We start from the raw sequence: 53,439 nt of genomic DNA on the forward strand, positions 1-53,439 counted from the left end.
TATAAAACATCATTATATATGTATAAGAAAACAGTTTATCTATCTGGATTAACAGCATTGCTAGCGTTGACGGGCTGTGCGTCTCACTATGAGTTAGCCGGTATTCAGCGTACACGTGTGCTGGTGGATAGCAGGTATGACGCTGCTCCTGATGCCGACGCAGCAAAGTTTATGGAACCTTTCAAGCACAAGGTGGACTCGGTAATGGGACCAGTTGTGGGCGAAACAGACCATGAGATGGTTGCACACAGACCTGAGAGCGACCTCTCCAACCTCTTGGCTGACATCATGGTGTGGGGTGCACGCGATTATAATGAGCGTGTTGACTTCGGTGTTTACAACATGGGGGGCATTCGTGCAGCCCTCCCTAAGGGTAAAATCACCTATGGCGATGTCCTTGATATAGCTCCTTTTGAAAACAAGATATGCTTCGTGACCCTTTCTGGAGAGAAGGTTTTAGAGTTGTTCCGTCAGATGGCTTATACTGGTGGAGAGGCTGTTAGCCATGGAGTAGAGCTTGTTTTCACACGCGACCACAAGTTGAAGTCGGCTCTTCTCAATGGTAAGGAGATTGACCCGAAGGCGTCTTATCGTATCGCAACACTCGATTATTTGGCACAAGGAAACGATAAGATGGAGGCGTTCAAGTCGGCTACTAACGTTGTATCTCCGCAAGAATCAAGCAACAACACACGCTTTATTATCATGAACTTCTTTAAGGAGCAAACCGCTAAAGGGCGCATTGTCAATGCTCAGAAAGAGGGTCGTATTCGTGTAGAATAACCATATCTAGAGTTGAAGAAGATGAAAAGAAATATATTATTGATGAGTTTCTGTTTGATAGCAATCCTCGCTTTCGGACAGACAAAGCAGTTAACAATCCTGCATACAAACGATGCGCACAGTCAGATTTATCCGTTAAGTACAACCCTCGCAGACACTATGAAGGCTGGACGAGGCGGTTTCGTGCGTCGTATAGCAATGCTCAAAGAAGAGAGAAAGAAGCAACCAGACTTGCTACTCTTCGATAGTGGCGACTTCTCGCAAGGCTCTCCTTATTATACAATGTTCAAAGGTGACGTTGAAGTGGGACTAATGAATCGGATGCACTATGACGCTGCTACGATAGGAAACCATGAGTTTGACTTTGGTATGGACAATATGGTTCGCCTCTTTAAGATGGCTAATTTCCCTATAGTCTGCGCCAACTATGACTTCACGGGTACGCCTCTTCAGGGCTTGGTAAAGCCTTATGTCATCTTGAAACGCAATGGCTTGAAGATTGGAGTGTTCGGTCTTGCTCCTAAGTTGGATGGTCTTGTGGTGAAAGCTAACTACGGTAAGATTGTTTATAACGACCCTGTTGCGTGCGCACAGAAGGTTATTAACGAGTTGAAAGGCAAGAAGTGCGACTTAATCATTTGTATCTCGCACCTCGGATGGGACATTGAAGGGGTCAGCGATGAGGAAGTTATCGCTGGAACTCGTGGTCTTGACCTTGTGTTGGGAGGGCATTCTCACACGTACCTAACGAAACTTGAGTACGTAAAAGACCTCGACGGCAAGTTAGTTGGTGATGATCAGAATGGCAAGCACGCTATCTTTGTGGGCAAGCTAGTGCTTGATATGAAGAAGAAGTAAAGCCTCACCCCCGCCCCCTCTCCGAATGGAGAGGGGAGTAGATAGCATTATTTGCATACAAAGATAGTATCACAAAGTAGGGACAGACGCCCTCGTCTGTCCGATCTACCTCCTTACTTCTTTGTGAAATACATCTTCCTATGCGGACAGACGAGGGCGTCTGTCCCTACCTTGTGGCAATATCATTGATTAAAGGAACGCCCTTCTCCAATCGAAGGGGGCGTTTCTTCGTATCGAAGAGAGCCTTTCCTTATAACGAAGAAACGCTCTCTTTGTTTTTAACTACTATCTATCTCTATTAAAGGTGGTGCTATATTCAGCAGAACTAATCACTCGTCTACTTGTCAACCAGTCAACTCGTCAACTCTACCTAATCATAATTTTGAATTATGAATTATGAATTTTGAATTAATAGAAGTACCTTTTACCTTATATAAGTCTTACCTTCTTCTTTCTTCTTATCGGCTTTTTCTTTCTCTTCTTGGTATTTCTCAATTATCTCTTTGAGGTATTTTTTAGACTTAGTGATGACACATATCACCCCACCCAGACGTGGTGCAAACAGCTTCGTGACGCTTGGAGTCTTGATGACGGTGACACTTTGGATGTCATCTTTAGCTATATTGTCCATGTCACTGACCTCAACTCCATCCACCAGAATGACTGGTATGTTCAGAGAGTCTTGCTTCTCCGCCTCCTGCGCACTGATGTTCAGACTGAAGAGAAGGGCTGCGATAAAGATAAAAGATTGTTTCATGCTCTGCTATAATTTGCTGTTAATAATGTTGTAAATATACTCTTTTTCTCGAAAGAAACCTATTTTCTATTAGAAAATGTTTGCTATATGCTTGTAATTGATCGTTTTATGTAATCTTGAAGTACGACTTCAAAATTACATAAAATATGCTGATAAGACAAGAGAAAAGGGTGTTTTTAAAGCGAAATCTATGTAAATTTGAAGTTGAACTCCAAATTTACATAGATTTTAAAAGGCTTTCTTTATCTGTAATCGGGCTTTTTTACTAATCCTCTGAACGGATAATAGGGGTGTAAAAGAAGATTGCGAAAGGTTATTCAAAGTAGAATGTGAGTGCAATCATCTTTGTTCGTGACTCGTTAACAGCGTTGGTGTACATGAGCATGTGCTTGTCTCTAAGGTTCTTGGAATGGTTTTTATCAAGACTATTAGTGAGACTGTACATGAATTTTAGCTCTGGTCTTAACTTAAAGTAAGGTAGATAAAAATCGCAGCCTAGTCCTACCTCGAGGAAGAAATCACTCTTTTTAAGTTTCAGATAGTCGTTGTCTTTACCCGAGAGGTTCATCATTGGGTTTAGACCTAACATGACATAAGGGCGGTGGTTATTAAATCTTGGAGCTGCAGCGATGAGGTCGAAGGCACAAGAAACGTATGCGGTCTTCAGCTCCTGCACCTGTTCTGTAGGCTCGCCGAGGCTGTTTAAGTCTGTAAGATTGCGGAAGGTAAGGTGCCGAGTACCGAAGTACATGGCAGGAGCAATGCGTAGTTGGAGGGTCTGGTTGAGGCGTAGTTCGCCCAAGACACCGACAGTGAAGCCTGCATCCCATCGGTCTTGATCAGCGGAGACAATCTTTTCCACAGGTCCAGCACCATCCTCTAAGTCAATCATTTGAGGTCCAACATTATTCAATTCAATATCTTGCAAGTGTGTACCAACAAGTACACCGAAGTGGAAGTTACGCAAGTCTGTATAGGGACGGTTCTGTACTTTCCGTTCTTGGGCACCGCTTGTTAGGGCAATGACAAGCAGAGTTAATGATAATATAATTCTCTTCATCTTGTCTTCTTAAACGTGTTTTACCTCCTTTTTATTGTCTGTCTACCTACTTACTTATAGGTATTCTGTGTTCTATGTAATTCTTAGATACATCTCATGGTGCAATCCCCATTGTCTGTAGTGCAGGCTCGTTGGGGTGGAGAAAGTAGATGGGAATAATCAAGCTGATGATGTGTAATATGTTATGATACAATATTTTATAATCCTTATAATCAGTGTAAGCATTGCTGTCAATCGGTTAATAGGCTCGTTGAAAAGCCCCCCTTTTCTATTTTTATGCCGTCTAAATATTTGTAATTTATCTCATAATCTTTAGGTATTAACGATTTTCTTTTTACCTTTGCACCATCAGAAGTAGGTATAGAAGCCTATTTATAGTACAAAAACATTATTAACATTAAAGACATTATATTATGGCTTACGTAATTGGCAACGATTGTATCGCATGTGGTACATGTATCGATGAGTGTCCAGTAGAGGCTATCTCTGAGGGCGATATCTATAAGATTGACGCAGACGCATGCACTGAGTGTGGTACTTGTGCATCAGTTTGTCCTAACGAGGCAATTAGTCTTCCAGAGTAAGGACACTACTGTTACTGATTAAATTCATAAGGCGAACCTTTCGAGGCTCGCCTTTTTTGTTGTATTGATAATGGCTCCTCCCACAAGAGAGGAGCGATTCGAAAGGTGTTTATTTTATCTTCCATACATGATACCAGAATCATTATCAGAGTTGGAAATACGTTTATTGATGCTTGATTTGCCTTTCCCATAATTCAAATTGAACGTGAAGTTAAGCAGAAATACTCGTACCAAATTCTTTGAGAAAGCCAGTTGTCGGTTAGGAGCGAGGCGTGACAAGTTATCCGTTTCATTTGAGTATTGTTTAGAGAAAGGTGATGCCATGATGAGATTTAACGCCCATTTGTCTTTGTTATAACCTACTGATATGACGTGATTCGCTTCTCCTTTGGTAAGTGTTTCACCCCATAATTCATTGTTTCTAGTCTGTACTCCGGCTGCGAATACCCATTGTTTGTACATTACAAGTAGATTTCCATTCAGTCCCCAGTTCGAGTGTGTATGTGCATAAGTATGCCCATTACTGATGTACCGATTGAAGAATGGAGTAAGTTGTAACGAGAACCAATCACCAAAGGGATGCAACTTTATGTCCATTTGGGTATGTAGTCTGTGGAAGTTCTTTTGGTTATCTATTGTCCTAACAAACTTTCCGTTGTCAATATAAGTCTCTTCCATGATAGGGTGAGAATCGTAACTATATCTTCCAAATAACGATAGATCGCACCATTTTGTACCCCAGTTTAAGGACAACTCATTCGATACGAAGGTTACAGACTTTAGGTTAGGATTACCCTTTCTAAGCTGATATACGTCAATATCCTGTGACACATTGCTCATGTCGGATAGTGAAGGAGCATAAGCCGAAACGTATCCTTGATATTTTAAAGTTACGTTATTACAAGGTTGATAAGCGAGGGAGAGCTTCGGACGAAGGATGAATTTCGATAACTTCTTATCGTGCTGATGGTTGTAAATACGCATCCCTCCCAACCCGAGTGTATAGGTTAGCTTGCCCAGTTTTGACATCCATTCAGTGTAAGCGAAAGTCTCCGCTGTATTCATATTTACCTGACTTTGGATGTTTCCATCATACGTGTTATTAGTGTACATCTGCGTATGCTTCAACCCAAACGACAGTTTGCTATCCTTGAACATGCGCTCATAAATGCCCTCACCTATTATGGAGTACTTGTTACCATCAGTAATGGAAGCAATCGTCTGAGTAGGTTGTGTGGTTGATGATAAGGTGTATGTACGCTGGCTATGGCTATTGATGTAAGTGCCAATTAGGTCGAAGTACAAGTGCTGGTTATGGGCAAGCTCGGTTTGAAAATACAAATCTAACGAGGGTGTGTTATCGTGTCCACGCCTAAAGTCGGTGATGTGGTAGACGTCAGTACCACGATAAAGCGTACTGATTCTATCCTCTGGTGAGTTAGATTCCTTATTGTAGTGATCACGGAAGATAGCACTAATACTGCTCTTCTTAAACGAATAGTTGTACCACAGAGAGAAGCTCATATTATCGAACTTAGCCTTTGTTGGCTCACCAATCTCTCTATTCTCTATGGTCTGATGAGGGTAGTGGTACTCCTCGTAGTTCTCTCTTTTCCACTTCAAATCACGCCTATTCCAATAGAAAGAAGACTTTATCTCGGATCTACCTTTGTGATAGTTGGCAGACAAAAGGTTTTCTCCATAGCCTAACATCGATAGTCCATTGGTGAGGTCACCATTGATGTTTCCACCTTTATTCTTATACTTCACAATGAAGTCGAGGACGGCTGCTGCACCGTTAAAACGTAGTCCGGGCATATCGTGGTATTCAACCTTTACAATGTCTTGAGGGCGTAGGGCTTTTACTTCTTCTATCTTTGCTATGACACCATTAATGCGTAATTGAACTGCATCTCCAGTCGTCGTCGTGATGGTATTATCAATGGTGTTGACCCGAATACCAGCTAATTGCATGTTCTGTATGAGCATTACTCCGTTAGTAGCAGCCTTTAGCTGGAGTTTTGAAGGGGTGATAATACGCCGGTCAATCTTCTGTATTTCACGCCTCCCAATCACTTCTACACCTTTTAACTCTTGTGTGGAAGGAGTCAGTTGAATCTTTCCAAGGTCGGTATTCCTTTGTGTGTTCTCCAGAGATACACGATAATCAGCATATCCCATATAGGTTATGATGAGTTCTTTGTGCCCATCGCTCTCCTCCATTGTAAGGTTAAATGAACCCTCATTGTTGGTTACAGTCTGTGTAATTAACGTTGTTTGGGTGACCAACTTGACTACGGCACCAATGATAGGGGATGTTGTTTCGTCAGTAACTTGCCCTGTTATGACAACTTTTGCATGCAAGTTAACGTAAAAACTCAGTGCTGCTATGCACAGAAGAAATCTTTTCATTATGGTTATATCTTATAGGTTATTAGATGGATAGAGGCTTTGGTTCTGCCCTGAGTGATTGTTGTTTCCTCTTTAACCACTATCTATTAAAAACTAAAACTCTGCGAAATTAAAAAAAAACAACGGCATTACAAAGACTCTTCGCATGTTTTTTACATAATTGTAGATGCTTCCTCGTGTACTTGTTGTTCGATAAGCTCTTCTATATAAAAAGGTGAACTTGATACTCCCTAACCCGTAGCTACATTCGTACTCATTCTTACTTCAACAAAAAAAGAGTTACAGAACAATCTGTAACTCCCATCTTTGTAGCGGGGGTGGGACCCGAACCCACGACCTCCGGATTATGAATCCGACGCTCTAACCAGCTGAGCTATCCCGCCATCCAACGTGCCTTAGTGTTCTAAAGCGGTTGCAAAGGTATAGAAAAAAAATGATACTTACAAATGTTATTCAACTTTTTTATAACCCTGATAAGGTTTTTGTCTAATGCTAATGATCGATGAAGAAGAATGCTGATAGAGGTTGATAGAAGAAGTAAGTAGTAGCATTAGCAAGCCAAGGGAGCGTTCCCTTGATTTGAAGAGGGCGTTTCCTTGCATTGAAGGAAGCCTCTCTTGACATCGAAGGAAGCCTCTCTTTGAATTGAAGAAACGCCTAGTTCGATGTGAGAAGGGCGTTTCCTTTCTGTAAGGAAAGGCTCTTTTAAATTGCGGTTAGTGACTGATAGCAATGTTGATGGGTTGCAACTCCGTTTTTAGAAGCCGTTATGATGGCTTTGAGAAAAGAATAAAAATACTAAAAAAGACCTTTACTATGATATTTTTATGTACTTTTGCAAGGGAAATAAAAGCGGTAAACAATCCTAAGACAGTACATGTTTCGTATCAAGAAATTAGATATCTTCATCGCCAAACAGTTTGGTATGCTCTTCGCAGGAACGTTCTTTATCAGTTTGTTCGTGCTGATGATGCAGTTTTTGTGGCGTTATGTGGATGACTTGATAGGTAAGGGACTGTCGATGGAGGTGCTCGGACAGTTCTTCTGGTATATGAGTTTGATGATGGTTCCACAGGCTCTTCCACTTGCAATCCTCCTCTCTTCACTGATAGCATACGGTAACCTTGGTGAGAGTTCGGAGCTTACTGCGATCAAATCGGCAGGTATTTCGTTGATTCAATCATTCCGTGGTCTGATCGTGATAAGCGTTATCATCGCCGGAGCTTCATTCTATTTCCAAAATAATATAGGTCCTATGGCACAGAAGAATATGGCTCAACTGCTTATTTCTATGCGGCATAAAAGTCCTGAATTAGAGATCCCTGAGGGTGTTTTCTACGATGGTATCCCACAGACGAATCTATATGTTGAGCGAAAAGATATGAAGAGTGGACACCTTTATAATATAATGGTGTATCGCATGACAGATAGTTATGAGGATCAAGCAATCATCCTTGCAGACTCTGGGATGTTGCAGTCTACGGCTGAAAAGAAGCATCTCGTCTTGAACTTATGGAGTGGTGAATGGTTCGAGAATATGCGTTCGCAAGAGATGGGAAATAGTGCGAGTGTACCCTACCGAAGGGAAACTTTCGCCCATAAACATATAGTCTTAGATTTCGACGGAGACTTTAATTTGACGGATGCTACAGGTATTTCGAGTGATGCGCGAACGAAGAGTCTGGAGAAGATAAGCCATGACAAGGACTCGTTAGTGCATGTATATGACAGTGTAGGAAAGGCTTATTACAAAGATGCACAATCGCTTTATTACCCTGTTCCCAAGCTATCTTCTGCGGATAAGAAGCAGGCTATTAAGATAGCAGATAACAAGAAGTTCGATATCGATTCATTATATAAGAGGCTTCCAGCTGATCAACGACGACTGGTCGTAGATCAGGCTTTGTCGACCGTTCAACAGGAGGTTAGCGACCTCGACTTCAAGTCTATGATCACCAGCGATGGCGATAAGATGATACGACAACATGAGATAGAATTTATCAACAAGTTTACTATTTCGCTTATTTGTATCGTCTTCTTCTTCATCGGCGCACCGTTGGGTGCTATCATCCGAAAGGGTGGTTTGGGAATACCAATTATAGTGAGTGTGTTGGTATTCATCGTTTATTACATCCTTGATAACACTGGTTACCGCATGTCCCGACAGGGAGATTGGGCTATATGGTTCGGTCGCGGACTATCCATGGCAGTGTTAGTTCCGATGGCAGCATTCTTTACTCATAAAGCAAATAATGATTCGGCAGTATTCAATGCAGACGCTTATAAGAACGCTTTGAGGCGTATGTTAGGCTTACGTATTAAGCGTAGTATAGCCAGCAAAGAGGTTATTATCAATGATCCAGACTATATAAAGATAGCCGAGCAATTGAGGAGTATGAATGGAAAGATAGCCCGTTACTCTCAGTCGCGCAACCTTAAAGCATTGCCAAATGTGGTTAAAGTGTTCTTCCGTTACCATGCCGATCATACTATTGAGAATATAAATGCAGAGTTGGAGAGCATTATTGAGGAATTAGGAAATACTCGAAACAGAGTAATCCTCACCTCTTTAAATAAGTATCCGATCCTTGCAGTTAAAGCACATACACGTCCGTTTGATCGTAGATGGATGAACATAACTTCGGCAATCATCGTCCCCGCAGGTATATTCTTCTATATAAGAATGTGGCGTTTCAGGCTCCGTCTCTATAATGATTTACGTACAATTACGACCTGTAATAACGAAATTATAGCAGAGATTGAAGCGCATGGAGGATGGATGTTGAGAGTAGAAAACAATAATAATCAGTAACAAGATATGGAAGAGTTTAAACTTGATAGCATCGAAGATGCACTAAAGGATTTCCGTGAAGGAAAGTTTGTTATAGTCGTAGATGATGAAGATCGAGAGAATGAAGGTGATCTCATTATGGCGGCAGAGATGATAACACCAGAGAAAGTAAACTTTATGTTGAAGAATGCTCGCGGTGTCTTATGTGTGCCAGTAACTCTTTCTCGGGCTGATGAATTGGACTTGCCACATCAAGTATCTGATAATACATCTATGTTAGGAACGCCTTTCACGGTGACAGTGGATAAGTTAGAAGGATGCTCAACGGGCGTTTCTGCGCATGATCGTGCTGCAACGATTAAGGCGTTGGCAGACCCTAATTCAACTCCTCAAACCTTTGGTCGTCCAGGGCATATAAACCCTCTTTACGCTCAAGACAATGGTGTCTTACGCCGTTCTGGACATACAGAAGCAGCTGTAGATCTCTGTAAACTCGCAGGTTGTTTCCCTGCTGGTGTGTTGATGGAGATTATGAATGAAGATGGAACTATGGCTCGTATGCCTGATCTTCAGAAGCGTGCTAAGGAGTGGGGAATGAAGATTATCAGTATAAAAGATATCATTGCTTACCGATTGAAGAAGGAGTCTAGCATTGAAGTAGGCGATGAGGTGGCACTTCCGACACAGTATGGTACGTTCCGATTGATACCTTTCCGTCAGGCTAATGGGCTGGAAAACATGGCACTGATAAAGGGTTCTTGGAAGGAAGATGAGCCTATTCTTGTTCGTGTTCATTCATCATGTGCGACAGGAGATATTCTTGGTAGTAAGCGTTGTGATTGTGGGGAACAACTCCATAAAGCGATGGAAATGATAGAAAAAGAGGGCAAGGGGGTTATTATCTATATGCAACAAGAAGGGCGCGGTATCGGTCTGATGAATAAGATAGCAGCGTATAAATTGCAGGATGAAGGACTTGATACGGTTGAGGCGAATATACATCTTGGCTTCCGACCAGATGAGCGCGATTATGGTTGTGGGGCTCAGATGCTACGCCACCTCGGGGTTCATAAGATGCGATTGATGACGAATAACCCCACAAAGCGTGTCGGTTTAGAGGCTTACGGACTTGAGATTACTGAGAACGTACCCATCGAGATAGCTCCTAATAAGTTCGATTATCGTTATTTAAAGACGAAGCGTGACCGTATGGGGCATGACTTGCACCTATAAACCTTTATAATCGCTAAGAGATAAAAAAAGCTTCGGAAGCCTATAGCTTTCGAAGCTTTTTGTTTGTTTGAGATTGTTCGTGGTGTTAACGAAGTAATATACCGAATGAGAGAGTTTTGAACTTTGGTCCATATCCGTTACGCATTAAGTCGCATGGACTATACTTCACATAGAAGTCAGGACCACCATTAAAGTTGACAGAACACATAAAGTCAATGGTCACAGGCTTCACGCGAACACCACTGTTTTCGTCTTCGATCTTATGTCCATCAAGGTTATAACGAGTCTTCAAACTGCTATATGTGTTGAGATTTATAACTGGTCCGAGCGTGAAACCAAAGTATTTCCCATCATACTCGTAGGTGAGTGGGAAGTTGACACTAAAGACCTTAATGCGTGAGAACTTAGGACTACTATTTGTGGGATAGCTGGTAAGTGACACAACGTTGTTATCTTTTACAAATCGTTGATTGCCCGTAATGCGATAGTTGCGCCAGTCAACACCTACTCCTACAGAAAATTTATGATTGCTACGCCATGGCTTATATACCCAGTCAGCAATAATCCACCATATCTCCCATGACTTGAAAGGTTGTATATCTGCAGCATGAGGAATCCCAGGCGCACTGTTGAAACCGAAAGCTAATCGAGTAGCAAACTCTATTGTGCGGTTGCTATCCTTAGGCTTGTTAAACCCCGCAATAGAGAAATCCCATGATTTCTCATTGATTGACGAAGTGCTCACGTAGTTGCTATCCACCAATTGAATGGTGTTCACGTATCGGTAATTGGGATTATCCTTACTCCCCAGCACCTCGATATGTTGTAGAGAATCGTTTGTGATAATCTTTACCTGTCGTGGTTCCTCAACTGTTAGTGTGTCATTGATACTTACGAATGCGAGAGCAGATGAGCTGTAAGTTAGCAACATGCTAAGTAAGATAGTTTTCATAAGCTTTGATTTTTATTGTATTAATTTTTTAAGTTCTGTTATACTTGAAACCTTTCCTTCCATATAAACTAATGTGATGGTTAGTGTGCGCCCTCTTTGTTGTGTTAAATAACAGAGGTACTTGTGTAATGCTCCTTGCGTAGGTAAGGCGAGGATGAGTGTGAAGGTTCCCTTCTTCATAGTTTGTTCTGCTCCAATAGCATTCTTATGGTCTCGTTCAACCAGTTCGAACACTGTTGCACGTTGCTGTTCAGAAGCTTTGAAGCGAATGCTATGATAGTAATCAAGTTTGTACTTACTGATAGCTCTTCCTTTTGCTCTCACATCAATTAAATCACCATGAGGCACTATCTTCCCTTGAAAGAGAGGAGTAACATTCAAACCTTGCTGTGCATGAATGCAAAGTGAGGTAAACATCAGCAGTAATATCAAGCATAATCGTTGTTTCATAACGTTTACTTTATTAGTTTCTATTTATTGATGAAAGATGTCGTGCAACTGATCATCTACGTTGGTAGCATCTTCTTGTTGCAAGTCCTGTAGTGTCCCACTAATCTCCTTTGTTACCTGTTGCGGATCAGTGATGTGTTTGCCGTAGATGTATGCTTCGCAATAATCTTGCCGTTGAGCATGCCATACCATACTTCCAACTGCCAATAAAATGATTATAGAAGCAGCTATACCTATCAGTTTTCTATGAAGGAGGATAAACGTTGCTTGTTTCTTTTGATGCACTTCCTTCTGTTTGGGTTCCATGAGCGTACTTATCGAACAAAACATTTCTTTCAGAGGAAGTAGCTCTGCTGCCACTTTCTCGTATCTAAAATAATCGTAGAGTCGTCTTTCCTCGTCAAGTGAAGTCTCCCCTTCCATGAAGCGACCTACCAGTTGTCTTATATCTTCGTATTTGTTCATTCTCGTTCAGTTTTTAGAAATTGATCCTTAATAGCATGGCGAGCGCGGCTTAGAGCTTTCCTTACCGCAGTCTCCTTACTGCCCGTGAGTTTGGCAATATCGTTAATCTCCATTCCCTCCATGTGCCGCAGTCGCATGATAGTTTGCTGCATTGTTGGTAGTGTGTCAATGAGAGCAATTACCTTTTCGTATCGTTCGTCGGCTTTTTCCTCCTCATTAGGAATAGTCTCATTCACTTCAGTTGTGTAGTGATGTCGGCGAAGAATGTCAATGCAACGGTTCTTCAACAGTACCGAAGCGAGAGGAGCCATCGGGAGACGTAGCGTGTCAATTAGTTGCCAAAGCTTCAGTAGTACGTCTTGCACAGCATCTTCTGCCTCATCATTGTCCTTTAGATAGTTACGGGCAATGGCAAGCATCTGTGGTCGTACCAGCTTAACCTCTTCTTTGTACTCGTTGATGGTCATGACTTCTTTCCGTCTTTGCTTATAATACGTAATAAGTAGGTTTTTGTGACATCAAAGGTTCAACTTTTTTCTCATTCTTACAAGTAAAGCGTAAAGAAAATATTTGAGCTATATATATAATAAGGTGTATATCCTCTTTACGTCTATCTTTTCAGTATGACTCTCAACTTGTATATAGCTTTCCAGTAGACATACAAAAAGGGTATCTACTGATTCAGCTAATATAACCAAAAGGTGTCTATCCTAATCTGGAAAAGTTAACGTGTCGTATTATACAGGTGTGTAGAATGAGTTATACAAACGTGTATAATCAATTATACAGACGTGTATAATCAATTATACAAACGTGTATAATGAGTTATACAGACGTGTATAATATCGGAACTAAAGTATCTAATGAGTTGGACTAATACTGGACTTCATTATCTAAGTACAATATCAATGCTGTTTGAGACGTAGTTCTTTAAGATAAGAGTATGTTGAGAATTCAGGATTAGATAGTACTAATGAATCGTTATACAGCGAGTCGCGCAGCGTAATTACACCTTTCTTACGACTTTGCTGGACGTGTCGGAGGGCTATACTCCCTACTGCCTCCTCCCAGAAATAATCGTCTCCACCAACCCCAATCATGGTTGTGTCATTGTAAGTTTGCAATAAAACCTGCTCCACATGAGGGCTCTTCCGTCTTATCAAAGCGTCCAATGCAGAGAGACGAACAACGGGCGAATAACGATGATGGGTATAAGTTAGGAGTTGAGAATCGGTGCAAAGGCTGTCTAATAAGTCTTGAACAAGCGGATAAGCAACTGCCTTTCTACGCTTCATAAAGGCTGTGTCGACCTTAGCCAACAGGCTATCATAATTGTAAGAGCACCTTGCTGTCTCCGTTAGTGTATAGTCATCGAAGTGACCCGACCAATTCAATAGGAATAAGACCTTGCTTAATTGCCCTTGACGGCTATCTGTACAGGACAATAGCAAGGCACTGATTACGAAGATAAAGACTATTTTCCTCATTCCTGTTAAGTATTTAGAAGTGAATAAACTAGCGCAGAGCAATACCCGTATAAATGGTTCCGAAACCCTCTTTGAGGATTCGTGCCGAGAAGAAGTCATCGGCATTGTCATAGGTACAAATAGCTGATTGAAGGATGTTCGAGGCGGGAACTCCCATCTCTTCAAGCTGTAGTTGGTTACAAAGCGGGAGGTCTATATGCCACTTCTCGTGCCTCTTTGCAATACGATCCATAGGGAAGTTCGCAGTGGCGAAGGCGTCATATACCTCCTGCCCTACCTCAAAGTTCTTCTCAGATATGCATGGTCCAATAACGACTTTAAGCTCTGCTGGCTTCGTATCATATTGCTCCATCATGTGCTTCAAGGTGTGTTGTGCGATACGTTGCACCGTCCCTCTCCACCCTGCATGGGCTGCTCCTATGGCGTGATGAGTGGGATCGTAGAAGAGAACAGGGACGCAATCGGCAGTGTGCACACCAATGCAAACATTACAACAATCGGTAATGACGGCATCTTTCCCCTCTTCCTTTTCTGCTTGTTGAGCCTTTGATAATTGGAAGAAATCGCTTGTTACGATCAGACAATGGGTTTCGTGTATCTGATGAAGGCGCACAAATCTATCCGCCTCAACCCCTATCTCGGTTGCTACAGCTTGTAGATTTGTGGCAACAGCAGTAGGCTCATCCCCACGATGAGGGTTGATGTTCAGCGTAGCAAGCTGTCCCTTGCTGACACCACCATGCCGAGTTGTGCTGAAAGCAACAACCCCTTTGGCAATGTCATAATAGTGTAATATGGGCTTAATCATTGGTATATTCAAAGTCATCAAGGTCTTCCACCTCATCCAATTCATCGATACCAACATCCTCAACATCGTCGATGTCGGCATCTTCAGCAGCCAATTCCGCAGCGAAACGACTCATATCTTTATCGCGATGAACGAGTGTGTCCTCTGAAGTTATGTCTTGCAACTTGTTGCTTTCAGCGTTTAGTTCTTTCCAAAGAACGTCCTTTAACTCATCAATTCCTTGACCAGTTACAGCCGAAATGAATACTACAGGGAGGTCATCGGGTAATGTTTCTTTGAGCATTTCGATGAGTTCCTCGTCTAGTAAGTCGCACTTCGTAACCGCTAAGACACGATGTTTATCGAGCATCTCAGGGTTGAATTGCCTTAGTTCATTAAGTAGAATCTCATATTCCTTCTTGATATCATCCGTATCACCAGGCACCATAAAGAGTAAGAGCGAGTTGCGCTCAATATGACGAAGGAAGCGCAAACCGAGTCCCTTTCCTTCGCTAGCTCCCTCGATAATACCCGGTATGTCAGCCATCACGAAACTCTGATTATCACGATAGCTAACAATGCCCAACGATGGTTCCATTGTAGTGAAAGGGTAATTGGCAATCTTTGGTTTCGCACTTGAAAGCGATGATAACAAGGTTGACTTACCGGCATTGGGGAATCCAACAAGTCCCACATCGGCTAAGAGTTTAAGCTCAAGTATGACCGTCATCTCCTGCATTGGCTCACCCGGTTGGGCGTAACGTGGAGCATGGTTTGTCGATGTTCTGAATTGGAAATTGCCCAATCCTCCTCGTCCACCTTTCAATAACATCACCGTCTGCCCATCGTGCATAACATCGCAGACATACTTTCCTGTCTCGGCATCATATACCACAGTACCACATGGGACATCAATATAAACATCCTTACCATCCGTTCCGTGGCACTTATCACGACCTCCGTTGCCTCCATGTTCAGCGTAGACATGACGCTGATACTTCAAGTGAAGCAATGTCCAATAGTTATGGTTACCACGCAGATAAACGCTTCCGCCTTTACCTCCATCACCACCATCAGGGCCGCCATTAGGGTTATACTTCACATGCCGAAGGTGCATAGAGCCTCTTCCACCCTTACCTGATCGACAGTAAATCTTTACATAGTCTACGAAGTTACTATCCATTATATATATATTTAAAGAGAAGCCTCCCCAAGCCCCTCCAAAGGAGGGGATGTCTGATTACCTCAAGTGGTAACTTAAACATCCCCTCCTTTGGAGGGGTTTGGGGAGGCGTTGTTTATTATAGTTGTTCTATAACCTCTGCAATTCTATTGAAGATCTCATCAACAGTACCTAAGCCTTCTACATGATGATGAATACCCTCACCCTCATACCATTCAATCAATGGAGAGGTCTGTGTGTGGTAAACATTAAGGCGCTTCTTGATTGTCTCTTCGTTGTCATCAGAACGACCACTTTGCTGTCCACGGAGTACCAAACGCTTCATTAACTCGTCCTCTGGTACAAACAACTCAATCATTGCAGCAACGTTATGACCACGCTCTGCTAACATCTTCTTCAGTGCTTCGGCTTGTGGAATTGTACGTGGGAAACCATCAAAGATAACACCCTTGTGATCCTTTCCAAAACTATCATAAACACTTGCAAGGATATCTACCATCAATTCATCTGGTATAAGCTGACCATTGTCAATGTAGCCTTTTGCAGTCTTACCTAACTCTGTTCCGTTCTTGATTTCATTACGAAGTACATCCCCAGTAGAGATGTGTTCAAAACCATACTTCTCAATCATCTTGTCGCTCTGAGTACCCTTTCCAGCACCAGGCGCACCAAAAATAACAATATTCTTCATTATCCTTTAATCTTTTACAAGCGTATAAATATCTCTTAAATTACGACCCTCTTGGTCATAATCGAGTCCGTAACCTACGATAAAATCATTGGGTATCTCGAAGGCAGCATACTCTATATTCAATGGAACAGCGAGCTTTCCTGGCTTCAACAACAATGTACAAATATGAAGACCAGCAGGATTACGCGTACCTAAAGTTTCAAGCATACGCTTCATAGTTGCACCTGTATCGACAATATCCTCTACTATGATAACCTCACGACCACTGATATCATTGTTCAGACCAATCACCTCTTTGATTGCTCCAGTAGATGTCGTTCCCTCATAAGAAGCTAACTTCACGAATGATATCTCACATGGAATTGTGATGTTCTTCATTAAGTCCGACGCATACATGAACGAGCCGTTCAACACCGCAAGGAAGAGCGGAGTCTTTCCTTCAAAATCCTTATTAATACGATTAGCTACCTGCTTTACTCTCTCCAGAATCTCTGTTTCGGGAATAGAAGTCTCGAACGTTTTATCCTTAATAGTTACACGACTCATAATCATATAATTCTTTATTTTGCGCAAAATTACAAAAATTATGGCAAACAAACCTATCCGATTAGCATTAATTTCGTAAATTTGCCATCGGTATGAAGATATTTACTAGTGCCCAGATACACGAACTGGACAGATATACAATAGAACATGAACCCATTAGGTCGGTTGACTTAATGGAGCGAGCAGCTAAAGCCATCACTCATGCAATCACTGAGGAATGGACCACTCACACGCCAGTTGTGGTCTTTGCTGGTCCTGGCAACAATGGTGGAGACGCTCTTGCTGTGGCAAGATTACTAATAAATGAGGGATATAAAGTTAATACTTACTTATTCAATATCACGAATCATCTCTCTGATGATTGTGTAACGAATCGACAGCGATTACTTGATGGTAAGCACACAAAAGACTTTATTGAAGTAACTGCCAAGTTTGATCCTCCAGAGCTTACAGCCGACATGCTTGTTGTCGATGGGCTCTTCGGTTCAGGATTAAACAAGCCTTTAGCTGGTGGATTTGCATCTTTGGTGAAGTACATCAATCAAAGTCCTGCAAAGGTTGTAAGTATAGATGTGCCATCTGGGTTGATGTCTGAGGACAATACTTATAACGTACGTGCGAATATCATCCATGCGTATATTACACTTACACTACACGAAAGAAAGTTGTCTTTCCTATTTGGAGATGCACAGCAGTTTATCGGTAAACTAAAAGTTCTCGATATACGCCTTAGTCCCGAATACATCCAAAAGACAGAAGCTCAATACCATGTTCTCGAAGAGAATGACATTCGTTCTCGCCTCCTTCATCGCGATGACTTCGCCCACAAAGGCAACATGGGTAATGCCCTTATCGTTGCTGGAAGCTATGGAATGGCAGGTGCAGCAGTCCTTGCCACACGTGCTTGCTTGCGTAGTGGAGTTGGTAAAGTAACTGTCCACACACCTAGGAAAAACTATGATATCATGCAGATATCTGTCCCCGAGGCAGTACTTCAGCTGGATCATGAAGAAACCGCTTTCACAGAAGCAGTAGACACTGACGGCTTCGACGCATTAGGTATCGGACCTGGCTTGGGACGCCAGGAAACGACTGCAATAGCGATGATCGCACAGATTCGACGTGCACAATGTCCTATCGTGGCGGACGCTGATGCCTTGAATATTCTTGCCAGTCATCGTGCATGGATGCAGCAGTTACCAAAGGGAATCATCATGACTCCACATCCAAAAGAGCTTGATCGACTAACGGGATCACCCGCTAATGCCGACTATGAACGTCTACATCGAACATGCGAACTCGCCAAGTCTTTGCAGGCTTACATCATATTAAAAGGTCACAATAGTGCGCTTTGCTTACCCAACGGAAACGTATTCTTCAATCCAACGGGCAACAGTGGAATGGCAACAGCAGGTAGTGGCGATGTGCTCACAGGTATTATTACCGCCCTTCTTGCACGTGGTTATCATCAGCAGAATGCCTGCATCGTTGGCATGTATTTGCATGGGCTTGCTGGCGACCTTGCCGCTAAAGAACTTGGCAAAGAGAGTCTTGTTGCAAGTGATATTATCAATTATCTCCCCAAAGCATTCCAACATTTAGACGATTAAAAGTTACTATATAATAAGGTGAAAAGTCATCCCCATTTGGCAAGTCCAAGTGGGGATGAATGTTTTAAAGGGCTTTATAATCATCTCAAAGAGAATGAACAAACGTATAAAAGAATAGCGGTAGCACCCAACAAAGGGTACTACCGCTATCTTTTATGTGATCTCGTAGACCGATAACTAATGATTAGTCGCAGTTAACGAGCTTGTTATCAGAACCGAGAACATCTGTGATCTTATGCTTGTAAAGATCCTCCATGTACTCACGAGCCTTTCCGCAATACTGACGTGGGTCGAAGTACTCTGGGTGCTCATCGAATGTCTGGCGTACACCTGCAGTAAATGCAAGACGTGAGTCAGAGTCGATGTTGATCTTACATACAGCACTCTTAGCTGCCTGACGGAGCTGATCTTCAGGAATACCAACAGCGTTTGGCAACTTACCACCATGCTCGTTGATGATGTCAACATACTCCTGTGGAACAGAAGAAGAGCCGTGAAGAACGATAGGGAAGCCTGGGAGCTGCTTCTCGATGGCTGCGAGAACGTCGAAAGCCAATGGAGGAGGAATCAAACGACCAGTCTTCGGGTCACGTGTACACTGCTCTGGAGTGAACTTGTAAGCACCATGAGAAGTACCAATAGAGATAGCCAATGAGTCACAACCAGTACGAGTAGCGAAGTCAACAACCTCTTCTGGCTTTGTATAGTGAGATACCTCTGAAGCAACCTCATCCTCAACACCAGCGAGAACACCAAGTTCTGCCTCTACAGTTACGTCGAACTGATGTGCATACTCTACTACCTTCTTTGTCAAAGCGATATTCTCCTCGTATGGAAGAGCAGAACCATCAATCATTACAGAAGAGAATCCGAAGTCTACACAAGACTTACATGTCTCGAAGCTATCACCGTGGTCTAGGTGAAGAACAATCTCTGGATGATGGCAACCCAACTCCTTTGCGTACTCTACAGCGCCCTCTGCAAGGTAACGAAGTAAAGTCTGGTTAGCATACTTGCGAGCACCCTTAGATACCTGAAGGATAACTGGTGACTTTAATTCTGATGATGCCTTGATGATTGCCTGAAGCTGCTCAAGGTTATTGAAGTTGAATGCTGGGATAGCATAACCGCCTTTGATTGCTCTCTTGAACATATCACGTGTGTTCACGAGACCTAATTTCTTGTAATCTACAACTGCCATAATCTTTATGTTTTAAATAATGAATAAGTCAATACCTATTGTTACTTGCAAAAGTACGACATTATTTTCTGATAGCCAAGATATGATAGCTATTAAATGAAGCGCAAGTGTTAAATTGCGTAATTAACTATTAGCTGGACTTGACTTATATGTACCTTTGCATACAAATGACTAATGATTAAGTGTAAAGGATATATGAAGTATAAGATGATTGTGCTCGATCTTGATGGCACACTGACGAATAATAAGAAGGAGATAACGCCTAAAACGAAGGAAGTTCTTATGCAAGCGCAGGCAAAGGGCGTACATATTGTATTGGCATCGGGGCGTCCCACTTACGGAATTATACCTCTTGCTGAGGAGTTAGAACTAAAGACTCATGGCGGATTCATCCTCGCTTACAACGGAGGAAAGATTATTGACTGCGCTAATAATCGTGTTTTATTTGAACAGAAGTTAGATGAGAAGCTCGTTCCCATGCTCTATGAAGGGGCGAAGAAGGCTGGTTTACAGATTCTAACTTACCAAGGTGAGGGTATTGCAGCCACTCAAAAGGATGATAAATATGTACAGATTGAGGCGCACATCAATAAGATGCCAGTCGTTCAATACGATGACTTCCTCCGCCAACTGGTCTATCCTATTAATAAATGTCTGATTGTTGGCGAGCCAACTAAGCTCCATCAATTAGAGTTAAGTCTACTTGCTCAACTGAAAGGACAGATGGAGCTTTATCGTTCAGCCGATTACTTCTTAGAGTGTGTGCCCTTAGGTATCGACAAAGCACAGTCGCTCAACCGCTTAATCACTATACTCGGTATCTCCAAAGAGGAGGTTATCGCCTGTGGTGATGGCTATAATGACCTTAGTATGATACGCTTTGCAGGACTCGGGGTAGCCATGGCGAACGCAGCAAAAGACATACAATCAGAAGCTGACTACGTAACTTTGTCCAACGAAGAAGATGGTGTTGCACATGTCGTTGAGCAATTTATTCTTGCAGAGTAAAGGCCTCACCCCCGCCCCCTCTCCGAATGTTAAAACCTCCCCCAACCCCTCCCAAGGAGGGGAGTGCCTAACGGAAGTTAGTTAGGAAAGGCTCTCTTGGATATGAAGAGAGGCTCTCTTGGATACGAAGGAACGCCCTCCTTGATTCAAGAAGGGCATTTCCTTGTTTTCGCTCTGACTATTTCTGTTAACGAGGCACTGTCTCATTACACCCCGACCAAGCCATCTCCTAACTAGCTCCCGTTAGGCACTCCTCCCCTTGGGGGAGGTTGGGAGGGGTTTCGAGGGTATTCTTCTTTCCTCTTTCTCCAGTATTCCCTTCAATAAAAACGTGGCATTCTGATTGCGTGCCACACCCTTACTTATCTTGTAAGAGTAGGTGATCTGCTCCCCTAACTCAATCTCAAAGCAATAGTTATGGAAGCGTTCTGGCTCCTCATCTTCCATCTTTGACAACTCTAAGTCATGTGTGGCAATCACGCCCGTGACGTTTCGTGAGGCGATATGTTGTAGGAATAGACGTGAACCATTTAGCTTATCCAAGGAGTTAGTGCCCTTTAGTATCTCGTCAAGGATGATGAGGTTCGGTGTAGACTCACGTAGAGAGCCTAACAGCTGATCGAGTCGTAAGAGTTCAGCATTGAAGTAGGAGATACCATGAGTGAGGTCATCTGTGGTGCGCATACTCGTGAATAAGTGAAAGACAGAGACCTTTAGTTGCTTGGCAAACACGGGTAATCCGTTCATTGCCAACAGATAATTCACACCCAACGAACGCAGGAACGTACTCTTACCTGCCATGTTTGCACCTGTTACTATATAATATTCACGATCTTGAATGTCGAAGTCGTTTGCCACAGCATGCTCTCCTAAGAAAGGATGATAGAGTGCTTTTGCATTAAAGACAACCTGATTCTCTGCCACAACTTCAGCCTGCACCGCCTTGTTCTCATTGAGTTTGTAATTGCCCATAGATACCAGTGTATCGAAGAGATTCAGTGTTTCTATCCATTCATTTGTACGCTCTTCATACGCTCGTTGCCACTGCTGAAAGAGTCGGACAATGGTTATATCAATCAAAGCAAAGCAATTAAAGATGAATATACCAATCTCATTACTGCGGTTATCTATCTTCTGTAAGATGAGTGCTAACCGCTCTAATGACTCTTCCGCACCTGCTAATCGCCCTTTCAATGCCTGCAATTCTGATGCTTGAAAGTCGGTTTGATTGATGAGCCTCAGCACTTGTAAATAGCCGTCAACCGCTGTTTGCACCTTTGCTATCAGTTCGGATATAACACGGATGTGCTTATGCGAACACAAGAAAGCTAACAGGAAGTTGAAGATTCCCCACCATATTGGCAACAAGGAGGGCACGATGTCCATGAATGAAAGTACGATACTGGCATAGAAACCCAGCAAGTTTGCAGAACAGAAAAGGCGGAAAAGAGGATGAGAGAAGTATTTGGGTAGCTGCTTTTGATGCACATCTGTCAGTGCAATCAGCACATCCTTCGTTTCAATCTGCCCCTTTACACCAAACGACTTAAACCGAGTTAGAAACGCTTCTGCCTGTCCTAACTCTTGAATAGATGCCATTCTCTGATGGATTTGCTCAACATGTTCCCTCTGATGCGCACTTCCCCACTCCATTGATAAACACTCTGCTAACTGGTCGCTACCACCTGTTGAGATGGTGCGGTTGATGCGTTGGAACAGAGAACCAGCTCCGAACACATCTAAATCGTATGTGTATGGATGTTGCGGATTGACATACTGCGTACCAGCATTAAGTTTACTGAAGTCGCCATGATGGTAGTTTATCTCATTCTCATAGGTCATCACCATTGCTTCTCCCTCCTTTATACGGCGGTCGTTACGCACATCTAACTTGCGAATGTATAGATATAAGAAGAGAGCTAACAGCCCACAAGGTAGCGTCCAGGCTGCATTAGCAAGCAAAGTATAGAGTACTACGAAGCCAATCGCAAGTAAGAAAGAGCTTACTTCAGCCAGAATAAAAGCCCGACTACGGTTGCGAAGCCTTGAGAGAAGGCTATTCTCTTCTTCAACTTTCCGTTGATAACGAGCTGTTAGATCCTTATTCATGTTGAGAAATATACTATATTGAAAGCGTTTATTGCGTTATAACCTCTTTACGAACACGTCCATCGCTGTACTTCACAATGTTGATTCCCTTTTGCGGAGCCGTAATTCGCCGACCATCCAATGTATAACGTGCGGTCTCAACAGCGGTTTCCTTTCTCTCAGAAACAGATGAGATAGAATTCGGGATAGCGTCAGCAATACTGCACTTAGCCGCATTCTCTATTCTTCCCGTTTGTGTGTTTATCAGCAAAACACATACCTTCAGTTTTGCTTTATCACGTATGATTGGCTTGCTCGAAACATTCTTGAATACGTAAGAGTGGCTCTGTGTCTGGTCGGCTTTGATAGGAGCTTTGATATGCCCCATCAAAGGTTTCCCCACTCCTTCGGCTGCAATAGCAACAAAGTTGTTTACTAGATTACGGACATTAAAAGGTGCTCTTATAAACTCATCAAGCTCCTTTGATATACCAAGCTCATTCGTATCTTGTGAGAAATTATTGCTTTGTACCCAAGAAGGATCAGACATTCCGTCTTCTGTCAATACATAAGTAAAGCCGTAAGGAGCCTCTTCCTTATTCACACAGAAGGTCACACTGGGAGTCACGGTGATATTATTCTTCTGTTCATCCCATACCGCGGTGACATCAACATCCATGTCTGCTCCAGCCGATCTTTCGCTTTCGAATTCCTCTCTTGCTATATAATAAGCCAGCTTCCGGTTCCTATTCATCCATAGAGATGGGCGATTTCTATCTTCATAGGCTTTAGCATCATAGTCTTGACAACGCAACGGATCGCTTGAATGAATGACTATTCCTATGAAGTCATCGGCGTAGGTGTTGGCAAGATTCTCTACTAATGCAATGCCACGCGGACAGTATCCACACCACATAGCAGTGTAATCCTCTACCACTACTCGTCGCTTAGGAACCTTGTTAACTGTCACTCTCGGCAATGTAGCATAGTTGAAGGTGGCATTGTTCCTATCCCCATTTACCTTTGTAATCGTAAAGATTAAGTTAGTTTCTGATAGCTCGGTGTGGGGTGGAACATCAATTTCTATCGTTGCACCATCATTGTGATTCAAGTCTTCAGGTAAGGTATAATGCTTTGAAGCCAGTATATTCTCATTAAAAGAAAGCGTATAGTCGAAGTCGTGAATGGTATTTCTACCATAATTAGAAACCATCAACTTTGCCTTTACACTCGTTGCTGTGATGGGCACATACACCTTCTGACCAGTAGAAGGGATAAGTGTATTGTCATCGGCTTTGATATCAGTTGCATAACAACTGACCATAACCAATACAAGAAGCTGTATATAAAACTTATGTAACATACAATATTTGAATGATTAAAGATAGGTATTTATTGCACAACTAACTTCTTAATTGTCTCCTTTGAACCCGTTTGCTTCACGATGTAAACACCCTTAGGAAGATTCGACAAGGATGTAAGCTGCCTATATAATAATGTGCCTTGAGTATTGAAGACATCGTAAGTTTCGGCATAAGAAGACGCCACAGAAGCAACACCTGTTGGGGCTGTATCGAACTTAATTGTTAGTGTTAATCCCTGCTTTTCAGCCTCTGCTCCTTCTTCTTTTGTTGTTAGGTGCAAGGTTATCTCACATTTCTCATTTTGCTTAAAATTGTGTTCTACATCAATAACTTCCTTTTTTGTACTACTAAACAACGTCGGGGAACCTACCACGTATGAGCCTGGCTGATAACTAATACTACATTCTTTCAACGCACAAACCTTTACTTCGCCCTCCTCTATCTTCTTAATTGTACAGTGAAGGGTCACTATCTGACTCTTTCCAGACCTATTCTGAACAAACAACTCCCTGCCTATTTTCTTCCATCCAGGATTGAATATGTCATAATCCACATTGTTCAATACAATCGTTGTATTGTTGTTTATCACGTTGCCTTGCTCATCTACAAAGGCAACATCATTAGTACTTGTTTGCGCATGGGCACTGGTAAAGAAACAAGCAACTAATCCTACCAGTGCGAGTAAACGTAATTTCATATCGATTCTTTAATATTTATGGTTTTAATTTATAGCCATTTTATGAGAGAGAAACCCTTTGTTGCACTACTTGCAACACACCACTTTCATTATAAAAGAAGCCTATAACCCAAGTTCTATTGGGTTTCATACCCTCTGGAAGCGTATATAAGAACTTCTCTTTCATCGTATTAGAAAGCATTAACTCTGTGCCCCATTCACCATTAATTGCTGCTCGGAACACATGACGATGCACATATTCCTTCTCCAATTTATTGTTGGGGAAAAGCTGAGGAGCTACCACGTTATCCTCCACCAACCATAGTTGTAGCTTCCCATTTACATTTCCTTTCAAGCTCTTCAAGTCTGTTTCAATATTCACTTGACGCTTATTAGCATTATACTGACACCTTAGGTCTATGCTAACAGTTGTTGTTTGAGCAAGTTCATCATAAATACGTCCTGCCCAAGCATCCTTAGATAGCACGCCTCCATGACGATTGATAAGTGCTTTCGGAACGTTTGGAACAGCCCAATGCTTATAATACATATCACCCATATCAGTGCGCAAGCCTACTACACTTGACGTATTCTTTAGGGCAAGAGGACCTGCATGAAAGGCTACAGCAATCAATTTATCTGCTCCGTAAGAGTTCTGTAACTGTACAATTGCTGTAGCTGCTTCAGGACAGAAGATGCAACGTTGACCTGTAAACTCTTCTATCAACACGTTGTGCTGAACTGTAACTGCAGGGATTTCTACCAATCGTTCGTCACGACAGACAGGGTCACAACTAACCAAAAAGATTAATGAACTTAGGAGGAATAGATATATATTCTTCATCTCGTTTAGAAGTTATAATTATAAGAGAGGGTCAATCCCTTGGTCGCAGGGATATATCGGCATACACCGCCAGAGCAGTTGAATCCAGCGCGAGTACGACCATATCCCAGTTGTAACCGGTGCGCCCCACCACTATAGGTCACGTAGCCTTGATAATAATGTACATGCATATTGCCCGCATTATAAAGGTCGCTTACTGTAAACATCCAATGTGGTGCAAGCGACAACTCGCCTAATCCGAATGCCCAATCACGATCTCCTTCCTTTGAAGTAAGGTATTGCGCCTCTACACGCAAGGTCGTTTTAGGTGACAATTTCTGCTTGACATCAGCTATAAAGATATGTGAGTTCAACATTCCCCCATGCCCTTCGAGTAGCAATTGATTGTAACGTTGAATCATATACATCATACTTAGCTTCGTTCCTCGATATAGTCGTCTCTCCAACTGGACGTCTATGTCTTGGTAATAAGTTGATGTTCCCCAAGCCCAGAAAGGGCTTCCGTAACCATCTGTCCCTATTTCATTTGTTCCTTTTCTACGTATTGAATGAACGTGAGCAAGGTTCATTTTGATGGTTGTACCATACTTTCCACCTAACACAGAACCCTTTGGTATTGTATAGGCAGCAGTTGCTTGGTAAGCCCACTCACCCTCGGGGCGTGTGGCGTAGGGGTAGAGTGCAGCCAAAGTATAGGTATGCTCCACCGTGAAAGGCGGTAGATGATTGATGAAAGAGGAGATTCCTTCCATCCCTCTACGGCTTCGGAAACCCATATTTGTACTCCGTTTTGCTTGTAGAAGTAAGCTCATTCCACGCTTGGAATAGGACCCTGAGAGCATTGCCACATAGCCATTACGATAGATATAACCATTATCATGGGATGGATCTTGCGTCTTCATTGCCATTTCTGCCAATACATTGAAGCCGTGATGTTGCACTCGCAAGCGTAAATCGAACGCATTGACATAACGAGGAAGGCGCAGGCGATGAGTGGGATCAACCATTATTACTTCGTCTTTCTCATACTTATTGAGGTAAGAAGCACCAAGAGTTATAAAGGTGTTATGCTGTTGAAGCGACTTAAACGACTCTTCCATGTTCCATTCCACATCTGCTCCTGTCATCCAACTCTTATTGTGGTGCCAGTAACGACGCTGTCGACCAGTGAGCAACTTGACCGCAACTCCCGCACAAGGGAGATAGTTCAAGCGTGCTCCTTGCAATGAGTTGTCAATTCCAAGACTGCGTTCTTCATACGAACGGAGGATGAAACCAGAGCCAAACTGCTCATAGAAGCTACCCAAAGTAAGCTCCGCATTCTTATAACGACCCTTCAAGTAGGCGTAAGGAACGCCCCAACCCTTAAAGTCATTCTCGTATCCTGGGAGTGGATGGGGCATATATTCCAACCTTGCACCCGCCTCAAAGTAACTGTTTGAAAGCCTCAAGTCGAGATAAGTATTCGTTCGGAAACGACTGCCTGTAGCCTCTGCGCCTGTCGTACTGTCCTTTTGTGCCAACAGCATATCACTCTGAAGACTTCCAGAAAGGTGTAATTTGTCGGACTCTTGTGCATAAACTGATGCACTACTCAGGCTCATGAGCAGTCCTATCATCATCCATCTTTTCATAAAATCACCTTCTTGCTACCTCTTTCACCTTCTTATATAGCTCCATCTCAGCGCCCTCTGTGTAGCCATTATGCTTATAAACAATCCTGCCCTGACCATCAAGTAAGACCGTATAAGGCACTGACTGGATACCTAACGAGCGTCGGAACTCACCATTAGGATCAAGTAATACATCATAACGCCAGCCATTCTGGTCGACCATCGGCTTCACCTTATTGACGTTTTGAGCCTGATCAATGGATACAGCAACGATTCGCACACCTGTTTCTCGGTGCCAATCGTCATAAAGCTCATCAATGCTTTTCAACTCACGGTCGCATGGTTTGCACCAAGTAGCAAAGAAGGTAACAACAAGAGGATTGCCATTATTAGAGATAGTGTCGGTTTGTACGGTCCTTCCTTCTAGATCTTTAAGGGTCACTTTGGGCAATTGCTCTTGTGCACCAACAGCCACACTCGCCCATAAGAGACAAAGGGATAGAAATAATTTATTCATTGTCTTTAGTTATAATTAGGCTGCAAATATACGAAAAAAAAGCGATATGACAAAGGGTAGTATTCGCTAACTCCTGTAAAATAGAGGGTCGTCAAGGTGGTTTGAAATACCATCTTCGATTTTTTCCAGCCCCGATGTAGCCTCGTTCTTAGCTCCCGATAGCCCCTTCAGAATGATTAATATTTAATTTAAACCTATCTTTTTTGCTCCTTCTTACTCCTTTGTAGCGTTGCAAACTACTTTGAATAATGTAATAAAATACTGCTAATTTCAGGGCGTCTATTTGCGTTTTTCAGAAGAACAAGGGACTTTGTCCACAAATACGGGAATTAGAGAGCACTTTCACAAGGTATTTGTAACTACCTGACTAACAGTAATTTGTATAAGAACAAGCCCCCTTTCAGGCAGAAGAAAGTAATCCTAAGTACTAAAAATAGGCTATTTTTAGCTAAAACGATAGTACTTTTTACTCAAAACGGAGGTTCTTTCTACCCGAAACGGAGGTATGTCTTGCATAAAACGAAGGTACTTCTTGCACTAAACGGAGGTATGTTTTCATAAAAACGGAGGTACGTTTTCATAAAAAGCCACATATTGGTTCGTTTTCTAATAGGTATGGCTTTGAATGAAAGCTAGAATGAGAAAACAAATTGTAAAGTACTTTCTATATCAATCCCCACCACTTCCGACCATTTAAAAAGGAGGATGCGCCACTTTGAGCGTACCCTCCTTACTGATCTTACTTTCAATCCAGTCGATAGAAGACTGTGCACATCGAAATGATATAAATGCGCTCATCTCCCTTCGTATTCATTAGGGGAAAAGGATGTTTATTGATATGAGTTTTATTGCTTTGCAATGCGTTTCTTCTTAGCACCCTTCAGCCACATATAACCCAACAATAGGATAAATGCACCCAAGATAAATAACAATGGGATGCGATATTCTTGTGGATGAACCCAGAACTCTTTGAAGAAGTTGATGCGACCGAGTATCTCTACTGGCGTCCAAAAGACGATTACTGTCGCCACAGCCATTCGAATGTTTGCACCCCAAGCGGCGATATGGAGCTGTCGACGGAACATAAAGAGTGACCCAATGAAACAGCTTATTCCGATGAGATAAGTTACTGGATGGTGGTCGCCAAGGAAGTTTTTATCATAACAGAACATCAACAACAGATAGAAAGCCCATAGTATCATGTTCAGTTCCATGAACGTGATTATGGACGTGTGATGGGTCATTGGCTGCACAACTATCTTATTCTTATGCTTTCCGAAGAGCTTCTCTTGTATCCATGTAATGAAGTCGCAACCATTACGGGTACTAAAGATATACATCGTCATGACCATCATCCACAATCCAAAGGAGGCTGGCATAATAAGATATTCAGGCTTGGTAACGACCTCACCATTTTCTATCTCGGGTGGAACTCCATAACGGCGTGCATAATAGAGGAATAGGAACTCGACCCATCCCGTCCAAAACAATAAACCGCCAATAAGCCCCCATAAGGTTTGACGAGTATCTCCTTTGACAAAGACACCGACGATAACCATAATCAAGCCAACAAACCCCATTGTGAAACCAGCATAATGTACAGCCACGGGATCCATGAACTTCTCCATCAGTATCATTAGTGCATGACCTAACGGCATTGTGAATAGTACGAGGACAAAGGAGGCTATCGTGCGCCACCAATAAGTTTTCTTTTTCTCCATTATTATATATTAGAACTTAAATAGTTTATCCACATCAACAGACAAGCCAACCTGCAGGTTCATGCCATCTGTCAATGGGCAATTCAAATAGTAATACTCTGGTTTATAATTGAAGAGGTTATCCAAGGCAACACTCAACTTCACACTCTTGCTGAATCGCTGTACAACAGCGAGCTTAAAGAGCGCGTATGCAGGGTAATGAATGGTGCGGATTCCCTTCGAGATGTCGTAATAATCAACGAACTCTTGATTGTCTACTGATGATAAGAAGCGACCATCAAGTCCTATATTCAGCCCATAGTTCTTCACAAACTGATGATCCCAATCAATATGTCCCGTCATTGCGTGCTTGCGAGCAGGGATGTATTGGTTATTCACCGAGTTATTGTTCTTATCCTTTGGTAGGTGTTCATTGGTATAAGCATAAGACAGACGTGCGGTAAAACCATTCGACCATCTCGCTTGTGCCGTAGCCTCTCCTCCACTCACAGAGTAGTTTCCGAGGTTAAGATAAGGTAGATGAGGAATAAGGTCAGAAGCACTCTTATAGAAAGGAGCACCAGTAGCGAGTTTATCCTTAATCCTATTGTAGTAAGCCGTAAGAGTGAAGTTGTAATGCCCATGTGTATAGTCAGTAGACAGGGAGAAGTTATGACTTACCTCTGGTTTCAAGGCTGGATTTCCTTCCACAATCCATATTCCTGCCATATCAAAGTTATAGTATTTCTCCTTTAACGTTGGTGCTCTGAAGCCCATACCATAGCTAAGACGGAGATTAAGATTGTGTATTGGCTGGTAACGAAGGCTTATCTTTGGTGTCACGCGAGAGATATGTCCATCCGAGAAGTAGTCGTAACGCAATGCTCCAACAGCCTCCCATTGCTCGTTAATGTTCCAGTCATATTGCGTAAAAGCATCAAAGGAATTTTGCTTGCGGGTGCGTCCTTCAAGGTTCACATTCAATAAGTAGTCGTGCATATAATCGGCACCCACGGATAGAACATCGCCTCCTTTGAGGTTGTGGTTATAGAGTAATCGGAAGCTATTCTGCACGTTGGAATAGTCGCGCACATCGATCTTTGCGATTCGTTGATAGTCCGACTTGTCATATTGATCGAATGCGTATGTAAGCTCAAAGTTATCCGATTCGGTCGGAGTCCATACTCCTCTAAGTCCGCCAGAGAAGTCTCTATATCGTTCTGGTGTCTCTGTTGTACGTACAAGCTGGCGATAGAAGTAACCCGCCCTACCTGTTATTGAGAACTTATCAGTAGGTGTATAAGACAGTTGCTCCTTAATGTTCCAAGTTGCATCTCCATATATCGTGGACACGACACGAGTAATAGGATGGTCGCCATTCTGCACATTGTAATTATCCGACTTGTTCCTATTTACGGTCAAGAGGTTGCTCCACTTCCCTTGTTTCAACTGCCACGACAAGCCGTAACGTTGCTCGTTATGCTTGCCAAAGCGCATATTCAGATTGAGAGAGCACGGCTGCATCTTCTTCTTAGTGATAATATTGATAACTCCACCAGCCGCATTCGAGCCATAAAGAGCAGATGATGCTCCAACAATCTCAATGTGATCTACGTTGTCCATCAGTAATCTCGTGAAGTCAACATCATCCATCGTCTCACCTGCAAGACGTTCACCATCAACAAGAATCAATACACTTTGTCCACCAAATCCCGACACGTTCATGTGTACTTGTTGGTTCATTGCATAGGAAAACTCAACACCTGGCATTACCTGTTGCAATAGGTCGCGCAGATTGGTAGCATCGGTCTTTGCAATATCATCTGATGTAATGATTTTCGTCAAGACAGGCGTGTTTGCGAGTAGCTTTGGTGTACGCGTACCCGTGACAACAACCTGTTCTAACTCGTAAGACTTATAGATGGAGTCGTTCACCTCATCTGCCCATAACGCCGAAGGAAGTGTAACGAGCAAAACTGATAATAGAATGGTTTTTCGTTTCATAACCTATTATATAAGGTCTCATTGCCCCTCTCATTGCCACACAATAGTATGGGAAAGGGCAGATGTATTGCTTAATAAGGATATTTGTAATTGATGGTCAACCAACATTTAGTTCCTCCCGTATTCATATAGTTCACCAACTGTAGGGCTGCATACTTCCCATTCTTCAATCGCAGGATGTACACATTGCTCTTCATTGTAAAGGCTGGCGGCATAGGGGGGATATCAAGTCGAAGCCATGAAGATAACACCTTATTAATAGTTATCCCTTGGCATCCTATCAAACTCAGGAGCATTTGTGACTGATCGAACCAGACCTCATTTTCGCTCCATTCATCCGTTTGGAAGTTTGCACCGAGGAAGTCTATGCTGCTCTTCGGAAGCTCACTCATCGACTTATAGTTGGTTTCCAACACTGCACCCCCATTTGTTCTCACATTGTTACGATGGAAGGCAAGACTCCATGAAGGCGGCTCTGGTTGTGCATCAGTAGCTTTAAACGAACGCTTCTCATTGACGGCTATCCCCTTTCCGAATACATCGAACCAATAAGTATAGATTCCTGTCTGCCCGTTTGAGGTACCAGTAGACAAGGAGGAAGGAATATGATAAGGTGTAAAATGGCTCTGTGCCTTCAGCAATCCGACGGTATCTTTTTTCTCAATATACGCCTGTAACGAGTCAAAATCAACGTAATACCAGTCCTTCCAACCTGTGGCATCAACCAATAACTGCCCTTCCATAATCGTTGGAGAAGCTGGCGCATCATCGTATATACCATCAAAAAGACCATTGCAGGCGGTCGCCGTCAACATGACGGCAACACCTGCAACCACATTATATATATGTCTACGGAGATTCATTGTGTCCCGTTTAAACTTATTGCTTAGCCCCAACAAAAGTGCCATAGATGGTCATTGGCATTGTTCCCATCTGATAGTTATTGCTGACCTTCAGCTTTCCATCAGCTTCTTTAGTGATTGTAACCTTGCAAACATCCTTATCAAAGGTGTACTCCTGATCCTTTGTAACATTACCAGAACCATCGATTACTTTAAAATGGAACTTGATATTGTCATCCTTATAAGCTTTCACAAAAGCCTTCTTAGTCGCATCATAAGGGATATTAGGGATAGTGTAAGTTCCCAAATAGAGGTTTCCCATCATTGTATTCTTATATGTTACCGCAGGAACTATCAAGTTGATGGTACCATCTTCATTGTCTGTTATCTGATAAGTAACCTCTTCTTCTGTAGAATAACTAAATACAATGGCTACCGAGATTTTGTCTGTTCCTTTGTAACTACCTACGAACTGGTCAGCTACTGACGCTGGTGCAAACTGTACACTCTGTATCTCATCAGCTCTAAAAGTTACCTTTGAGCCATCTGTCTTATTGATTACTACCTTCTGTGCCTGTACTGCCACAGCACTTAAAAGTGATACGATTACTAAAGTAAAGAACTTCTTCATTGATTGATAAATTTAAATGTCTTGGTTAATGATTTTACTATAAACACGCCCTTCTGACCATCGAATGGAACCTCGGCGACGCCATTTTGATTCACAACAGCACTACCGACAAGCTGCCCATTGATGGTATAGACGCTCACACGAGTGCCCGCTTTCAGTCCCTCTCCTCGTACCGAGAAGTTGGTAAAAGAGAACACTGCATTAGACTGTTCAGCCCCGACTGTATTGATACCAGTAGGCTGATCGGTGAAAGTAAAGCTAAGGAAATCCGTTAAAGGATATTCCACTGTTTTGCTACCAGCCGTCAAGACAAGATGATCTGACGTAAAGGTAACCGTTGGTTTGTCTGTGAGAGCAAAGGTCGTAGCCTTTCCGTCTTTGTCAGTTACTTTCACATAATCAGCCGCGGAAGCAGAGACTGCTCCCCACGTAGCCAACAATGCGATAGCAAGTGACCTGCATAAAGTTTTAATTCTCATGTTATTGACATTGTTAATATTAGTTTCTAACTGGTTGCAAAGTTAGCTTATATATGTCAACAACACAATACCAACATATTATGATTTTTATTAGTTCGATTTAAGTTAGCACTTGCCTTTGTTTCATCTCCAAGTACTTATTAATAACATCTACGCTGAGACGCTCTGGAGTCGTTAGTATGCTATAGATGCCATGTTGGTGCAGTGTAGACACAATGAGGCGTTTCTCGTATGTAAACTTCTCTGCAATGACATGTTGATAATACTCTTCTATGGAGCGCTTAGGCGTTTGGATGTAATCATTCATCTCACTATCTTCAAAGAAGACTACGAGCACACGATGCCAACGACTTAGTAGTTTCAGATAAGAGAGTTGCCTGTTAAGAGCTGTCATACCTGAGAAGTTCGTATAGACAACGAACAGACTTCGCTTGCTAACTTGCTTTCGCACGTTGACACAAAGGTTACTGAAGTCGCTCTCTCCAAAGTCGGTTTCTTGCATATAAAGCGCATCCAACAATCGTTGCATTTGTCCCGTGCGGCGCGAGGGGGCTACGAATGTGTCCATCTTATCGGTGAATGTAATCAGACCAGCCTTATCGTCACGGTGCATAACAACGTAAGATAGCACCAAGGCGGCATTTATGCTATAATCAAGTAAGGTCATTCCACGGAACGACTGCTGCATGACTCGCCCCTTATCAATGACGGAAAACACTTGTTGCGAACGTTCGTCACGATAGACATTCACCATGAGTTCATGCTTCCGAGCACTTGCTTTCCAGTTGATAGCACGATACTCATCACCTTGCACATAATCTTTTATCTGTTCAAATTCGGTATTATTTCCGATACGTCGAATCCGCTTGATACCCATCTCGGTAAGGTTATTGCTCATCGCAAGCAATTCGTATCGGTTCAACATCAGATAGGAAGGATAGACCTTCACGTCCTTTGCATTGCCCAAGCTATATCTGCGCTCCACAAGTCCTATGATGGTGCGTGCAAAACAACGAATCCGCCCAAAGGAATAAACTCCTCGCTTCACAGGAGTGAGCGTGTAACGAATTTCATCCTCGCCCTTTGCAGCAAGCCGGAGAGTGTATTGTATGTCTCGACGTTGGAACACTTTAGGAGCCTCATCAATGACAGTGAGCCATACAGGGAAGGTGTATTCGCTTGCTAAACGGAGTTTTATCACATTCTCATCGCCGTTAGAAAACCTATCCGCACAGCTCCGTTCCGCTGTTATCGCACGCCGATGATAGAGCATGAAAGCATCTATAAGGAGGGTAAAGACGAAGACGAACAACAGAATCTTAGCCGCCGTGAAGAGGAAGGGATAGACATATCCCAACCCACAAAGCAGTGTCAAGCACGCAAAGATGATATAAAATCGCTTGGTAAGGAACATTTACTCTATATCTAAGAGAATTAGTTAGCAATTGTGCGAAGCCTCCGCACCAATAGTGCGAGGTTGTGTAACCATTTGTGCGAAGCATTCGCACACATATAAGTCATTATATTTACTCATACGTATCAGCGTTCTGACCCGTATGGGTCAGCATTGTGACCCGTATAGGTCAGCATCGTGACCCGTATGGGTCAACACTGCGAACCGTATGGGTGATTAGCCTTACACATAAAACAAGGCTCTCTCTATGTTGGGATCACTTAGGGACTTCCACCTTATCTATCAACTTCTGCGCTACTTTCAACGCTGTGTAGCCCTCCATTTCAGCCTCAGCGGTAAGGAGGAGACGGTGTTGAAGGATGTTAGGAGTAACGAATTTGATGTCTTCCGGCGTCACAAAGTCACGTCCGGAGAGCATGGCGTATGCCTTAGAAGCATTGAGCATCGCAACAGCAGCACGTGGACTGGCTCCGAGATAGACTGCCTTTGACATGCGTGTCTGCTGTACGATGGATGCAATATAGCGTAGGAGGCTATCTTCAATGTACACTTCTTGCAACTGCTGACGCATGTTTAGAAGCTCACGAACGCTTAATAAGGGTTGAATATCATCCAGTTTGACAAGCTTTCTATTCTCTTGATGATGCTGCAAGACGCTTACCTCTTCTTCAAGCGTGGGATAACTCATGCGAATCTTAAATAGGAAACGATCTAATTGAGCCTCTGGTAGACGGTAAGTTCCCTCTTGCTCCACCGGATTCTGCGTCGCTATGATCGTGTAAAGGTCGTTCATACGATGCGAAACACCATCGATTGTGACCTGTCTCTCCTCCATTACCTCGAAAAGAGCAGCCTGTGTCTTAGCTGGGGCACGGTTAATTTCGTCAACAAGTACCATCTCTGCGAACACAGGTCCTTGATGGAAGTCGAACTCGGAGGTCTTCATATTAAACACCGTCGTGCCTAATACATCACTTGGCATTAGGTCTGGCGTAAACTGAATACGGCTGAAACGTGCGTCAATGAGGCGTGAGACTAATCGAGCTAACAGGGTTTTTGCCACTCCGGGGACGCCTTCAATCAGCACATGACCGTCTGCAAGGATGGCTGTTAATAGCAAGTCGACAGCCTCCTGTTGCCCAACAATCACATTGCCGATAGCCTTCTTTAATTGTGTAATCTTCTCACTGAAGTCCTGAAGATCAGTTCTCTCTGCTTTATTCTCTTCCATCTTGTTGGTGTATTGTTCGTTAGTTTTATTATTAATTAGTCCTTCCATAAAGATTAAAGGTTATTGATGATGGTGTCTAATCCGTCTATCGTCTCTTGCAATCGTCTATCGGGTAAGGTCGTATCTGCCTCTATGTAGCGTTTTACCTTATCCAATATCATGCGCACTTCGGCTTCCGGCATACCTGTTCGGAGAGCTAATTGGGTTATATTCTCTCGTCTCGACTCTTCATCATCAACATCTATTAGCAGCTGCCGACGCACTGTCTCTGCAAAATAACTATACTTCTTCTGTAACAAGTCGCGGTTTTCATGCTTCTGATAATAGAGTGTTCCGATGAGTTTCACAAACTCCAACGACTTGTTTTCGGGCTGTTTTACCACAGGGATCACCCTTTGGCGACGTCGAGCATAGAACACGCAGAACAACAGCAAACCTAACAATGTGAGATAGACACACCATCTGAGTGGCGCATTTTGCAGCCAGTAACGGAGTGGACTCTCCTTGTTTATCTCGTTCTTAGGCGCATACGCATCTGTACGTGTTACTGGTAAGCCACGGAATTGGGACATCGCACGGAATAAGAGTCCGTTTATCTCGGGGTCAAGTACGCCATAGTTGGTCCATAGGAGTGGGTCACATGAGAGGAACAACTCGCCCTTCCCCCACTTAATTCGTATGAGTCGTGCCTGCCAATAACCGCCTATCTTGTCAGCATACTCATCATCATCTACGTCGCAAGAAACGTCTGTTGTATCTACATCCGCACCAATAGAACGTTGGAAAGCACATAACAATGTATCACATTGGACACCCTCATTTACCTCAATCCCATAGCCTGACATTGATGTATAGACCTGATAAGTATGAGGCGTATAAGGCTTCACAGCATTCCAATAGAGGGTATCCATCGGGATTTGATAGTCTGATAACGACTTCTTCACCCACTGGGGAAGGAAGGTATCTCTACCTGATACCGCCACACCAAAGTTTATTTTCGAGGAGTCACAAGCGAAGTCTGAGGTTACAATGAGCACTTTGTTCCCTGCTTTTAACAACCTACTCAACGCTCTCCTATCGGTTTCTGTTGGCTTAAACGCCAATGCCTGCACTAAAATAGCATGTGGTTTCTTATCATATCCATCACGTTCTAACTGCGCAAAAGTCTTATTCGTCACATGGTAACCAGCAGGGATTGACTTCTGCATAAGCGTGTCAAAGACCGCACAACCAAAGGGCTGACCGTCGTAATGACCGAAAGTTGGTCTCCAAACAAACTTTGCCGGAGCATTAAACTCCATCACTAAGACAAAGAGGAGGAAAACTACTATACCTAATAAGAACTTCTTATTCATGCAAGCTGTCTCCTTTCTCAATCTCAACTTCTATACTGAGTAGCTCGCTGACAAGCTCTTCCGAAGCCTCATAATTACCATATCTCACACGCATGAAAGCATTAGTCATACGCTGGAAGTCGGTCGACAAGAACTCACGTGTGTATTGCGTTGGTGTCTTATAAAGCTGCCAATTAATCTTATGATGGTCTGCCAGCCAACGAAGTGTGCGCAGATACACCATTCGTATAGCCTTATAATAATCCTTTTGAGCCATCGCCTTGGTATATTCTACATCAAAGTTGACACCGTAGATATTGTCTTCTTCAGCATCAACACTGCTCACCTTACCTGTACGATGGAATAGCTTCGCACGGTAACGGTACATTAGAAAGGCGATAAAAGCCGCCACGACAATGGCTAAACCTATATAGATATAGAAACGAACATCGCCTTTCCCATTCGGAGAGAACAGCTCCGATATCCACTTCATCAGCTTATTCATCAGCCAATCCCATAGATCTAACTCTGGAGCTTGTAGCTCTTTCGCATAGTTATACGCCTCATCAACGCGGTATTGATGTAGTAAAGCTGTATCGCAAGAGAGCGTGTCGGACAAGGCTTGTAACATATCAGAAGGATTTAACTAACCGTATTATAGCTTATCAAAGTCGTCTATATCGGAATCTTTCTCTGCCAGTTGTTCAAAGTTCTGGATGCCTTCTTCAACTGAAACTCCATCTACTTCCTCTGCAACACTACCATAGTGGAAGGCAAGCGCAACGACAGTTAATGACATTGCTAAATATGTTCCAAAGTTCATGATAACCGAGAAGATGTATTCGATGAAGTTGTAGATTGGAGAACTAACAACCGATGTTGCTCCTTCATTCGTTGCAGAGATAAAGACCTTCGCAAGGTACATGAAGTACCAAGGTAACGTCGTTACCATCTGGAGGAAATTCTCCACAATACCCATAAGAAGCAGCAATCCAATCAAAGACCAGAAGGAATGAACACCTAATCTCCACCCACGACGAATGGAGCTAAAGACGTTCTCATCATCTTCGAATATATATACTGGCCATGAGAGATAGGCTGGGACAAAGGCAACTAACAGTCCGATAATGACCAAAAAGAATAGTCCAATACCAATAAGGACATTAGGGAATTGGTCATTCGAGGTCACTTCAAAGAAGATAAAAGCAAAGAGTCCAAGGATAATGGTGATGACCACCCATGCAACCGCAAACACTAAGGCTAAGAGGAAGGAGCGTTTCATACTCTGAATGATGAGTGGCTTGAGGTCACGCAAGGTCACTCCTTGCAAGCGAGTGGGGCTTCCATTATAATACCTTATCAATGAGAAGCAGATTGAAGAGAGTAAGATAGAACCGAGAACAAGGCAGACTATCAATATAAGATAGGACAGACCCGTATTCACTAATAGGCTTCCTAAAGCTCCATCTGAATCTGCATTATCAACAGCAACAGCCAAATTGTTATCTACAGCAACAGAGGTTAACCACTCTAAAGCGAATGCCTGAAGCAGACAAAGGGGTAAGACAAGATAAAAACAAGCCTTTAACCATAGCTTATAGTTCTCTTTTAAGAAATCGAAAGTTGCTGTGAACTTCTGTCCAAAGGTACGTACTCTATACAAGTCAACCTTGGGTCTCTCTACTTGAATGCGCATGTTTATTACGTTTATAAGGTAAGTATATAAAATAAAAGATTACGAATACTAATGAAAGGAGGATGATGCTTAACCGCACATAGTTGTTGATTTCGGTGTGCCGAGTGATGAAGCTCTCTATAAAACCAGCCACTATGAAGAGCGGAACAGTACCTACAATGATCTTCATGCCACGCTTTGCACCTCGTTGGAAGCTCACTAAGCGTGAGTAAGTGTCAGGGAATAGCCATCCATTACCCATTGCCAAGCCTGCAGCACCAGCCACCACGATGGATGAAAGTTCTAAGGTTCCATGCAACATCGTGGTTAGTAAGCATTCAGATAACAATCCGTGCTGATAGAAGAAGGTATCGAAACAACCCACCATAACACCATTTTGGAACAAGGAATAGCCTGGCATGAAGCTCGTCAGTACGCCCATAGCAAATATATAGAACGATACCATGATGTTATTAAGCGTTATTCCGATGAACATACCCCCCTCTTCTTCACTTCCATAAATGCCCATCGGCTTTCCTTGTGCTATGTTCTCGAGCATCTGATCCATGTATCCATCACCAAGAATGAGCCTTGGGAAAGATTCATCACCCAGTGTTGAGACGACTCCAATGAGCACACTTATCATGAAGATAGCGAATGACAGGAATAATAATCGGCGTTCTTTCCACATCACATCAGGTACCTCTTGCGTCCAAAAGGTGATCATTCGTTTCCATTTCTCACGCTTATTGCGATAGATCTCATTATGAAGTGCAGATGAAAGGTTGTTTAGATAGATTGTAATTCGTGATGTTGGATAATGTGTTTGAGTAAAGGCAAGATCGCTTGTAAGGTCTGTGTAGGCATCAGCCAAGCGGTCAGGCATTACCGAGTTGATGTTATCCACCAACGCTTCTATTGCTTTCCACTTCTCAATGTTATTACGTATGAAAAGGATTTCCTTCATTATCTCTTTTATAGGTAATGGTGATTAATTCTACCAACTGCCCACAAAAGTAGAGTTTTTTTCCTATATTTGCAACTGAAATAACCAATTTGTTACGAAGAGAATGTCGGAATCCAACATCGTTACAGGGCAATATGTGCAAATCAACCAATCGCCAGCAAGCATTGGCGAACGCATGCTTGCACAGATGATTGACGCTTTTATCCTATTCGTTTACGCCTTTGGTATGGGGCTACTAATATATAATACAGAGGCTCTGAATTATAAACTACAATTATACTTGGCGTTCTTTGTTTTCATGTCAGTGCTCTTCTATCCCTTTTATATGGAACTCTTCAACCATGGACAGAGCCTCGGAAAGATGATTACGCACATCCGTGTGGTGAAGAAAGACGGTACGACGCCTGGTATTGGCGACTTCTTCATGCGCTGGTTATTGCAGTTTATTGACATAGGGTTCTCTTTCTTAGGTGTAGCTGTTATCCTTTTGACCAAGAACTCACAGCGTTTAGGCGACTTAGCAGCCCACACTATGGTGATAAAAATCAATAATTACCATAAGATCCAAGTCTCTCTTGACGAGTTCTCATACCTTGATCGCAACTATAAACCCGTCTATCCACAGGCAGAAGACCTTTCGCTCAATCAGATAGAGGTTATTCAACGCACGCTCAATGCCGACTATGGACCTGATAGAGAGCGTCGAATTGCCACCTTAGCACCTAAAGTTCGGGAACATTTAGGCATCTCTGACACCAGAACGGGTAATGAGAAATTCCTTTATACCATTATCCGTGACTATCAACACTATAGTCTTGAGATGGTTTAAACACCTATTATAATCAGGTAAGGAACCGAATGATTCTTATACAGAACAGTGTTGGTTCTTAGAGACGAATAGAGAAGAATGCACCCATGAGAGCATCTATCAAAAGTAAATTAATGGCTATCAGCACTGCAATAGCCTATCCGCCCATCCATTTAAAACGCCAAGAAGTGGCAAAGGAGATACGTGGGAAGTGGGCAATCGTTACGGGTGCATCCCACGGGATAGGGCGTGCTCTGACTGAGGAATTAATCTCTTTGGGGGCAAACATCTTTCTTCTTGCACGCAGTGAAACGGAGTTACAAATACTCTGTGCAAAGGCGAGGGAGCAAGGGTGCCATGCCGATTATTGTGCGATAGACCTCCGTGATAGGGAGCAACTCGACCGTCTCTGTCAAAAGCTACGCAAGGATATGCCGCAAGTGGACTATCTTTTCTGCAATGCAGGCAAATCCATTCATCGCAATATCGCACTGGCAATAGACCGATTGCACGATTATGACCGCACAATGGACCTCAATTATCGATCCTTTGTGGCGTTATCACTCGCATTGTTACCTGCCTTGCAAACGAATAAAGGGCATATCGTTTACTCATCCTCCGTAAGTTCTCTCTATCCAATGGCACTAGGTTGGTCGGCTTATCACGCCTCCAAAGCTGCCGCCAACGCATGGCTTGACACGGCAAGGATAGAGTTAAAGAAGTTAGGGGTGCGTGTTCATGTGGCTTACCTGCCCTTGGTTCACACACAGATGTCGGATGTTAACGGGCAATATCGTAATCTTCCAGCTTACAATCCAGCTGATGCTGCTAAGATTCTCTTGCGCCTCTGCTTAGGAAAGAAGTATTGTTACCAACCTTGGTGGGCTATTCTCTCTGTTCCCATTGCGCGTGTCATTGCTCCTGTTATCCGTCTTTTCTATCAGAAACTATGAAGAGCAAAACATTAAAAAACCTCTTTCTCATTCTTTATCGACTACATATTCTTTCGCCAAAAGGATTATTCTACTGGGCAAAATACTTGCTTTCAGAAGGAATGAGTTTGATGGCTCTGCTCCGTTTCTCCGCTCACTTCTATCCAAATCGCTGTGCGATAAAGGACGAGGAACAATCTCTAACGTATCAAGAAACATACGAGAAGGCAAAAACACTGGCTCAACTGCTCTATACACAATACCAACTACGCCCCAAGATGAACGTTGCTCTCTTAGGACGTAACAGCCTCATCCTGTCCTTACTGCTCCCTGCTCTCTCCCGAATAGGTGCTCATATCACTTTGTTAAACACTGATATGCCACAAGATCAGCTTTTAGAATATCTGAGAAAACGTCATTATCAACTCTTCATATATGATAAAGAACTGATAGAAGAGCCTCAACTATTAGCATGCAAAGCCATAATAACAGAGGAACTCCACCACCTTATTATATATAGAGACCATCACGAAGAAAAACAAAAGCTCCCTCGTATGCGCCGCGGAAGGAACATTATCATTCATACGGGCGGTTCGAGTGGTAATTACAAGGCTGTGGCTCGGCGTCCAGCGATCACCTCTTTCCTACCACCCCTCATCGCTCTGCTCCACAAAATAGGGATTAATCAATATGACAGTGTGCTCATCTCTTTACCTTTCTATCATGGTTTCGGTCTTGCCACACTCATTGTTTCACTCTTAATGGGTAAGAAGATCTGTCTACAAAGGCGTTTCCTCGTGCAAGAAACACTATCCATTATTCAGAACGAACGCATTGAAGTAATGCCCATCGTACCTGCTATGCTTTCAAGACTATGGCTGGTAGAAGGAGCAAAAAGCCAAATGGAAAGCCTAAAATGCCTCATCTGTGGGGGAGACAGACTTTCAAAGCAGCTCATCAAAACTACTCATCAACAACTGGGGGATGTTCTTTACAATCTCTATGGCACTTCTGAAGCGGGCTTCTTCTTACTTGCTACTCCACAAGAGTTGGCTGCTTTCGACGAAACAACGCTTGGGAAAGCGATATGGGGAGTAAGATGTAAGATTAAGGAAGCGAACGAGGAGCATGTTGGTGAACTATGGGTGCAATCGAGTTGGGCTATGGCTGGACGTAAGAACCAATGGCAAAGCACTGGAGACTTGGTCTTTCAGAATCTCGATGGGTACTATTTTTATCGAGGCAGAACCGACCGAATGGTGGTATGTGGCGGTGAGAACGTCCACCCAGAACACATAGAACAGGTGCTACTTGCCCACCCCTCCATCATTGCAGTACGTGTCTTTGCTGTCTCACATCCACTCTTTGGCAATGTGATACAGGCTGAAGTTGAATGTGCCCCAGTCTCATCCTTAACAGAGAAAGAACTCCTCGCATGGCTCAAGCCCCAACTCTCACGTGCGGAAACGCCACATGGTATAACCTTCCAAACCATCGGAATGCTATCAACTGGTAAACAAAAAGCATTGAAAACTTAATATTCTCATCAACAAAATTTGCCCTTCTTTTATAAAAAAGACCTATATAAGTTTCCTATATAAGAAACTTTTAGTATCTTTGTAACATCAAATAACCTGAATATGAACGATTATTTCAAACTCTTATTAGCACAAGAAGCAGAAGAGTTTCTATATTCACTCCCTGTTATGGCAAGGCGGAAAATGATGTATAACATACGCCGCATCCAAGAAGGAGAACGTAATAAAGAGCTCTTCAAGAAGTTAGAAAACTCAGAGATATGGGAGTTTCGAACACTATATAACAAACTTGCTTATCGCTTATTCGCCTTTTGGGATAAAGAAGAAGAGACCTTAATCATTGCAACTCATGGTATTATAAAAAAGACACAGAAGACTCCTCTTAAAGAAATCACTAAGGCAGAGAGACTAAGACAGGAATATTTTAATAATAAGAAAACAAAAACAAGATGATGAAACTAAAAGACTTTGATATAGTACAAGACGAGTTATTAGGCAAAAAAGGCACTCCAGAACGAGATGCATTTGAGAAAGATGTAGCAGAGGCAGTGCAGGCTTATAAGATTGGAGAGGCTATCAAAATGGCTAGAAAAGCTCAAAATCTAACGCAAGAAGAGCTTGGTTATCGCGTAGGTGTGCAGAAGGCACAGATTTCCAGACTAGAGAAAGGCAAAAGCATAACCTTCAGTACGCTTGCAAAAGTGTTCAAAGCAATGAACATACCAGCATCTTTAGATATGGGATCTATCGGTAAGATTGCTCTTTGGTAATGTGTCTTTATTAAGCCGAGAAGGCTTTCCTGTATAGGAGCAGAGGCTTTCCTCCATTTGAAGAGGGCGTTTCCTTAATGTGAAGAGAGCCTTTCCTCACATCAAGGAAACGCCCTCTTTAAATGGAGAAGAGCATTATCTATCTAGCTTCCGTTAGGCGCTCCTCCCCTTAGGGGAGGCTGGGTGGGGTTATTAGAGGGGGCTGGGTGGGGTTTCAGGAAGCACCACCACCCCCTCTTGTTTCTTACCATCCATCATGATCTTAAGCGGTTTTTGGAAACGAACATGGCGTACCCATTGCGTTTCCTCAACAGCTGGAAGAGCATCAAGAACGCTCCGTTGATAGAAACCATCAGCCTTATAAGGATTGATAGTGAAATAACCTACACCAAAGGAAGTAAGGTTTTGGAAGAAATGAGTGCCTTGGCTCGGGTCAACACGATAATGTTCTAATCCCTCTTCAACGATGATTCGAGCTGCAGAAATATGCGACCACTTCACCGGAATACCCAACCATGGATCACTAGAACCCCATCGGCCGGGACCAATAAGGATGTAGTTAAGGTGCTGATCGAGGAACTTCTGGTTGATTCGCTCAATATCATTAGCGATCAAAGGGTTATCTTTCGCAGTGAAAGATGCCCCCGTCTTGACATAAACAACATCCTTCACGTCATCCGATATACCATGTCCAAGGGAATTATTACTACGTAAGAGACACTGTTCATCAGGTATAGAAGAGAGGTTCTCATCTAATCGTTGCTTTGAATCAACAATAGGTCTGATCTGAAGAAGATACAATTCTCCTGTCTTATCAGCATTTAGATTGACTGCAAACTCTATCTCCACAGGGCGTCGCATGGCATCAGCTCCATAACGCATAGCCATCTGTAACAACTCTGGTAATGGGAAAACTCCCTGTTGAAGAACACCACAGCAGGATATAATCTTCCGTCCTTCATAAAGCCCCTCATAGATGGTTTCGTCATCAACCGAATAAGTAGAAGCAATGTAAAGGAGGCTTCCGTCAGCTTCAGCATCTTTGAGATTGAGTTTGAGGATATTAAACCCATCATCCACTTTAAAGTCTTCCCCCACATGATGCATATCGAGCGCATAGAATTGAGTTTGGGTCTCTCGGAGGGCTAACTTCAGTTCACTTAGCTGTAACACTTGGTGTGGATGATACGGACAAACACGTAAGGTTTGACCGCCATCAACGATATATTTGCCTAAACCTAAGGCTAAAGAGGCGATTCCCTCTTCGGCTTTCTCATCACCAATAGGATAATAGTTTAGGGAACGGAGAACGCCCGAAAGATTAGGATAGAATCGATTGTCATATTGTTTCCCTACCACTTGCTGCAAGATAACCGCCATCTTCTCTTGATCGATGACATTACTTGTTGCGGTCATATAGGCTTTAGAGTCTCGATAATAAACAGAGGCATATACCGCCTTAATAGCGCATGCCAACATGCGTAACATTTCGTATTTATCCTCTAAATAAGGTATCATATAAGTGGAATAAATACCTGCGAATGGTTGGTAATGGCTATCTTCCAACAACGAACTGGATCGAACGGCAATAGGCGAACGAGTCGCTTCGAAGAAGGCGAAGAAGTCGCCTATAAACTCATCAGGGAGTTGTGCCTGAAGGAAAGCATGGAGTATTTCGTCATCGTTGGCATCGCTTAGTGCAATTTGATAAAGGTTGTTTCTCTCCATAAAACTATCGAAGACATCCGTACAGAGAACGACAGTCTTAGGGATTTGAACCTTTGCATTCGGAAACTGGTTGAAGTCGGGATGACGCTTGATAACATTATCCAAGAAAGCTAAACCGCGCCCCTTGCCTCCTAACGAGCCATCACCTATACGTGCAAAGTGAGCATATTGGTCGAATTTATGCCGATCGAAGAGGGCGACAACACCTTCATTTCGCATGCGCCGATAGGCTACTATGGCGTCAAAGATAATCTTTCGGTGCATATCAACATCTTGCAACTTATGCCAAGTGATGTCTTTTAAGAAGGAGGAAACGGGGAATATGGCACGAGCAGACAGCCAACGACTCACATGATTACGTGAGATATGATAGAGCATGGAGTCTTTTGGTATCTTAAAGATGTTGTCTTGTAAGTCTTTTAGGTTACGGATGCGCATGACCTCTGCACGTGTTTCGGGATTACGGAAGATGAAGTCACCAAAACCCATGTGCTCTTCAAGAAGATGACGGAGGTCAACACTCATCTTCTTAGAGTTCTTATCAACAAAGCGGAAGCCTTCGTTTTCTGCTTTCTCACGGTTATCACTCTCCGAACTCTCTATGATTAAGGGTAGATACTCATCCTCTTGATGAATGGCACGGAGCAACTTTAGTCCGGCTTCAGGGTCTTTGATGGTATGAATTGGCTGTCCCATGGTTGATTGTATGCCCTCTTCTCCATCACTAAGAGGGAATCGCATGTCGGAAATAACACCTAAGCAATTATCCTTATAACGCTGATAAACATCCCAGGCTTCCTTATAATTGCGGGCAAGAACAACCTTCGGGCGACCACGTTGACGCAAGGAAGCATCGTGCCGAGTCAATGCTTCAGTTGCAAAGTTTTGACTTTGAGTAAGGATATAACTATATAAGTTAGGTAGAATAGACGAATAGAAACGGATGGAATCTTCGACAAGTAAAATCATCTGAACGCCTACTTCACGAATATCATGCTCTATGTTCATCTTATCCTCCATTAACTTAATGATGGAAAGAATTAGGTTTGTATTGCCTAACCAACAGAACACATAATCAAAGATACTTAGGTCTTCATGTTCTATTCGCTTCGTTATGCCATGCGAGAAAGGCGTGAGAACAACGCAATGGATGTCTGAAAACTCTGCTTTCACAGCTCTTGCCACATCGAAAGCATCATTATCTGCATTACCAGGCATACATATTACAAGGTCAATATCTACTGTATTCAACACTCGAGAAGCCTCTTCAATAGTCGAAACTTGCGTAAACGTAGGCGGATAACGCAACCCCAGCTCCATATACTCATTATAGATCTTCTCTTCAACACGCCCATCATCCTCTAACATAAACGCATCGTAGGGGTTAGCCACAATCAGAACGTTGTAGATACGACGCATCATAAGGTTGACAAAACTTACATCTTTTAGGTAAAAGTTGCTCCACTGCACTGGTAGTTGCTCTTTCATCGACTGGAAACTTAATTTTCTACAAAAATACGAAATAAACACAAGCCATCCTATCTTTTAGTTACTTAATTGATATATTTTATATTACTTTGCACGCTCGACATGCCTTTGACTTCCCCACGGGGATGTCAAAAAGAAAGGAGCAAACAAAAGTTTTTCGATTTTCATTTGGTCGTTTGATAGAATTTGGATATATTTGCTGCACCATTCTAACCGAATGATACTAACTAACATAAACAAATAAAGTCAATTTACTATGGAAGTCGAAAAAATCATGCAAGCACTGGAACAGAAGCATCCAGGCGAGTCAGAGTATCTACAGGCAGTACGTGAAGTGCTCGTCTCTGTACAGGATGTTTACAACCAGCACCCAGAGTTTGAACGTGCAAGCATCATCGAACGTATCGTTGAGCCTGAGCGTATCATCACATTCCGCGTACCTTGGGTAGATGATCAAGGTAAAGTGCAAGTGAACTTGGGTTATCGTGTTCAATTCAATGGTGCTATTGGACCTTATAAGGGTGGTCTGCGTTTCCACGCATCAGTAAACCTTAGCATCTTGAAGTTCCTCGGTTTCGAGCAAACATTTAAGAATGCGCTAACCACATTACCTATGGGTGGTGGCAAGGGAGGTTCTGACTTCTCTCCACGAGGAAAGAGTGATGCCGAAATCATGCGCTTCTGCCAAGCTTTCATGAATGAGTTATATCGTCACATCGGCCCTGATGAGGATGTACCAGCTGGTGACATCGGTGTTGGTGGACGTGAGATTGGTTATCTCTTTGGGCAGTATCGTAAGTTAACCCATCAATTCCAAGGAATGCTCACAGGTAAGGGCAGAGAATGGGGTGGCTCTATCTTACGTCCAGAAGCAACTGGTTATGGTGCGCTCTATTTTGTTCATCAAATGATGGAGACACACGGACTTGACATCAAGGGTAAGACCGTTGCTCTCTCTGGATTTGGTAATGTGGCTTGGGGTGCCGCTAAGAAGGCAACAGAACTCGGTGCAAAGGTTATCACATTGAGTGGTCCTGATGGTTACATCTACGATCCAGATGGCATTAGTGGTGATAAGATTGAATACATGCTCGAGCTTCGCAACAGCGGTAACGATGTTTGTGAGCCATACGCAGAGAAGTATCCTGGAGCACAATTCTTCAAAGGTCGCAAACCTTGGGAACAGAAGGCAGACATCTATTTGCCATGTGCTACACAGAACGAGCTAAATGGTGAAGACGCTGATAAGATCTTAGCTTATAAGCCATTGTGTGTTGCTGAGGTCTCAAATATGGGCTGTACTGCTGAAGCTGCAGATAAGTTCACAGAAGCTAAACAGCTCTTTGCTCCTGGCAAGGCTGTTAATGCAGGTGGTGTGGCTACATCAGGTCTTGAGATGTCACAGAACTCTCTCCGTCTCTCTTGGAGTCCGGAAGAGGTTGATCAGAAGCTCCACTACATCATGAGCTCTATCCATGAGCAGTGTGTGAAGTATGGTAAGCAAGCTGATGGTCACATTGACTATATTAAGGGCGCAAATATTGCAGGCTTTATGAAAGTAGCGAAAGCTATGCTTGCACAAGGCGTCGTATAAATAAAACCAGTTATTCCTCCCCCTCTATTTCATCTTTATAGATGAGAGAGGGAAACAAACTACTAAGAGAAGGCTGGTTTATTAATTGATTATTTATGAATAGATTCAGACTTTTCTTAGTAGTTCTTTTATCACTACTAAGTAGTATTAAACTGACAGCACAATCTTCGCTGCCAGATGGCAAAGCATCTTATTATAGTAACGGACTACATGGTCGCAGGATGAGTAATGGTGAACTCTATGATAAGAATGCCTTTACTTGTGCACACCGAACCCTTCCTTTTGGAACAAGATTAAAGGTTACAAACCCAAGGAATGGTAAATCTGTGATTGTAAGAGTTACCGACCGCGGTCCTTTCGTGCGTGGTCGAATTGTAGACTTATCCTATGCTGCTGCTCGTGAACTAGGTACTTTGGCTATGGGCGTGGCTTATGTTAAGGTAGAAGTTGTACCCAAAGAAACAGAAATACCATTCATGAAAGAGTCTAAAGGTATTGAGATGCCAGAAATAGAATATGGTACTGCGGGCATTTGTTACGAGTTTATACCCGAATGGGAAAAGCAAGAAGAGGATAAGCCAAAGGATATTGAACGTAAAGTTGATACACGAATGGATCGTAAACACATCACACAACAGGTGAAAAACGAAAAGGCGCAGGGTGCAGAAGCACGTAAGAACGTCCAGACTTCAACAGGTCGTTCTGCGACACAAGAAGCAAAGCCAAAAGGAGGAAATCCTGCCACTCGCACGACACAATCATCAAATAATCAACAGCAGACTATACAACAGAGGAAAGCTAATGCACAACAAAATAAGCAGAACACACAAAACCAGAATACAAAGAATGGCTCTAGCAGTAGCTGGACAAACTTCTTTAAACGTATCAAAGATGGGGTAACAGGATTGTTTGAGTAAGCATTAGATTCTAAAAGAATTGATTTTTCTTATTTCAAAGAGGCAAATACCATAAAACAATAGAGACAGACACCTTTACCCATCCGCTTCATATTGATAGAGGATTGATAAAAATCAACTGGGATAGACACCATCGCGCCTACCCCAGTACCTGTCGTTTCAAAGCTAATTATCAGGTGTTAGTCAAATATCACAATATATATATTCAATCAACCGTATGATCTATTTACTTGTCTTAATGTTAAATTCCGTCACTTTGCTTATACTCTTCTGACCTTGTAAGACCGTTACTGCAAAAGTCGCCATACCTGCCTTAATCCGCTTATCGGCTTTCACAATCGCAGTGTAACGAACGCCCTTGCCAGGAGCAATACTTTCTATATGAACTGAAGGACTAATGTAAATATGTCGATTACCGCTTGTTTCCAACACTGATGGTTGTACATCCGTGATAGGCTTATCACTGCGATTCATCACCTCAAAGATAATCTTACCAACTTCATTGCGTGATAAAACTCCATCCTGATTATCATCAACAAAACGAGCATTTACAACTTCAATGTTTGGAGCATATTGATAATTGCCAGCCAACCGCTCTACACTCGATTCTGAAGGAGCCTTACTCTTTGGTTGAGCCGCACTATAATCTCCCGTGTAATCACTTCCTTGAAAATCATAGAGACGATCATCGCCAGAGTTAGAAGCATCAAACCCACTACTATCTACACGATTTGGAACAGCATAATCGTCAGTCTGGTTATAGTTCCCAGAAGTAGAACGTGCCTGTTTCTCACGTGCCTTACGCTGCTGAACCTTCTCATAATGATCATGAACATCATCTTTAGCACGCTGATCAGCCTTCTGCCCCATCGCAGCACCTATCACAGCTCCACCAGCCATACCAACGATTGTTCCTATATCTGAACCTCGACCGCCACCAGCAATTCCACCGATAGCACTTCCTAAAATACTACCTAACGAACCACCAGACATCGCTCCAGAACCAGCGTATGTTCCACAACTATTCAACAAGATGGCAGCAGAGATTGGGAGGATAAATAACTTCTTCATACTTGCCTGTTATTTTATGTTTGCAAAAGTAAGAATTACATTATAGTTCAGCAAAGACATTTCCCTACTTGATGAGGGGAAAACCCTAAAAATTCTAAATAGTTTATCCATCCTTCTGATTGTCAAAACATAAGAGATACATTTTTTATTATGATTCTATTGGAAGATATAGCATCAGATGATCAAACGCAATATAACGTTTACCAGCCCAAATGATAATGCCAATAGCATCATTCAACGTACAGTTTCTTAACTCTTCATGCTCAGAAACAGAAACTTTATACGACTTTCCATTCTCATCTTTTACAGAGATAAAATCTGGTGTTATAGCTTCCAATTCTTGATAGAAAGTATAGGAATAGGCTGCAAAATCATTTACCACCTCCATTCCCTTTTCTGTTGGAGGCATCCAATCACCTTTTGCACGTGTCAATTGCATCGGACGAAACCACGACACATCCATCATAAACGATTCAAATGCTATCTTCGTTGGTTTATCCCCTCCCCAAAAAACAAAGTGTGGATAGGTGATATCATCCTTTGATAACTTGTCGTTATTCAACCACTGCAAGACAGAACGAGGATGCTGCACACAGGCATAATCCTCACCATTACTAAAGAAATTGACAGAAAACTCCTGCTGATGTATCTTTCCAGTCTCTGTCTCCTTCTGAAAATAATGATAGAAAACATATCCTGTCACAGTTTCTTCCACTCTCCAATAATCAGGATGCTGCTCGCTATGATGCTCACCCAGCCAGTAACCGTCAAGTTCTGGATAAACTTGATTCCACTGCTCACGCCGTCCAGTCTCTGCAACCTGCTCTGCACTTGCAAGAATTGACAGATTGCAAAGTACATCAGCCGTAAACTTAACCAATCGAATACGTGTCAGCTTCTCTTCCGAGTCTTTTAAAGCCTTATGAAAGAGTGTCATCCTTGGCGTTTGTACAAAAAGAATATTACGATGACATACGCGCAGAAAGAAGTTATAAACCTGCTCGTATTTTACCTTCATCTGCTTCGCATCCCCTTGTCGAGTATCAAAAGACGAAGGCAATACGCCAAGCAACATCAACAACAAAACCGCAAGGCAATAAGTATCTTCTTCCTGCAAACGCAGAAGAAGTTCCCTCATCTTCGCATCTTGCTTATCTGTTATCTCATCATCAAAAACACAAACATTGATGATTTGCTCACAACATTCTATCCTCACACCCTCTTCTTCATCCTCATGCAAAGGCTTATACCTCTCCATAAACTTTGCAGCTTGTACATAAGCGTCTAACAAGCCATTAAGAATAATGCCCGTTTCGTCATACCATTCACGCTCCAACTCGTGAAATACGGCTCTGCGTAAAAAGGCATCTTTCCCTCCAATACGACCAAAGGAATTATTTCCACTGCCCGATTTTCCTATATATTTCCACAGCTCTTCACCACTATTATATAATAGTCTAAGCCGATACACAGCATTTAGTTTTGCCTTTATTGCCTCGTCTTCAGTATCAGTCATAACAGACTTTTCACACGTCTTAGCTATCTCAGTACTTAAGTTGATAGTCTTATCGTCTATATTCATATCTTTCATTCTTAGCTTTGTCATCTTCTATCTGCCTACAAATACTGCACAGATACAAGTCCTGTCAAACGTTTTCTGTTATTAACACCACTTTTCAACCTCAATCTGTAAAGAAGATTCCGAAGTTCTTTCCTACAAAATTGAGTTCCCCTTTCTTCATATATTACTAATCGCAGCACTTAAGCTACTCTTCCGCAAAAATACAAATTAATTCCTTTGTGCCTCTCACGAAGATACATTTATTTTGCAAACAGAAACAAAAACTTAATGAATTATGAACAAAACAACATTTATCTTAACGCTTGGTATTACATTACTCTGTAGCACTACCTTACTCACAACTACCAGTTAAATTGAGTTTTTCTGTTCATAGAGGAGTAAATAGTTCCTACTTTTCAAATATGTTTTATTAACTTGTGATAGTACAACTCATTCCCTACAAAGAAATTGCTTCCTTCACAACAAGACAGAGAATTATAATTTAACGTGAGTTCGACGAATTATAAATGTCTATAAATTTGGTGATTAGCGAAATTTGTTGTAACTTTAAGGAGCTAATATACAAACAGTTACAAACAAAAATCGCTATGATCACCGAGGACAAAGTTACTGAAATATTTTGTATGGCAGATGACTTCTGCAAGTTTTTTGATGCAATGACAGCAAAATATACGCTAAAACCTACAGGAAAAAGGAAATATCATCGAAATTCTACAATGTCAAAGGCAGAAGTTATGCTGATAATAATCCTTTTCCACGATTCTGGTTATCGTT

The 53,439-nt window shown here is 42.6% G+C and carries 48 protein-coding genes, 1 tRNA gene and 1 pseudogene; 15 read left to right on the forward strand and 35 right to left on the reverse strand.

Annotation, left to right across the window (positions count from 1 at the left end; genetic code table 11):
• Positions 1–18: 18 nt before the first annotated feature.
• On the forward strand, positions 19–783 hold the full coding sequence (locus D464_RS0104650) for a 5'-nucleotidase C-terminal domain-containing protein (RefSeq protein WP_018910358.1): 765 nt from the start codon (positions 19–21) through the stop codon (positions 781–783).
• Positions 784–804: 21 nt separating this feature from the next.
• Positions 805–1,641, forward strand: coding sequence for a bifunctional metallophosphatase/5'-nucleotidase (locus tag D464_RS0104655; RefSeq protein ID WP_018910359.1), 837 nt, complete (start codon positions 805–807; stop codon positions 1,639–1,641).
• Between the two features lie 424 nt (positions 1,642–2,065).
• Here the strand turns inward: D464_RS0104655 and D464_RS0104660 are convergent, their stop codons facing one another.
• Positions 2,066–2,398, reverse strand: a complete 333-nt coding sequence (locus D464_RS0104660) for a hypothetical protein (protein WP_018910360.1) — start codon at positions 2,396–2,398, stop codon at positions 2,066–2,068.
• A 313-nt stretch (positions 2,399–2,711) separates the two neighbouring features.
• Entirely contained in the window at positions 2,712–3,458 is a 747-nt protein-coding gene (gene porT / locus D464_RS0104665; protein ID WP_018910361.1) for a type IX secretion/gliding motility protein PorT/SprT, read from the reverse strand.
• Positions 3,459–3,871: 413 nt separating this feature from the next.
• On the opposite strand from porT, the gene D464_RS0104670 reads away from it, so the two are divergent.
• Entirely contained in the window at positions 3,872–4,042 is a 171-nt protein-coding gene (locus D464_RS0104670) for a DUF362 domain-containing protein (RefSeq protein WP_004383733.1), read from the forward strand.
• Between the two features lie 114 nt (positions 4,043–4,156).
• Here the strand turns inward: D464_RS0104670 and D464_RS0104675 are convergent, their stop codons facing one another.
• The 3 genes from D464_RS0104675 to D464_RS14080 all read right to left on the reverse strand — a co-directional run bounded on the left by D464_RS0104675 (position 4,157) and on the right by D464_RS14080 (position 7,078).
• Positions 4,157–6,454 (reverse strand): outer membrane beta-barrel protein, encoded by a 2,298-nt coding sequence (locus D464_RS0104675; protein WP_024985776.1) that lies wholly within the window; start codon positions 6,452–6,454, stop codon positions 4,157–4,159.
• A gap of 309 nt (positions 6,455–6,763) precedes the next feature.
• A tRNA-Met gene (locus D464_RS0104680) sits at positions 6,764–6,837 on the reverse strand.
• A gap of 109 nt (positions 6,838–6,946) precedes the next feature.
• Complete coding sequence (locus tag D464_RS14080) at positions 6,947–7,078, reverse strand: hypothetical protein (protein ID WP_018910363.1); 132 nt, start codon at positions 7,076–7,078, stop codon at positions 6,947–6,949.
• A 253-nt stretch (positions 7,079–7,331) separates the two neighbouring features.
• On the opposite strand from D464_RS14080, the gene D464_RS0104690 reads away from it, so the two are divergent.
• Both D464_RS0104690 and D464_RS0104695 read left to right on the forward strand, forming a co-directional pair.
• Complete coding sequence (locus tag D464_RS0104690; protein ID WP_018910364.1) at positions 7,332–9,266, forward strand: LptF/LptG family permease; 1,935 nt, start codon at positions 7,332–7,334, stop codon at positions 9,264–9,266.
• 6 nt (positions 9,267–9,272) lie between these two features.
• Positions 9,273–10,478 (forward strand): bifunctional 3,4-dihydroxy-2-butanone-4-phosphate synthase/GTP cyclohydrolase II, encoded by a 1,206-nt coding sequence (locus tag D464_RS0104695; protein ID WP_018910365.1) that lies wholly within the window; start codon positions 9,273–9,275, stop codon positions 10,476–10,478.
• 85 nt (positions 10,479–10,563) lie between these two features.
• Here D464_RS0104695 and D464_RS0104700 read toward each other — a convergent pair whose 3' ends face one another.
• The 9 genes from D464_RS0104700 to hpt form a co-directional block, all read right to left on the reverse strand.
• Positions 10,564–11,430 (reverse strand): hypothetical protein, encoded by an 867-nt coding sequence (locus D464_RS0104700; protein ID WP_024985775.1) that lies wholly within the window; start codon positions 11,428–11,430, stop codon positions 10,564–10,566.
• Between the two features lie 12 nt (positions 11,431–11,442).
• The gene (locus D464_RS0104705; RefSeq protein ID WP_024985774.1) at positions 11,443–11,880 is read right to left on the reverse strand and encodes a DUF6108 family protein; all 438 of its coding nucleotides are present in this window, start codon (positions 11,878–11,880) and stop codon (positions 11,443–11,445) included.
• Between the two features lie 24 nt (positions 11,881–11,904).
• The gene (locus tag D464_RS0104710) at positions 11,905–12,345 is read right to left on the reverse strand and encodes a hypothetical protein (protein WP_018910368.1); all 441 of its coding nucleotides are present in this window, start codon (positions 12,343–12,345) and stop codon (positions 11,905–11,907) included.
• Positions 12,342–12,812, reverse strand: coding sequence for an RNA polymerase sigma factor (locus D464_RS0104715; protein WP_018910369.1), 471 nt, complete (start codon positions 12,810–12,812; stop codon positions 12,342–12,344). Before D464_RS0104715 ends, D464_RS0104710 begins: the two co-directional genes overlap by 4 nt.
• Before the next feature lie 438 nt (positions 12,813–13,250).
• Entirely contained in the window at positions 13,251–13,832 is a 582-nt protein-coding gene (locus D464_RS0104720; RefSeq protein ID WP_018910370.1) for a hypothetical protein, read from the reverse strand.
• Positions 13,833–13,860: 28 nt separating this feature from the next.
• Positions 13,861–14,640 carry a peptidoglycan editing factor PgeF gene (pgeF, locus tag D464_RS0104725; RefSeq protein WP_018910371.1) on the reverse strand — a complete coding sequence of 260 codons (780 nt, stop codon included), beginning with the start codon at positions 14,638–14,640 and terminating at the stop codon, positions 13,861–13,863.
• Positions 14,633–15,802: a GTPase ObgE gene (gene obgE / locus D464_RS0104730; RefSeq protein WP_018910372.1), complete on the reverse strand. Its 1,170-nt coding sequence runs from the start codon at positions 15,800–15,802 to the stop codon at positions 14,633–14,635. Before obgE ends, pgeF begins: the two co-directional genes overlap by 8 nt.
• 118 nt (positions 15,803–15,920) lie before the next feature.
• A complete protein-coding gene (locus tag D464_RS0104735) occupies positions 15,921–16,493 on the reverse strand; it encodes an adenylate kinase (protein WP_018910373.1) in 573 nt (190 codons plus the stop codon).
• Between the two features lie 6 nt (positions 16,494–16,499).
• The gene (gene hpt / locus D464_RS0104740; RefSeq protein WP_018910374.1) at positions 16,500–17,039 is read right to left on the reverse strand and encodes a hypoxanthine phosphoribosyltransferase; all 540 of its coding nucleotides are present in this window, start codon (positions 17,037–17,039) and stop codon (positions 16,500–16,502) included.
• Positions 17,040–17,131: 92 nt separating this feature from the next.
• On the opposite strand from hpt, the gene D464_RS0104745 reads away from it, so the two are divergent.
• Positions 17,132–18,649: a bifunctional ADP-dependent NAD(P)H-hydrate dehydratase/NAD(P)H-hydrate epimerase gene (locus D464_RS0104745; protein WP_018910375.1), complete on the forward strand. Its 1,518-nt coding sequence runs from the start codon at positions 17,132–17,134 to the stop codon at positions 18,647–18,649.
• 184 nt (positions 18,650–18,833) lie between these two features.
• Here D464_RS0104745 and D464_RS0104750 read toward each other — a convergent pair whose 3' ends face one another.
• Positions 18,834–19,850, reverse strand: a complete 1,017-nt coding sequence (locus D464_RS0104750; protein ID WP_018910376.1) for a class II fructose-bisphosphate aldolase — start codon at positions 19,848–19,850, stop codon at positions 18,834–18,836.
• Positions 19,851–20,045: 195 nt separating this feature from the next.
• Here D464_RS0104750 and D464_RS0104755 point away from each other — a divergent pair, with 195 nt between their 5' ends.
• Positions 20,046–20,858, forward strand: coding sequence for a Cof-type HAD-IIB family hydrolase (locus D464_RS0104755; protein ID WP_024985773.1), 813 nt, complete (start codon positions 20,046–20,048; stop codon positions 20,856–20,858).
• A 243-nt stretch (positions 20,859–21,101) separates the two neighbouring features.
• Here the strand turns inward: D464_RS0104755 and D464_RS0104760 are convergent, their stop codons facing one another.
• The 17 genes from D464_RS0104760 to D464_RS0104840 form a co-directional block, all read right to left on the reverse strand.
• Positions 21,102–22,967 carry a MutS-related protein gene (locus D464_RS0104760; RefSeq protein ID WP_018910378.1) on the reverse strand — a complete coding sequence of 622 codons (1,866 nt, stop codon included), beginning with the start codon at positions 22,965–22,967 and terminating at the stop codon, positions 21,102–21,104.
• Between the two features lie 28 nt (positions 22,968–22,995).
• The gene (locus D464_RS0104765) at positions 22,996–24,309 is read right to left on the reverse strand and encodes a thioredoxin domain-containing protein (RefSeq protein WP_018910379.1); all 1,314 of its coding nucleotides are present in this window, start codon (positions 24,307–24,309) and stop codon (positions 22,996–22,998) included.
• Positions 24,310–24,338: 29 nt separating this feature from the next.
• Positions 24,339–25,007, reverse strand: a complete 669-nt coding sequence (locus tag D464_RS0104770; protein ID WP_018910380.1) for a T9SS type A sorting domain-containing protein — start codon at positions 25,005–25,007, stop codon at positions 24,339–24,341.
• Between the two features lie 40 nt (positions 25,008–25,047).
• On the reverse strand, positions 25,048–25,830 hold the full coding sequence (locus D464_RS0104775; RefSeq protein ID WP_018910381.1) for an Omp28 family outer membrane lipoprotein: 783 nt from the start codon (positions 25,828–25,830) through the stop codon (positions 25,048–25,050).
• 5 nt (positions 25,831–25,835) lie between these two features.
• Positions 25,836–27,464 (reverse strand): DUF6029 family protein, encoded by a 1,629-nt coding sequence (locus D464_RS0104780; protein WP_024985771.1) that lies wholly within the window; start codon positions 27,462–27,464, stop codon positions 25,836–25,838.
• A 4-nt stretch (positions 27,465–27,468) separates the two neighbouring features.
• The gene (locus D464_RS0104785; RefSeq protein WP_018910383.1) at positions 27,469–27,960 is read right to left on the reverse strand and encodes a TlpA family protein disulfide reductase; all 492 of its coding nucleotides are present in this window, start codon (positions 27,958–27,960) and stop codon (positions 27,469–27,471) included.
• Between the two features lie 845 nt (positions 27,961–28,805).
• Positions 28,806–29,681, reverse strand: coding sequence for a hypothetical protein (locus D464_RS0104790; protein WP_024985770.1), 876 nt, complete (start codon positions 29,679–29,681; stop codon positions 28,806–28,808).
• 9 nt (positions 29,682–29,690) lie between these two features.
• Positions 29,691–31,664, reverse strand: a complete 1,974-nt coding sequence (locus D464_RS0104795) for a TonB-dependent receptor plug domain-containing protein (RefSeq protein WP_018910385.1) — start codon at positions 31,662–31,664, stop codon at positions 29,691–29,693.
• Between the two features lie 71 nt (positions 31,665–31,735).
• Positions 31,736–32,527: an HmuY family protein gene (locus tag D464_RS0104800; RefSeq protein ID WP_018910386.1), complete on the reverse strand. Its 792-nt coding sequence runs from the start codon at positions 32,525–32,527 to the stop codon at positions 31,736–31,738.
• 16 nt (positions 32,528–32,543) lie between these two features.
• Positions 32,544–33,137: a calycin-like domain-containing protein gene (locus D464_RS0104805; protein WP_004383871.1), complete on the reverse strand. Its 594-nt coding sequence runs from the start codon at positions 33,135–33,137 to the stop codon at positions 32,544–32,546.
• On the reverse strand, positions 33,134–33,616 hold the full coding sequence (locus D464_RS0104810) for a hypothetical protein (RefSeq protein WP_018910387.1): 483 nt from the start codon (positions 33,614–33,616) through the stop codon (positions 33,134–33,136). Before D464_RS0104810 ends, D464_RS0104805 begins: the two co-directional genes overlap by 4 nt.
• 100 nt (positions 33,617–33,716) lie before the next feature.
• Positions 33,717–35,030: a DUF58 domain-containing protein gene (locus tag D464_RS0104815; RefSeq protein ID WP_018910388.1), complete on the reverse strand. Its 1,314-nt coding sequence runs from the start codon at positions 35,028–35,030 to the stop codon at positions 33,717–33,719.
• 256 nt (positions 35,031–35,286) lie between these two features.
• Positions 35,287–36,261: an AAA family ATPase gene (locus tag D464_RS0104820; RefSeq protein WP_024985769.1), complete on the reverse strand. Its 975-nt coding sequence runs from the start codon at positions 36,259–36,261 to the stop codon at positions 35,287–35,289.
• 53 nt (positions 36,262–36,314) lie between these two features.
• Positions 36,315–37,616: a DUF4350 domain-containing protein gene (locus D464_RS0104825; protein ID WP_018910390.1), complete on the reverse strand. Its 1,302-nt coding sequence runs from the start codon at positions 37,614–37,616 to the stop codon at positions 36,315–36,317.
• Positions 37,609–38,226 (reverse strand): DUF4129 domain-containing protein, encoded by a 618-nt coding sequence (locus D464_RS0104830; protein WP_018910391.1) that lies wholly within the window; start codon positions 38,224–38,226, stop codon positions 37,609–37,611. The genes D464_RS0104825 and D464_RS0104830 overlap by 8 nt, the downstream gene beginning before the upstream one ends.
• A gap of 24 nt (positions 38,227–38,250) precedes the next feature.
• Entirely contained in the window at positions 38,251–39,291 is a 1,041-nt protein-coding gene (locus D464_RS0104835) for a hypothetical protein (protein WP_018910392.1), read from the reverse strand.
• Positions 39,260–40,237: a stage II sporulation protein M gene (locus D464_RS0104840; protein ID WP_018910393.1), complete on the reverse strand. Its 978-nt coding sequence runs from the start codon at positions 40,235–40,237 to the stop codon at positions 39,260–39,262. The genes D464_RS0104835 and D464_RS0104840 overlap by 32 nt, the downstream gene beginning before the upstream one ends.
• Positions 40,238–40,340: 103 nt before the next feature.
• Here D464_RS0104840 and D464_RS0104845 point away from each other — a divergent pair, with 103 nt between their 5' ends.
• From D464_RS0104845 to D464_RS0104865, 5 genes are all read left to right on the forward strand, one after another.
• The gene (locus D464_RS0104845) at positions 40,341–41,066 is read left to right on the forward strand and encodes an RDD family protein (RefSeq protein ID WP_018910394.1); all 726 of its coding nucleotides are present in this window, start codon (positions 40,341–40,343) and stop codon (positions 41,064–41,066) included.
• An 86-nt stretch (positions 41,067–41,152) separates the two neighbouring features.
• Positions 41,153–41,998 carry an SDR family NAD(P)-dependent oxidoreductase gene (locus D464_RS0104850; protein ID WP_018910395.1) on the forward strand — a complete coding sequence of 282 codons (846 nt, stop codon included), beginning with the start codon at positions 41,153–41,155 and terminating at the stop codon, positions 41,996–41,998.
• Positions 41,995–43,515, forward strand: a complete 1,521-nt coding sequence (locus tag D464_RS0104855) for a class I adenylate-forming enzyme family protein (RefSeq protein WP_018910396.1) — start codon at positions 41,995–41,997, stop codon at positions 43,513–43,515. Before D464_RS0104850 ends, D464_RS0104855 begins: the two co-directional genes overlap by 4 nt.
• A gap of 102 nt (positions 43,516–43,617) precedes the next feature.
• Positions 43,618–43,968: a type II toxin-antitoxin system RelE/ParE family toxin gene (locus tag D464_RS0104860; RefSeq protein ID WP_018910397.1), complete on the forward strand. Its 351-nt coding sequence runs from the start codon at positions 43,618–43,620 to the stop codon at positions 43,966–43,968.
• Positions 43,965–44,285 (forward strand): helix-turn-helix domain-containing protein, encoded by a 321-nt coding sequence (locus D464_RS0104865; RefSeq protein WP_018910398.1) that lies wholly within the window; start codon positions 43,965–43,967, stop codon positions 44,283–44,285. The genes D464_RS0104860 and D464_RS0104865 overlap by 4 nt, the downstream gene beginning before the upstream one ends.
• Positions 44,286–44,477: 192 nt before the next feature.
• On the opposite strand, the gene D464_RS0104870 is transcribed toward D464_RS0104865, so the two are convergent.
• The gene (locus D464_RS0104870) at positions 44,478–47,501 is read right to left on the reverse strand and encodes a PEP/pyruvate-binding domain-containing protein (protein WP_018910399.1); all 3,024 of its coding nucleotides are present in this window, start codon (positions 47,499–47,501) and stop codon (positions 44,478–44,480) included.
• Positions 47,502–47,757: 256 nt separating this feature from the next.
• On the opposite strand from D464_RS0104870, the gene gdhA reads away from it, so the two are divergent.
• Both gdhA and D464_RS0104880 read left to right on the forward strand, forming a co-directional pair.
• The gene (gene gdhA / locus D464_RS0104875) at positions 47,758–49,095 is read left to right on the forward strand and encodes an NADP-specific glutamate dehydrogenase (RefSeq protein WP_018910400.1); all 1,338 of its coding nucleotides are present in this window, start codon (positions 47,758–47,760) and stop codon (positions 49,093–49,095) included.
• Positions 49,096–49,190: 95 nt separating this feature from the next.
• Entirely contained in the window at positions 49,191–50,012 is an 822-nt protein-coding gene (locus D464_RS0104880) for a septal ring lytic transglycosylase RlpA family protein (protein WP_018910401.1), read from the forward strand.
• Between the two features lie 222 nt (positions 50,013–50,234).
• Here D464_RS0104880 and D464_RS0104885 read toward each other — a convergent pair whose 3' ends face one another.
• Positions 50,235–51,083, reverse strand: coding sequence for a hypothetical protein (locus tag D464_RS0104885; protein WP_018910402.1), 849 nt, complete (start codon positions 51,081–51,083; stop codon positions 50,235–50,237).
• A gap of 148 nt (positions 51,084–51,231) precedes the next feature.
• Positions 51,232–52,689, reverse strand: a complete 1,458-nt coding sequence (locus D464_RS0104890) for a hypothetical protein (RefSeq protein WP_154649581.1) — start codon at positions 52,687–52,689, stop codon at positions 51,232–51,234.
• Between the two features lie 563 nt (positions 52,690–53,252).
• Here D464_RS0104890 and D464_RS13825 point away from each other — a divergent pair.
• Positions 53,253–53,439: pseudogene (locus tag D464_RS13825) on the forward strand (IS982 family transposase); the annotation flags it as partial.

This window comes from Prevotella veroralis DSM 19559 = JCM 6290, assembly GCF_000377625.1.
Lineage (GTDB): Bacteria > Bacteroidota > Bacteroidia > Bacteroidales > Bacteroidaceae > Prevotella > Prevotella veroralis.

What these genes read in the sequence shown, in the direction of transcription:
- gdhA (WP_018910400.1), top strand. Translation starts at nt 47,758, where the DNA reads ATGGAAGTCGAAAAAATCATGCAAGCACTGGAACAGAAGCATCCAGGC.
- D464_RS0104650 (WP_018910358.1), top strand. Translation starts at nt 19, where the DNA reads ATGTATAAGAAAACAGTTTATCTATCTGGATTAACAGCATTGCTAGCG.
- D464_RS0104890 (WP_154649581.1), bottom strand. Translation starts at nt 52,689, where the DNA reads ATGACAAAGCTAAGAATGAAAGATATGAATATAGACGATAAGACTATC.
- D464_RS0104805 (WP_004383871.1), bottom strand. Translation starts at nt 33,137, where the DNA reads ATGAAGAAGTTCTTTACTTTAGTAATCGTATCACTTTTAAGTGCTGTG.
- D464_RS0104830 (WP_018910391.1), bottom strand. Translation starts at nt 38,226, where the DNA reads ATGTTACAAGCCTTGTCCGACACGCTCTCTTGCGATACAGCTTTACTA.
- porT (WP_018910361.1), bottom strand. Translation starts at nt 3,458, where the DNA reads ATGAAGAGAATTATATTATCATTAACTCTGCTTGTCATTGCCCTAACA.
- D464_RS0104870 (WP_018910399.1), bottom strand. Translation starts at nt 47,501, where the DNA reads ATGAAAGAGCAACTACCAGTGCAGTGGAGCAACTTTTACCTAAAAGAT.
- D464_RS0104675 (WP_024985776.1), bottom strand. Translation starts at nt 6,454, where the DNA reads ATGAAAAGATTTCTTCTGTGCATAGCAGCACTGAGTTTTTACGTTAAC.
- D464_RS14080 (WP_018910363.1), bottom strand. Translation starts at nt 7,078, where the DNA reads ATGTCAAGAGAGGCTTCCTTCAATGCAAGGAAACGCCCTCTTCAAATC.
- D464_RS0104880 (WP_018910401.1), top strand. Translation starts at nt 49,191, where the DNA reads ATGAATAGATTCAGACTTTTCTTAGTAGTTCTTTTATCACTACTAAGT.
- D464_RS0104695 (WP_018910365.1), top strand. Translation starts at nt 9,273, where the DNA reads ATGGAAGAGTTTAAACTTGATAGCATCGAAGATGCACTAAAGGATTTC.
- D464_RS0104850 (WP_018910395.1), top strand. Translation starts at nt 41,153, where the DNA reads ATGAGAGCATCTATCAAAAGTAAATTAATGGCTATCAGCACTGCAATA.
- obgE (WP_018910372.1), bottom strand. Translation starts at nt 15,802, where the DNA reads ATGGATAGTAACTTCGTAGACTATGTAAAGATTTACTGTCGATCAGGT.
- pgeF (WP_018910371.1), bottom strand. Translation starts at nt 14,640, where the DNA reads ATGATTAAGCCCATATTACACTATTATGACATTGCCAAAGGGGTTGTT.
- D464_RS0104755 (WP_024985773.1), top strand. Translation starts at nt 20,046, where the DNA reads ATGAAGTATAAGATGATTGTGCTCGATCTTGATGGCACACTGACGAAT.
- hpt (WP_018910374.1), bottom strand. Translation starts at nt 17,039, where the DNA reads ATGAGTCGTGTAACTATTAAGGATAAAACGTTCGAGACTTCTATTCCC.
- D464_RS0104745 (WP_018910375.1), top strand. Translation starts at nt 17,132, where the DNA reads ATGAAGATATTTACTAGTGCCCAGATACACGAACTGGACAGATATACA.
- D464_RS0104835 (WP_018910392.1), bottom strand. Translation starts at nt 39,291, where the DNA reads ATGCGCATTCAAGTAGAGAGACCCAAGGTTGACTTGTATAGAGTACGT.
- D464_RS0104655 (WP_018910359.1), top strand. Translation starts at nt 805, where the DNA reads ATGAAAAGAAATATATTATTGATGAGTTTCTGTTTGATAGCAATCCTC.
- D464_RS0104760 (WP_018910378.1), bottom strand. Translation starts at nt 22,967, where the DNA reads ATGAATAAGGATCTAACAGCTCGTTATCAACGGAAAGTTGAAGAAGAG.
- D464_RS0104785 (WP_018910383.1), bottom strand. Translation starts at nt 27,960, where the DNA reads ATGAATAAATTATTTCTATCCCTTTGTCTCTTATGGGCGAGTGTGGCT.
- D464_RS0104780 (WP_024985771.1), bottom strand. Translation starts at nt 27,464, where the DNA reads ATGAAAAGATGGATGATGATAGGACTGCTCATGAGCCTGAGTAGTGCA.
- D464_RS0104670 (WP_004383733.1), top strand. Translation starts at nt 3,872, where the DNA reads ATGGCTTACGTAATTGGCAACGATTGTATCGCATGTGGTACATGTATC.
- D464_RS0104715 (WP_018910369.1), bottom strand. Translation starts at nt 12,812, where the DNA reads ATGACCATCAACGAGTACAAAGAAGAGGTTAAGCTGGTACGACCACAG.
- D464_RS0104775 (WP_018910381.1), bottom strand. Translation starts at nt 25,830, where the DNA reads ATGAAGAATATATATCTATTCCTCCTAAGTTCATTAATCTTTTTGGTT.
- D464_RS0104790 (WP_024985770.1), bottom strand. Translation starts at nt 29,681, where the DNA reads ATGGAGAAAAAGAAAACTTATTGGTGGCGCACGATAGCCTCCTTTGTC.
- D464_RS0104845 (WP_018910394.1), top strand. Translation starts at nt 40,341, where the DNA reads ATGTCGGAATCCAACATCGTTACAGGGCAATATGTGCAAATCAACCAA.
- D464_RS0104660 (WP_018910360.1), bottom strand. Translation starts at nt 2,398, where the DNA reads ATGAAACAATCTTTTATCTTTATCGCAGCCCTTCTCTTCAGTCTGAAC.
- D464_RS0104820 (WP_024985769.1), bottom strand. Translation starts at nt 36,261, where the DNA reads ATGGAAGAGAATAAAGCAGAGAGAACTGATCTTCAGGACTTCAGTGAG.
- D464_RS0104690 (WP_018910364.1), top strand. Translation starts at nt 7,332, where the DNA reads ATGTTTCGTATCAAGAAATTAGATATCTTCATCGCCAAACAGTTTGGT.
- D464_RS0104825 (WP_018910390.1), bottom strand. Translation starts at nt 37,616, where the DNA reads ATGAATAAGAAGTTCTTATTAGGTATAGTAGTTTTCCTCCTCTTTGTC.
- D464_RS0104770 (WP_018910380.1), bottom strand. Translation starts at nt 25,007, where the DNA reads ATGAAATTACGTTTACTCGCACTGGTAGGATTAGTTGCTTGTTTCTTT.
- D464_RS0104885 (WP_018910402.1), bottom strand. Translation starts at nt 51,083, where the DNA reads ATGAAGAAGTTATTTATCCTCCCAATCTCTGCTGCCATCTTGTTGAAT.
- D464_RS0104735 (WP_018910373.1), bottom strand. Translation starts at nt 16,493, where the DNA reads ATGAAGAATATTGTTATTTTTGGTGCGCCTGGTGCTGGAAAGGGTACT.
- D464_RS0104720 (WP_018910370.1), bottom strand. Translation starts at nt 13,832, where the DNA reads ATGAGGAAAATAGTCTTTATCTTCGTAATCAGTGCCTTGCTATTGTCC.
- D464_RS0104865 (WP_018910398.1), top strand. Translation starts at nt 43,965, where the DNA reads ATGATGAAACTAAAAGACTTTGATATAGTACAAGACGAGTTATTAGGC.
- D464_RS0104840 (WP_018910393.1), bottom strand. Translation starts at nt 40,237, where the DNA reads ATGAAGGAAATCCTTTTCATACGTAATAACATTGAGAAGTGGAAAGCA.
- D464_RS0104705 (WP_024985774.1), bottom strand. Translation starts at nt 11,880, where the DNA reads ATGAAACAACGATTATGCTTGATATTACTGCTGATGTTTACCTCACTT.
- D464_RS0104700 (WP_024985775.1), bottom strand. Translation starts at nt 11,430, where the DNA reads ATGAAAACTATCTTACTTAGCATGTTGCTAACTTACAGCTCATCTGCT.
- D464_RS0104855 (WP_018910396.1), top strand. Translation starts at nt 41,995, where the DNA reads ATGAAGAGCAAAACATTAAAAAACCTCTTTCTCATTCTTTATCGACTA.
- D464_RS0104765 (WP_018910379.1), bottom strand. Translation starts at nt 24,309, where the DNA reads ATGTTACATAAGTTTTATATACAGCTTCTTGTATTGGTTATGGTCAGT.
- D464_RS0104795 (WP_018910385.1), bottom strand. Translation starts at nt 31,664, where the DNA reads ATGAAACGAAAAACCATTCTATTATCAGTTTTGCTCGTTACACTTCCT.
- D464_RS0104810 (WP_018910387.1), bottom strand. Translation starts at nt 33,616, where the DNA reads ATGAGAATTAAAACTTTATGCAGGTCACTTGCTATCGCATTGTTGGCT.
- D464_RS0104815 (WP_018910388.1), bottom strand. Translation starts at nt 35,030, where the DNA reads ATGTTCCTTACCAAGCGATTTTATATCATCTTTGCGTGCTTGACACTG.
- D464_RS0104860 (WP_018910397.1), top strand. Translation starts at nt 43,618, where the DNA reads ATGAACGATTATTTCAAACTCTTATTAGCACAAGAAGCAGAAGAGTTT.
- D464_RS0104710 (WP_018910368.1), bottom strand. Translation starts at nt 12,345, where the DNA reads ATGAACAAATACGAAGATATAAGACAACTGGTAGGTCGCTTCATGGAA.
- D464_RS0104750 (WP_018910376.1), bottom strand. Translation starts at nt 19,850, where the DNA reads ATGGCAGTTGTAGATTACAAGAAATTAGGTCTCGTGAACACACGTGAT.
- D464_RS0104800 (WP_018910386.1), bottom strand. Translation starts at nt 32,527, where the DNA reads ATGAATCTCCGTAGACATATATATAATGTGGTTGCAGGTGTTGCCGTC.